Source organism: Autumnicola psychrophila, from assembly GCF_031846645.1.
In the GTDB taxonomy this organism is placed as follows: domain Bacteria; phylum Bacteroidota; class Bacteroidia; order Flavobacteriales; family Flavobacteriaceae; genus Autumnicola; species Autumnicola psychrophila.
This window is the reverse complement of the sequence record NZ_JAVRHN010000002.1, coordinates 230,686-288,356: the sequence shown is the minus strand read 5'-3', so window position 1 is coordinate 288,356 and position 57,671 is coordinate 230,686. Positions and strand designations below refer to the sequence as shown.

Here is a 57,671-nt window from a genome sequence, read left to right as displayed (position 1 = left end):
AGCAGCTTCTACTGTTACTACACTTCCAAGGGGAACAGCTTTATTAAAAGCAACATGATTTACAGAAGCCGTTACAACAATCCTGCGACTATGTCTTCGTGCGGCAATACTTGCGGCACGATCCATACGTGCCAGCAATTCTCCCCCAAATAAATTGTTTAACGGATTGGTTTCGCTGGGAAGTACAAGATCTGTTAAAGTTGTACGTGATTCTGCGGGCGTTTTAGCGTCCATTTAGTATCGGGATTTTCGGCAAAAATAGGGCGCATAAGATGATTTATGCGCTAAAGAAGTATTAAAGTTCTTGAACGAGTAACCAGGCAGATTCGTTGGTCTTTTTAACCTCAAGAAGCATGTTTACAGCATCTCTTCTGGTCTGGTGGCTCGCATACACCACCTGATGAAGACCGTATTTATTAGCGCCTATTAAACGGGCTTTGTGGCCTTCAGCACGAAGTTCATCCACTTTTTTTGCGGCATTTTCCTCGACTCTAAAAGCACCAGCGACAATATGATAGTTTCCAGATTGCTTTTCAACATTAAAAGTTACTGCCGGCAAAGGATTGTCAATTATAAATGTCGCCTGTTGTATTTGCTGCTGAAGCTGTCCTTCGGCTTCCTGCTGTTCTGCAATATTGTGTTTGGAAACCTGATCGCTGTAAATATTTAAACCTGCAAGTCCTGATAGTCCCAGTGCCAGTATTCCTACCGCCGCATATTTCAAATATGAAGATTTTCGTCTTTCTGGAGTAAAAAGGAAAGGAGTCTTCTCTTCGATTTCTTCGACTTGTTTCTTGTATTCTTCCCTATTCACCACTCCTGCCTGGAAAGAATCCAGTCCAAAAGAATCCATGAAATAGTTCACGTTGTTGTAAGGTTCAAAGGCAATATTGCTTTCTGAAGAAAATACGAACTTGCCGATATTTGCCAAATCTGCGTGCCTGTCTTCCTCCAAAGATTTTTCAAGCGAGGCTACAAACTCACTAATTGCGTAAATAGAATTGCTGTAAGAAACCTTTTCAGCCTCAGCTATGTAATTTGCGAGAAGACCATCGTTCTTCTGCAGTTGCCTGTTAAAAGAAACCGTCTTTTTAGGCGGATAGAAAGATTCTGTTTCTTCATCTATATGAGCGGACTGCTTCTGGGAGAGGAAAGCTCCAAAACCGGGAAGTATCACGCATTCGTAACGATACAGTAAATCCTGAATATGCTTAGCTATGTTCATCGGTACAAAAATAAGAGTTCCAGCAGTATGATAAAGTTACCTAAAGAATTTTTATTAACAAATGTTTTTTTCTGTATTTTTAGCCAAATTGCCCTAATGGATCTTTCTGAACTTCTTAATATTCTTGCTTTACAACATATTCCAAATCTTGGGGATAACACAGCGAAAAAGCTGCTTAGACATTTTGGTACTGCGGAAGCAATTTTTAAAGAAAAAAAGCATAATCTATTAAAGATTAACGGAATTGGTGAAGCCCGGCTTCAGGGATTCCATAACTCTGATCATTTTAAAGCTGCAGAAAATGAACTGAAGTTTATCGAAAAAAACAATATTGGATATTCTTATTTTCAGGATCAGGATTACCCTGAAAAACTCAAACACTGCTTTGACGGTCCAATCCTGCTTTTCAAAAAAGGTAATATCGATTTGCATCAAAAGAAGATAATAAGTATTGTTGGCACCAGAAGGATTAGTAGTCACGGCACGGCTTTTTGTGAAGAATTAATTGAAGAGCTTAGTCCGCTTGATCCGGTAATAGTATCAGGATTTGCTTATGGGGTGGATATTACAGCGCAAAAAGCTGCGGTAAAACATAGGTTGCAGACGGTTGGCTGCCTTGCACATGGTCTTAATCAAATTTATCCGAAGGTTCACAAAAGGTATATGCCCCAGGTAGAAGAAAACGGTGGTTTTTTCACTGATTTTTGGAGTACTGACAATTTTGATCGTAATAATTTCCTAAAGCGAAACAGGATTATAGCCGGATTAAGTGAAGCCACGATAGTTATTGAAAGTGCCGAAAAAGGTGGTTCCCTGGTTACAGCCGATATTGCAAATTCCTATAACCGTAAAGTCTTTGCCGTGCCCGGCCGTCCCGGGGATTTGCACAGTAAAGGTTGTAATAATCTTATTAAATCTCAGAATGCGCATGTGCTGACCTCTGCTGCAGATCTTATTTATATCTTAAACTGGGAGATAGAGAAGACAAGCGCAGTTGTCCAAAAGCAGCTCTTTGTAGAGCTGGAACCAGATGAGGAGACCATTGTGGAGTTTTTAAGGGAACAGGGAAAAGCACAATTAGATACCATTGCTCTAAATTGCAATTTCCCGACCTACAAAACTGCTTCGCTTTTACTTAATATTGAATTAAAAGGAGTGCTGAGGCCCCTGCCGGGAAAATTATTCGAAGTGATTTAGAAAAGAATATTAAACAACTTCAAAACCATCTCCATAAGCTTCCTCTTCAGTTAAGAAAACGCCTTCTATTATTTCAACAATTTCGGTAACTTCATTTAAATAAAAACAGAATTCTTTAAGTGCTCCTTTTTCTCCGGGAATTTCGCTGATGTCGCACAGAACTTCCTTTGAAACGGCGTAATCCTTCTGAGACTTAGGAGTGGTTACCCGTAGGATAAAAATATCAATTATCTGCTTCTGAAGCTGAGTTCCATCCTCTAATTCTGCTTTCAACAAAAAAGGCTCATCTTCTAAGATATCAACCTTCTCTACATCTTCTACATTGAAAGATTTTGTCCAGAGATATTGCTGTTTATCCTGTTGAGGTTCATCGGCTTTATCATCAGGAAAATCAACATTTACAGATTTATAAACTATTTTAAGCGTCATGTGTGCTGGAAGATTTTTTATAGAACTTTAAACCTTTAACGTTTCTAATATCCAACTTTTCCTCTAACGCGTTTTAAAACTTCGTTGGCTACTGCTGTAGCTTTTTCAGCACCAAGACTTAATGCTTTATCCAGTTCCGGAAGGTTGTTCATATAATACTCATACTTCTCTCTTGGCTCCTGAAATTTCTCCTTCAGAACTTCAAAAAGTGCTTGTTTAGCATGGCCATAACCATAATTTCCACCTTCATAATTTCCTCTCATCTCCGCAATCTGAGCCTCTGTTGCCACAAGTTGATATAATGCAAAGACATGACAGGTGTCAGGGTTCTTCGGTTCTTCCAGAGGAGTGCTGTCTGTCTGGATTCCCATTACCTGTTTCCGTAGCTTTTTATCTGTCTGGAAAAGGTTGATGGTGTTCCCTTTGGATTTACTCATCTTTTCACCATCGGTTCCCGGCACATACATAGTATTTTTTTCAACCTTAGCTTCAGGAATAACAAAAACCTCTCCCACTTTTGTATGGAGTCTGGACGCGACATCACGTGTAATTTCCAGGTGTTGCAACTGGTCTTTCCCTACCGGGACAACTTCAGCATCATAAAGAAGGATGTCTGCCGCCATCAACATGGGATAATTGAATAATCCGGCATTAACATCTTCCAGCCGGTCTGATTTGTCTTTAAAAGAATGTGCGAGCGTCAAACGTTGGAAAGGAAAAAAGCAACTTAGATACCAGGAAAGCTCTGTAACCTGCGGAATATCACTTTGCCTGTAATAAACGCTTTTCTCAATGTCCAGACCACATGCCAGCCATGTGGCTGCGACAGAATAGGTGTTGTTCCTTAGCGTTTCTGCGTCTTTTATCTGGGTTAAAGAATGCATATCTGCAATAAAAATAAAGGAATCGTTCCCCGGCTGATTTGCCATATGTATTGCCGGCATAATAGCGCCCAGTAGATTTCCCAAATGCGGCGTTCCCGTGCTTTGTACTCCTGTAAGTATTCTAGACATTGTTCTTTTTCAATTTTTTACAAAGTTATCTTTTTTAGCGAAATCAGTCGACTCATTTTAGTACTTTTGGTTCCTATGGGGGTACTCAAAAAGTTCGCATTATCTTTATGGCGTCTCTGGTTCTATATATTACTGGGACTACCTATTATAATAATGTTACCAGTTTTACTGGTTGTAGCTTCTTCAGAAAAATTATATCCTCAATACTTTATCTGTGCAAGGATCTGGGCTAAATGTATTTTGTACGGGATGGGTTTGTTTCCAAAAGTAAAGCATGAACAGCAGATGGAAAAGGACAGGAGCTACATGCTCGTGGCCAATCATACTTCTATGGTGGATATTATGCTGATGCTGGCTGTAAATAAGCACCCCTTTATTTTTGTTGGAAAGATGGAGCTGGCAAGGATTCCACTTTTTGGATATTTCTACAGGCAAACATGCATTTTGGTGGACCGAAAAAGTCAACGTAGCAGGCAGGAGGCTTTCAATGAGGCACAGCGAAGGCTAAAACAGGGAAATAGTATCTGTATTTTTCCCGAAGGAGGTGTTCCCGGGCATCAAAACCTGTTGCTGGATGAATTTAAGGATGGCGCTTTTAGATTGGCAATAGAGCACCAGATTCCTGTTGTACCTTTCACTTTTTACGATACCAAAAAACATTTTTCTTATGACTTCTTTTCCGGTGGACCCGGGAAGCTTCGGGCAAAAGTGCATCATTTTATACCTACTAAAGGAATGGCTGTGGCAGATAAACGAAAACTTAAGGAACAAACGCGAGAAGTAATTCTACAGGAGCTTAAAAATCCTTCTTTCGATTAAAATTTAAAACTGAAACCAGAGTAAATTCCGAAGAAAAACGGCTGCACATCTTCAGTATTTTTAAAGGTATTAAGCTGATACTTAAAAATAGGTTCAAGATTTACTTCAAAATCAGGAATGACTTCATAGCCTAATCCAACACCTATATTTGTACTAAAACTAACATTATTAATATTATTGGCTTCGCCAAGTTCTGTCCTCTGATTGTTGGATGTAAGGCTCACACTATTGTTATCAAGAAAAAAACTACTACCACCTCCAATGAGGCTCAAATCAAATTTTTTATCAATTAAAGCATATTCTATCTCCACAGGAACTTCTATAAATCCATATTGCTGATTTATTTCTCCGGGAATACTAGAAGCAGCAGCCCCAAAGCTATTAGATAACTGGTCGAAATTTGGCAAACCTGATGCCGGAGCCTGAGTGGCAATTTCCACAACATTAAGCTCGGTGCGATAATCTATACTTGCAATGTTCTGAGCAAAGGCTGTGGTGGTATAGGAAATTTGCTCAATATCATAACTTATATTCATCTTGCTCACACCGGTTCGAATTTTCACTTTTTCAGATAAAGTATAGGCAACATTTAGCCCGTAGGCCATTGTTACCTGCGAAGTGGAGTTATTATTGCTGAAACTGGGAGAAATGGCATTACCGCTGCCCATATTATCATAGAAAATAGGTGCCGCAAAGGTGCTAAGTCTGATTTTGCTTTTTTCGGTCTCTGCTAATTTAACATCCGGCTTATTATTTTCTTCAGCAAACGCTGCAAGGGCATTTTTCTCTTCATTTTTGGCTTCTTCAATGTTTTTTTGAGCAATTTCTTCGGAAATCTCTTCGCTGAACTGCTTTTTAGCAGAATTTTCGTCATTTCCTGCCTTAATTTGGTCTTTTTCATCCTCGTAAGCCTCTTTTTGACTAGCGATTGCTTCAGAATTTATATTTTCTTCAGCATAAGCATCGTCTTTATCTGAAGCATTTTGAGCGATACCCGTTTTTTGCCAATTATCGGCCTTATAACTTTCAGTTGGTGTATTTTCTTTTCTGTCTTCTGAAGAATTTACGGCATCTTTTTCAGTGCTTTCAGTATTAACAGCTAACCCGGAATTTGACGAGCTACCGGTAGTGCCGGAGATAATGTTATTAAGTAATTGTGAAGCATTATTAATAGTAGAATTGTTTTCGGGTAGATTGAATTGGGGACGGTAGAAGTCTTCATCTTCTACAACGAACTGCGTTTCGGGAGTTGCTCCCGGTCCCGCATTTAGGAAGTATGCGAGTCCCAGAATGACAGCAATAGTGGCAGCGACTCCTCCCACTTTGTACCATAGCGGAATAATAAGCGGCCTTTTAGGCTGCTTTTCTTCCAGCCTGGCTGCAATATTTTTCCAGACTTCTTCCCTTGGAGAAGCTTCAAAATCTTTGAATTTCTCCTGGTAAAGCCGGTCTATATTTTTTCTTTCTTTCATCTTCATCAATTTATAGGCTAATCAGCCTCAGCTATAATGACTGTGCCCGACTGTCGTCTTGATGGCTTATAATTTTATCCTTCAGAATATTCCTGGCACGGGCCAGGTTGGATTTTGAAGTTCCTACAGAGATTCCCAGTAGTTCAGAAATTTCCTGGTGGGAATGCCCGTCCAGCGCATAAAGGTTAAAAACCTGCCTATACCTGTGCGGCAATTCCTGGACAGTTTTCAGTAAAAAATCTGCATGAATTTCATCTTCTTCTACCTCAACATCGGGTTCTTCCATTCGGTCTTCGTTTATAATTTCATAAAACCTGTGTTTTCTGTGCTTTTGAAGAGCGGTATTTATAATAATACGCTTCATCCAACCTTCAAACGAACCCTGGTCTTTGTATTGAGAGATTTTTTCAAATATGGTAAGGAAGCCGTCCTGAAGATTATCTTCAGCTTCGTGATAACCGGAAGAATATTTAAGGCACAGGCCAAAGAGCTTATCGGCATATAACCGGTAAAGCTCTTCCTGTGCCTTGATATCCTGTTTCTTACAGTTTTTTATGAGCTTTTTTAGACTCACCAAATATTGATATTAATTGCTGTTTTCGTCCCCTGTATCTTCTTCTTCAGAATCGTCGGGTGCGCCAACCGGAACATCAACAGTAATATATTCTCTTTCGTTTGTGGAAGATACTCCGGTTAATAATTTAAACTGAATCGTGGTGTACTGTGAGTCCGAAGAAACATTGAAATTTTCACGGGCTGTTTTAGTTTCAGTAAGCTCACCTTCTTCGTCGCATTCAGCTAAATTGGGATCATAAGAAGTAATTGCATGAATGTAGTAAACAAAAATATCCTCATCATCTTCATCTTCTGCACCTCCCTGATCAAAACCTGCAAAAGTGTGGCATGCATCAGGCAATTCATAAGTAATATCAATATCATAATCCTCACCGGGTTCAATAAATTCCGGTAAATTATGATCGGTAATCTCAGCAAGTTCATAATTAACATTGGGGCCGTCATCATCAGTATCACAGCTCACAAAAGTCAACACCGAAATTAATAATAAAGCAAACTTTTTCATTTTAATTTAAATTAGGGTTTATAATTATTTTTCTACCCTATAGATGCAAAAATGCTGAAAAGGTTGCGTCAAGCTCAAAAAAAAATCCCTTCGAAAAGGGATTTTGAAAATTTGCTATTCGTTAGCGACCTTTATGGCCTGTTTTATTTTAGTTTCCAGCTCATCCATTAAATCTGGATTGTCTTTAAGGATTGTTTTTACAGCATCCCTTCCCTGGCCGAGCTTAGTATCCTCATAGCTAAACCACGATCCGCTCTTTTTAATGATTTCATAATCTACACCAATATCAATAATCTCCCCGATTTTAGAGACACCTTCACCGTACATGATATCAAATTCTGCAGTTTTAAAAGGAGGTGCAACTTTGTTTTTCACCACTTTCACACGGGTTTTATTACCCATTACATTGCTGTTGCTGTCTTTAATTTGTGTGGACCTTCTAATATCCAGCCTTACCGAAGCATAAAATTTAAGAGCGTTACCACCTGTAGTAGTTTCGGGATTTCCGAACATGACTCCAATTTTCTCCCTCAACTGGTTAATGAACATTACAGTACAGTTAGTCTTACTAATAGAAGCCGTAAGTTTTCTGAGTGCCTGGGACATTAAACGGGCATGAAGTCCCATTTTGGAGTCTCCCATTTCCCCTTCAATCTCACTTTTTGGTGTTAAAGCGGCAACAGAGTCAATTACAATAATGTCTATCGCTCCCGAGCGGATAAGGTTATCTGTAATTTCAAGAGCCTGCTCCCCGTTATCTGGTTGTGAAATAATCAGGTTTTCTATGTCTACGCCAAGTTTTTCAGCGTAGAAACGGTCAAAAGCATGTTCTGCATCAATAAAAGCAGCGATACCTCCGGCTTTTTGAGCTTCAGCAATAGCATGAAGCGTTAGGGTGGTTTTACCCGAAGATTCCGGTCCGTAAATTTCTATCACTCTACCACGTGGATATCCTCCCACACCCAATGCCAAATCAAGGCCTAATGAGCCGGTTGGTATGGCCTCCACGTCTGAGATAGCCTGATCGCTCATTTTCATAACCGTACCCTTTCCATAGGTTTTATCCATTTTATCCAGGGTAAGCTTAAGGGCCTTTAATTTTGCTTCTTTTTCTTTATCGTTGCTCATAATTTTTTTACTGTTTTAAGAATTGCTAAATTAAAATAAGTTTTGCTGCATCACAATTTTAAAATAGGCATTCTCGATCTCATTATTTTAAATGTAACTCTTTAAAGATAAACTTATTTGAAGCTTCTAAAACAAATTTCAGCTTTTTCATTTTAAGCCTTATCTTTGCGGAAATATTTCTTTAACTCTTATAATTAGTATAGCATGCAACTGTACAATAAATTAAGCGCTAAAGAAAGAGCAGCTTTAATTGAAGAAGCCGGGGAAGACCGGTTGACGCTCTCTTTCTATGCCTACGCGAAAATAGGTAACCCAGAATTATTCCGAAACCATTTATTTATAGCCTGGGACCAGATGGGTGTGCTTGGGAGGATTTATGTTGCTCACGAGGGTATCAATGCCCAACTTTCTGTTCCCGCACAAAAATTTGGTACGTTTAAAAAATTTCTTGATGAGATTTATTTCCTTGAGAATGTACGCTTAAATATTGCTATTGAGCACGATGCAAAAGCTTTTTTAAAGTTAAAGGTAAAGGTGCGTAACAAGATTGTTTCGGATGGGCTTAACGATGCCAGCTTTGATGTTACCAACCGTGGAATTCATGTAGATGCTGAAAAATTTAATACGCTATTGGAAGATCCCGATACGGTGTTGGTGGATATGAGGAATCATTATGAGAGCGAAATTGGGCATTTTAGAGGTGCCATTACGCCTGATGTTGACACCTTCAGGGATTCTTTACCCATAATTGAAGAAGACCTGAAAGATTACAAAGAAGATAAAAACCTGGTGATGTATTGCACGGGTGGAATACGTTGTGAGAAAGCCAGTGCTTACTATAAACATAAAGGCTTCAAAAAAGTTTTTCAGCTGGAAGGGGGAATTATTGAATACGCCCGCCAGGTAGAAAAGCAAAAACTGGAAAATAAATTCATCGGAAAGAATTTTGTGTTCGATCATCGTCGTTCCGAGAGAATTTCAGAAGATGTTATTGCCCATTGTCATCAGTGTGGAAAACCTTGTGACACCCATGTTAATTGTGCCAATGAAGCTTGTCACCTGTTGTTTATTCAGTGTGAAGATTGTGGGATGGAAATGAACAATTGCTGTTCTGAAGATTGTATGAAAATCAATTCCTTGCCTTACGAAGAGCAGAAAGAACTACGAAAAGGAAGGGGCAACAGCAATAAGATTTTTAAGAAGGGACGATCAAAGGTTTTGAAATATAAAACCTAAGTTGGCGTTCCATAAATGGTAGTGCCAATAAATATTGGTATCTTTACTCTTAATATTTTTTACTAATCTAAAGGTGGTGCCGAAAGATTTGCATCAGGTTACCGTTAAAGTTTCACTTAACAGGCTAACCGGAGATGCAGAATGTTAAATTTTAGAGCATATCAAATTGCAGATTTAGAAGGCAGCTACCTACAATATATATAAATTTATGGCTTGCACCAGTTGCTCGACCGGTAAAGACGGTCAGCCGAAAGGATGTAAAAATAACGGAACCTGCGGAACAGACGGATGTAATAAACTTACTGTTTTTGACTGGCTTTCCAATATGTCTCTCCCTAATGGCGAAGAACCCTTTAATTTTGTTGAGGTACGCTTCAAAAACGGGAGAAAACATTTCTTCAGAAATTCCGAGAATCTTAGCCTAAGTATGGGTGACGTGGTGGCGACAGAAGCTTCGCCGGGTCATGATGTGGGGATGGTTAGCCTTGCAGGGGAACTCGTAAGGGTTCAAATGAAGAAGAAGAAAGTCGCACCAGATAGTGACGAGGTTTTAAAAGTTTATCGCAAAGCTTCGCAGCGGGATATTGATGTTTGGCAGGAAGCACGGGACAGGGAAGATAAAATGAAGGTTAGAGCGCGGGAAATTGCTATCCGTCTTAATCTTCAGATGAAAATTAGTGATATCGAATTTCAGGGGGATGCTTCAAAAGCAACTTTCTATTACACTGCAGACGATCGTGTAGATTTTCGGCAGCTAATTAAAGAATTCGCAAGAGAGTTTAATACCAGGATTGAAATGAGGCAAATTGGCCTGCGCCAGGAAGCTTCAAGATTAGGCGGTATTGGCTCCTGCGGAAGGGAATTGTGCTGTTCTACCTGGTTAACAGATTTTAGGTCTGTTAGCACTTCTGCAGCAAGATATCAGCAGCTTTCACTTAACCCGCAAAAGCTTGCGGGGCAGTGTGGTAAACTGAAGTGTTGTCTTAATTATGAACTTGATACTTATCTTGAAGCTTTAAAATCTTTTCCAAGAACAGACACTAAACTTTACACGAAAAAAGGCATCGCAGTATGCCAGAAAATTGACATTTTTCAGGGGGTACTTTGGTATGCTTACGAAGGGGAATGGATGAACTGGCATAAATTAACTGCAGAACAGGCTAATAAAATTATCGTTTCCAATAAGAAGAAAGAAGCGGTTGGCAGCCTGGAAGAATATGAAGTGGTATTACAGCTGGAAGACAATAAGAAGCCCGATTTCAATAACGTAGTTGGGCAGGACAGTCTTACACGTTTTGATAATCCAAAAGCTTCTACAGGAAAAAGAAGAAATAAGAAAAGAAAGAAGAGGAAAGGTAAACCTTCAAAAAATGCGTAAAGGTCTTTTTTTACTGTTGACGGCTTTTTCTTTTTTAGGTCTGTATTCCTGTGATTCAGACCGTGTTTTTGATGAATATAAACCGGTCTCTACATGGAATAAAGATTCTGTTGTTGCGTTTAGGGTAAATGAACTGGATTCTCTGGAGACATACGATCTTTTTTTGAACATCAGAAATAACAGTGAATATAAATACAGTAACCTTTTCTTAATTAGCGAAATTGAGTTTCCGTATGGAAAGGTGATTACCGATACGCTGGAATATGTCATGGCTGCGCCAGATGGAACATGGCTTGGTACGGGTTTTGGTGATGTAAAGGAAAGTAAACTTTGGTACAGGGAAAATGTACGTTTTCCTGAGCCGGGTGAGTATGAAGTCCGCATAAAACAAGCCATGCGAAAAAATGGTGAAGTGGAAGGAATAGAAAATTTAGAAGGTATTACCCATGTGGGCTTTCGCATAGAGCATAGCGCACAGCAATAGTTATAAAGTAAATGGCTACGTCAAAAAAAAAGAAAGCAGCTCCTAAAAAAAGCAAAACCTCTTATATCATTGGTTTCTGGAGCATATTTGGAATAGGAATTCTTCTTGTAATTATCCTTTTCTTAATGGCTGGCTGGGGTGCATTTGGTAAAATGCCAACTTTCGAAGAGCTCGAAAATCCTGAAACAAACCTGGCGACAGAAGTTTTTTCTTCCGATGGAAAAACCCTTGGCAAATATTACAATGAAAACCGTACCCCGGTAAAATACGATGATTTACCAGAAAACCTTGTAAAAGCGCTAGTAGCTACAGAAGATGAAAGGTATTATCACCACTCCGGGATTGATGCCCGCGGTACACTTCGTGCTGTGGCTTACTTAGGATCAAGAGGTGGTGCGAGTACCATCACTCAGCAGTTATCAAAATTGCTGTTTTCTGATACTCCCAATAATAAAGTAGAACGTGTTTTCCAGAAGATTAAAGAGTGGGTTATTGCCACGCGATTGGAGAGACAATATACCAAGCAGGAGATTATTACTATGTACTTAAATAAGTACGATTTTCTTTACCAGGCGGTGGGAATTCGTTCGGCTTCAAGGATTTACTTTGGAAAGGAGCCAAAGGAATTAAAAACTGAAGAAGCTGCCGTTCTGGTAGCGATGCTTAAAAATCCAATTTTATATAATCCTGCAAAGGAAGAGTTCAGAGATAATGCGCTTAGAAGGAGAAATCAGGTGCTTAAACAAATGGAAAAGAATGGGTATTTGACTCCTTCAGAAAAGGATTCGCTACAGTCCCTTCCACTTAAATTAAATTTTTCTCCTGAAGGGCACGATGAGGGAATGGCAACTTACTTTCGGGCTTATGTACAGCGCTTTCTTGGTGAATGGATTGATGAAAACCCGAAGCCAGATGGTTCAGAATATAATATTTACCGTGACGGTTTAAAGATTTATACCAGTATAGATTCAAAAATGCAGGAATATGCTGAAGAAGCTGTAGACCGACATATTTCACATCTTCAGAAGGAATTTACACGACAAAACAAAAATAATCCTACGGCACCTTTCCGTGATGTGGATGAAAGCGAAGTTCAGCAGATTGTGAACAGTGCCATTAAGCGATCTGTGAGATGGAAGGAGATGAAGGCAAAAGATATACCTGAAGATGAAATCCTTGCTTCTTTTGATAAAGAGCGGGAAATGCGTGTTTTTGACTGGACCAGTCCTAACCACACAAAAGATACCGTTATGACGCCACGGGATTCGATTTTTTACTATAAATCTTTTCTCCAGGCAGGAATGATGTCTATAACACCGCAAACCGGGGAAGTAAAAGCCTGGGTAGGAGGGACCGACTTTAAACACTTTAAATACGACCATGTTAAACAGGGGAAACGCCAGGTTGGGTCTACCTTTAAACCTTTTGTTTATGCTACAGCGATCGATCAATTAAAATTATCCCCTTGTGATACGCTTCCGAAGAATAGGTTTACTATAGAAGAGGGAAAGTATGGACTGCTTAAAGATTGGTCACCTCAAAACGCCGGAAACGATGCCGACAGTTATGTAGGTATGATTTCCTTAAAAGATGCGCTTGCCAATTCTGTAAATACAGTGACTGCGAGGCTTATTGATAAAACCGGCCCCAGACCTGTAATAGACTTGCTGGACAAGCTGGGAATAGATACTGAAAATATTCCTGAAGTACCTTCTATTGCGCTTGGTACTCCAGATTTAAGTTTATTCGAAATGGTTTCTGCATACAGTACTTTTGCCAACGAGGGTGTGTATGTAAAACCTGTTATTGTTAATAGAATAGAAGATAAAAACGGAACTGTTTTGTATCAGAATGTTCCGCAGACACGCGACGTGCTTAGCAAGGAAGCTGCCTATGTAACCGTTAATCTTTTAGAAGGCGTGACCCAATCTGGGTCTGGAGTTCGATTAAGAGGTAACTATGCGACTAACCTGGATCATTATAAGCGTGCTGTTACGGGTTATCCTTATAATTTCGATACCAGTATTCCAATTGCGGGAAAAACGGGAACTACCCAAAACCAGAGTGATGGCTGGTTTATGGGCATGGTTCCTAACCTGGTTACCGGCGTTTGGGTTGGAGCAGAGGACAGATCTGTCCATTTTCCAACTATAACTTATGGACAGGGAGCGACTATGGCGCTGCCTATTTGGGGAATGTACATGAAGGACGTTTATGCAGATGATGCGCTAAATATTTCCAAAGGAGAATTTCCTAAACCTGAAGATCTTACTATTGAAGTGAATTGTAACAACTATGTAGGTTCTAATGACCCTGATAGTGATGTTCCCGATGAACTGGATTTTTAGAATTAAATTAAAAATTTGCATCTGTTTTTTCTGATATCTTAATTTACTGTGGCTTTCGCATTGTTACAGCTATTTTATTTTCGTATTTTTCTGAATAAAAAATTTTAGAAGATGATTCGAAAAGCTGTAGCTAATGTAGAGGAAGCCTTAGAGGGAGTTAAGGACGGAATGACTTTGATGCTGGGAGGATTTGGCCTTAGTGGGATTCCCGAAAATTCCATTTCTGAGCTTGTACGGCTCAACATTAAGAATCTTACCTGTATCTCCAATAATGCCGGAGTCGATGATTTTGGCCTTGGACTTCTACTTCACAAGAAACAAATTGATAAAATGGTATCTTCTTATGTGGGGGAAAATGCTGAATTTGAAAGACAGATGCTTAGCGGTGAACTGGAAGTAGAACTTATTCCTCAAGGCACTCTGGCAGCAAGATGCCAGGCAGCTCAGCAGGGATTTCCTGCTATTTATACCCCTGCCGGTTATGGAACTGAAGTTGCCGAAGGTAAAGAAACCCGGGAGTTTGACGGAAAAATGCATGTGCTTGAAGAGGCTTTTAAAGCAGATTTCTCTTTAGTAAAAGCATGGAAAGGGGATAAAGCAGGTAATCTTATCTTCAAGGGAACTGCGAGAAATTTTAATCCTTTAATGTGTGGTGCTGCAAAAGTTACAGTTGTAGAAGTAGAAGAACTGGTGGAGCCCGGAGAACTCGATCCAAATCAGATCCATATTCCGGGAATATTTGTACAAAGGATCTTTGAAGGGAAGAATTATGAGAAGCGCATTGAGAAAAGGACGGTACGGGAAAGGTAATGTTAAAATTTGGCAGTTTGAGGATTTCGTTTCCAAACAAAATGTAAAAATTTAGAAATGTATCAATGGAAAGAAAAAATCCGATACTGGAAAAATCAATTGAGTTTTCTTTGGTCATTATTGAATTTTGTGAAATTTTGGAACGCAAGCGTAAATATGTAATTGCAAATCAGTTATTAAAATCTGGAACAAGTATAGGTGCAAATATACATGAGGCGCAGAACGCAGAGAGTAGAATAGATTTTATTCATAAGATAAAAATTGCCTTAAAGGAATTGGAAGAAGTTAAATACTGGTTAGTCCTTTGCGAGAAAGCTGATTCATATCCCTTTAATCCTGAATTAAAAACAAGGATAGATGAGATGGGCCTTATCATGTATAAAATTGTTAGTACAAGTAAAAAAAATTTAACTAGGTAGAATTAGTATATTTTTACATTGGTCAATTAGCAAATTAAATGGAATGTTAGACAAAGAAGGAATCGCGAAGCGAATAGCAAAAGAAGTTAAGGACGGATATTACGTCAATCTTGGAATTGGAATTCCCACACTGGTCGCCAATTTTGTTCGGGACGATATAGAGGTGGAATTTCAGAGTGAAAACGGAATTCTGGGGATGGGGCCTTTTCCCATAGAGGGAAGTGAGGATGCCGATCTTATAAATGCAGGGAAGCAAACCATTACTGCACTTCCCGGTGCTAGCTTCTTTGATTCGGCTATGAGCTTTGGGATGATCCGTGGTAAGCATGTAGATCTAACCATCCTGGGAGCAATGGAAGTTGCGGAAAACGGTGATATAGCCAATTGGAAAATTCCGGGGAAAATGGTGAAAGGAATGGGAGGCGCGATGGATTTAGTTGCTTCCGCAGAGAATATTATAGTGGCTATGATGCATACCAACAGGGCCGGAGAATCTAAATTACTTTCTAAATGTACACTACCGCTCACAGGGGTCGGCTGCGTCACAAAAATTGTGACCAATCTGGCTGTGCTTGAGGTTACAAAAAATGGTTTTAAGCTTCTCGAACGAGCTCCGGGAGTCAGTACAGAAGATATCCAAGCAGCAACGGCCGGAAAGCTAATTGTTGAAGGGGAAATCCCGGAGATGCAATTATAACTTTTTCCCACTGAAGATTCAGCTGGTTTTATTCGGCAATGAATTTAAAAAGAAGAAAAAGTCGAAATAGCATCACAGGGAGGCGATTTAACCTCCTTCATTTATTCCTGTAGCGTTAGCCTCTAAATTGATCATAAATTCCATTGCCTGGTCTAAAGGTATTATTTCACCTCTGCTGTTAACCTGCGAAAAATAATCATACCAACCAGAATCTGAAATAGCTTTTTCCAATTTTTCCACATAGTCCCGTGAAGGCATTTTCCAAACTGCCATGTAACGGTAATCGCTTCTATGAGGTGTATGTTCATCATTCATTGCCCAACCAATATTCTCAACTCCTGCGTTAGTTAATTTCTTTATTCCGTCATTTACCTGGTTTAAGAAAGAACGTCTTTCATCTTTAGACAGATCTATCCACTTTTGGGTGACATTCCATAATTCGACATATAAGTACATACCATAAATTTTTAGTTGTTCTTCCATAATCTAAGAATTCTAAATGATAAATAGCATTAAAATTAAGCTAAAGTATTGTGGGTTAATGTTGTATATAACCTATTTCGGCCCTTCCTCTTTTGATCTGGACAGGTGGGAGAGCTAAGTTTACCATGTTTCCAGCATTTTGTAAGCTTCCTCGATATATCTGAAGAGGTCCGGAGAATGTTCTTGGTCATCCTCTTTTTTTATAAAGTTTTGGCCCAGACGAACGATAATTAAATCATCTTCAGGAATTACGACAACATATTGTCCCAGGATCCCCCGCATATAAAAAAAATCTTTGTCTTTATACTCGCTCAGCCAAAAGCCATAGCCATACTGCGGACTTTCCTCAAAACGCGGTTTAATGGACCGGGCAACATAAGAAGAATCTAAAATCTGCTGTCCATTCCATCGTCCATAGTTCTTATATAACCTTCCGATCTTTGCAAAATCTCTTGGGTTAGAAGCTATACAGCAATAGGCTTTTTCCATTCCGCTCTCACGGCTATCAAGCTGCCATAATGCATCGTGCTTCATCCCGAGCGGCTTCCAGAAGCTTTTACTAAGATATTCTGAAAGTGGAATTCCTGTAGCTTTTTCTAATACCATACCCAGTAAAATGGTATTACCGCTAAGGTATTTAAATTCGTGTCCCGGTTTCTCTGTAACCTCAAGGTCCAGAATAAGTTCCTGAATATCGTCGCCAAAATAAGCTTCAGCGGTCATTCCAAAAGGGTTGTAATAATTTTCATTCCAGTTTAATCCCGAAGCCATAGATGCAAGGTCTCCCACTTTTAAGCTTTGATCAAACCGGGGAAAAAAATCTGCAACAGGTTGTTCCAGACTTTCAATATGTTCTTCCCGAATTGCTTTTCCCAGTAGTGCCGAAACAATACTTTTAGCCATGGAAAAGGAATTGGTTTTAGAGGCAGGGCCGTAATCCTGATAGTACTTTTCAAACCAGATACTGTCATTTTTGATAATCAGAAACGCTGCTGTTCCCAGTTCTGCATTTAATTCCTCTAATTGTTCAGTGGCTTTTACTTCATTATAATTCGCATGGCTGGGCCAGGGCTGAGATTGTTCCGAAGCTGGAATTCTTCTGTTTGCAAATTCAGTATAATCATCAATATAAGCAGTTGTGTGCCCCTGAAGGTAAGTTATCTGAATACCCCGGAGTAAATAGGTATATTCCAAAAGATAAAGTAGCAGTACTGCAATAAGAACAAATGCACCAATAAAACTTACAATTTTCAGTATTTTATTCATTGCTTAGTTTCTAGAACAGGGATTGTTGAAGGGAAGGATTTTCGTGTTCCAGAAGCCATTTTTTGCGCTCCAGGCCTCCTGCATACCCTGTAAGCGAACCATTACTGCCAATAACTCTATGGCAGGGAATTATAATCCATAATGGGTTTTTTCCGTTTGCAGCTGCCACTGCCCGAATTGCTTTTATGTCCCCCATCCTTTTGGATAATTCCAGATAAGAGATCGTGTTGCCATAAGGAATTTCATATAAAAGTTTCCACACTTTCTTTTGAAAAGCTGTGCCGGCGGGATTTAGCTTTAAATTAAACACTTTGAGATCTCCTTCAAAATAAGCTTTTAATTCTTGTACTGCCGGAAGTAGTAAAGAAGGTGTTTCTTCTGAAACCTTTTTAGTACTTTCAGTAAATCTTATTTCTGAAATGCCCTCTTCGTCTCCGCTAATCTTTACTGTTCCCAGCGGAGTCTTCAGGTGGGTTGTCTCCTTCTTCAGTAGTGTCTTCATTATCCTTACGTTGTATAAGCCCCAGCCTTTTTGCTCTTCGTTCCCAATTTTGTCTGGCCAGCAACTGCATATCTTCAATATTGTCGCTCTCATCCATTATTTCCAGTCCCAGGAGTGTTTCTATAATATCCTCCATTGTCACAAGTCCTACAGTATTACCATACTCATCTACAACTATGGACATGTGGGTCCGCTGCTGGACATAGATTTCAAAAAGTTCCGGTATTGGAGTACTGGCATTAGTGACCGAAATGTCACGCTTTAAAACCTTCAGAGGCTCACTACCTCTTTCTTCAATCATTTCTTCCAGCACTTCATCCTTGAGGATAAATCCGGTGATGTTATTCACTTTGTTACTATAAATCGGAATTCGTGAAAATCTTAGATTTTTGTGACTACGGTGGAATTTTTCAATAGTTGTTGTTTCATCTTCAGTAACTGCGACAGAAAATGGTGTCATTACGTCTTTTGCTTCAACCGATTTAAAAACCAGTAAATTTTTAATTACCGTGGTTTCACTTTCCTTTAGCATCCCCTCTTCTTCTGCAGCATCTGTAATGGCTATAAATTCTTCCGGGCTCATCGTGCTTACGTGAGCTGACTTTCCTATTAATTTTGTAAAAAGCATCATCAACCATAAAATTCCGGTATAACGAAGCGGAAAAATCATGATTTTTAAGGTCTTTGCAGTAAAGTTCCCTAAAGATTGCCAATAGGTTGCTCCAATTGTTTTCGGAATAATTTCTGAAATAATTAAAATAGCCATAGTCATAATAGCAGAAACTATTCCTACCGCATTTCCGCCATCACCAAAAGCTTTTTCGGCCTGGACGCCAACTAAAATCGCACCTACGGTATGAGCAATCGTATTAACTGTAAGAATGGCAATTAAAGGTTGGTCAATATTTTGTTTAAAATTTTGCAGTGTTTTGGCGTACTGTTTCCCATCTTTAGACTTAACACGTATGTAGGTAGGTGTAATGCTTAACAGGACTGATTCCAACAGAGAACAGAGAAATGAGAAAAAGATTGAAAGAACAGCATAAAGAATAAGTAATCCCATTGGTTTCCCGGTTGTTTTTGAGGTCCTAAGTTACCATTTCTTAGCACAACATGAAATAAAGAAATCCTAAAACATCTAAAAGCAAAGGCTGTTAATTCGTAGGAGTTAACAGCCTTATCTAATACCAAATAAATGTTTTTATGCTGAAAGACTGGTTTTAATAAGTTTTTCCCATTTAAGTGCAGTTGTAAGTCGGCTACCTACGTCCTCACTATCCCTGCCGTCTTCATCATAGAAAAGGATTTGGGAAGTCTTTTTTTCTACTCCATGAGCTTCCATAAGTTCAATACTTACCTGCATAATCTTCTCACGATCTTTAAAGCTTGATGGGTTTGGAATCACTTTCTTTAAAATCCTGCTGTCGCTTATATGTAACAGATCAATTATAGTCGTCTTATATTCATTGTCAGGTTCTATCGCAACAAGTTTTTTCTCGCGGGTATCAAGCCCTAGAAGGAGTGAGTTGGAAATTTCGGTATGGTCAAATTTTAGATTTTGACGTGCTCCTTCTTCATTTAGAATCTTTAATTGCTTTTTGTCTTTTAAAGATTGCAGGTATATTACATAAAGAATTGGCCCTACAAAGAGGAGTAGCAGAATACTGCCGATAATCACTGATGTTGTATCCATTGTTATGTTTTTTTAGTGAATTTGTAAGGCATCAGAAAATCTGACCGCCTTAAGCTGAATTGATCGGGATTCTCTTGTTTTATGAGATCCGGAAATATCCAGAATTTTTAAATGAATTTTTTGAGCTCTTTTGCTGTTATTAAAACATCAAAGGCGATTTTCGGAATTCATTTGTTCACCAAAAGATGTGGAATGGAAAAATTTGATTTTTAATCAGGCTTTTTTTATCCTGAAGATAAACCCAGGAGGCAAATTCTTCAAAACTTTTATCTGAAAAGAAACCGGGCTCTTTAAATTTTGACAAGAAGCCCAAGTCCACCGGAAAATATCTGGTGATCTCCGGAGATAAGTCTGCAGAAAATTCCTGAAAAAATAGTGAACGGTTGCTATGATTTGATTGAAGATTTTCGCTACTTCTGAATTCCGAAGTATCTTCTTCAGGAGCTAAAGTAAATGCAATAGCAGGAGTACTGAAGGTGCTGTAAAGCACAATCAGCAAAAATGAAAGGGCGCTATTTAACTTCCTGAATTTCACGGTTCAAATGTACACAGAAAGAGAATTCGTTGTACAATTTTGACCTATATTATTTTTGGCCTTTGCTTTCCTGAAGGGGACTGCAGAAAGTATTAAAAGTGATATATTTTCTGTTCATGTTCCCAGTAAACTTCAGCTATGAAAAAACCCTGCAAAAATAATGCAGGGCCTGTTTTTCCAATTTTCGATGTTTTTAATCAGGAAATTAGTTTTACTACGTCTTTAGCAAAATAACTCGCGATCATATTGGCACCGGCGCGTTTTATGGAAGTGATTTGCTCCAGCATCACAGCATCATGGTCGAGCCAACCCTTTTCTGCGGCAGCTTTTATCATGGCATATTCGCCACTAACCTGGTACACTGCAACGGGAACATTTACAGCATTCTTTATATCGCGTACAATATCAAGATAACAAAGACCGGGTTTTACCATAACGATATCGGCTCCTTCCTGGATGTCCATAAGCGTTTCCTTAATCGCTTCGTCCCGGTTTGCAGGATCCATCTGATAGGTTTTTTTATCCTTCGGGATATCTTTGGCGTCTACAGGAGCAGAATCCAGTGCATCCCGAAACGGCCCGTAGAAAGCCGAAGCAAATTTTGCACTGTAACTCATAATTCCGGTGTCATGGAAACCTTCATCTTCCAATAAGCTCCTCATTTCGAAAATACGACCATCCATCATATCACTTGGAGCGACAAAATCAGCTCCTGCTTTAGCGTGGGATAGAGACATTTCAGCCAGAACAGCAGCAGAATCGTCATTCAGGATTTTGCCGTCAGCAACAATCCCGTCGTGTCCAAAAGAAGAATACGGGTCCAGGGCAACATCTGTCATCACCAGCATTTCCGGCACTGCATTTTTTACAGCTTTCACTGCTCTTTGCATAAGTCCGTCAGGATTTAAAGCTTCGGTACCTGCATTGTCTTTTAATTTTTCAGGAACTTTTACAAAAAGCAAGACAGATTTTAATCCCAGGCTCCATAATTCCTTAACTTCCTTTTCCAACAAATCCAGGCTGTACCGGTAATAATTGGGCATAGAAGCAATTTCTTCCTTCACATTTTTACCTTCCACCACAAAAAGCGGAACAAGAAAATCATTCGGTGTTATTGCAATCTCCCTTACCAGGCTTCTAATGGCTTCTCCTGTTCTTAATCTTCTATTTCGTATTAGCATGGTTTAAGTTTTAAGTTTTCAGCTTTAAGCTGAAAGTTTGTTAATATGATTCTTTCTACCGCCTAATGACTATCGTCTAACGTCTTTTCTCTAAACCCACCTCCTCGGTTCCCTCAACACCTCAAGCAATTTCTCTTCTTCGCTTCCAGGTTCCGGATGATGGTCGTAAACCCACTGCACATGCGGCGGAAGGCTCATTAATATACTCTCTATCCTGCCGTTGGTTTTTAAGCCGAAAAGTGTACCTTTGTCGTGTACCAGGTTAAATTCCACATAGCGGCCTCTTCGTATTTCCTGCCAATTGCGTTGTGCTTCAGAATAAGGTAAATCCTTCCTTTTTTCCACTATAGGAACATAAGCTTCAAGGAAACTATCACCAACTTCGGTTACAAAATTATACCAATCTTCTATGCTCATTTCTTCGGAAGCTTTGCAGTAATCGAAAAACAAACCTCCGATTCCGCGGGCTTCATCGCGATGGGAATTCCAGAAATATTCATCGCACCTCTTCTTGTATTCGGAATAAAATTTAGGATTTGATTTGTCGCAGGCGTTTTTACAAACCTGATGAAAATGCACCGCATCTTCTTCAAAAAGATAATACGGAGTCAGATCCTGGCCACCACCGAACCACTGATCAATTGTTTTTCCTTCTTTATCATACATTTCAAAATAGCGCCAGTTTGCATGGACCGTGGGCACCATCGGATTCTTTGGATGTAGCACCAGGCTCAATCCGCAGGCAAAAAAATCGACTTCCCCTACTTTAAAATATTTTTGCATGGCAGGAGCAAGCGGCCCGTGAACGGCCGAAATGTTTACGCCGCCTTTTTCAAAAACAGCTCCATTTTCAATAACTCTCGTTCTTCCGCCACCGCCTTCAGCACGTTTCCAAAGATCCTGCTGAAATTTGGCTTTTCCATCTATCTGCTCCAGTTTTGAGGTGATTTGATCCTGAAGCTTCTCTATATATTTATAAAACTTATCCTTCATTTGGTAGTCTTTTTTTCAATAAAGATTAGTTTATCGCCTGTTTCCTGAAGCTCTTGTATATTTTTTACCATTATCGCATGCTCCATCATCTCTTTTAGAAGGTCGATAATTTGAATTTTTGAAGCTGCGCTTTCCTCAAATAGTTTTCTGCCTATTTGATTGTTGTGCAGATCCATAGCCTTTGCAAGTTCGGAATTAGGAATTAGGTTTTCATGTAAATCGGTAACTTTCCTGCTCCATTCCATCGCGATTTCCGTAGATATTGAAACTTTTTGGTACTCTTCGCAGAGCATATAATTCCACAGGGCATGCCTAAAGGCATTTGTCCGGTTGTTACTGTGATGATCGTTTCCAAAGAGTTGATCACAGATTGTTATGGTCTTTTTTGTGGCTTTAAAGGTTGGAACAATAAACTTCGGTTTCAGCATAAACACTTTTGACAGCGTCAATAGCTGCCGAAAACTGAAGTTTTTAAGGCTGCTCCAGATTGCCACTATGCAGGCCTGTATTCTTTGACCGCATCTACAAATGCCCTTGCATTTTCTACAGGAATATCCGGCAAAATCCCGTGTCCGAGATTAGCGATATAAGCATCTTTTCCGAATTCATTGATCATCTGATTCACCATTTTCCTAATATCTGAAGGTGAAGAATATAACCTTGCCGGATCGAAATTTCCCTGAAGCGTAATTCTTCCGCCACTAAGATAACGTGCATTCCGGGCACTACAGGTCCAATCTACACCCAACGCGGCAGCACCAGATTCTGACATTTCCTTAAGGGCAAACCAGCAGCCTTTTCCATAGGCGATCACAGGTACCTCATCTTTTAAAGCATCAATAATCTGCTGCATATATTGCCAGGAAAAGGTTTGATAATCTACAGGGGATAGCATACCGCCCCAGGAATCAAAAAGCTGAACAACGTCTACACCGGCTTGAACTTTGGCTTTTAGATATGCAATAGTAGTATCGGTAATTTTCTGAAGCAGAATATGAGCGGCTTCAGGATTTGAGAAACAGAATTTTTTAGCGAGGTCAAAATTCTTTGAGCCCTGTCCCTGCACGGTATAACACAGGATCGTCCATGGCGAACCGGCAAATCCAATTAGTGGAACTTCATCATTCAGCTCCTTTTTGGTCATTCTAATAGCATCAAAAACATACTGAAGCTCCTCGTGAACATCGGGAACATTAACCTGATTGACACCTTCCATAGTTCTTACAGGATTTGGCAGCCATGGCCCAACTCCGGGTTTCATTTCCACCTCGATATTCATCGCCTGCGGAATCACAAGGATATCACTGAACAATATTGCTGCATCAGGCCCAACCTGGCGTATAGGCATTACGGTAATTTCTGTAGCAAGTTCAGGCGTGCGGCAGCGCGTAAAGAAATCGTATTTTTCCTTTAGTTTCATGAAGTCCGGCAGATATCGTCCTGCCTGGCGCATCATCCAAACCGGCGGCCGTTCTACAGTTTCGCCTCTTAATGCTTTTAGTAATAAGTCGTTTTTGATCATATTATTAGTTTTCGTAGACCACCTCACAGGTTTTAAAAATGTGAGGTCTTATTTTATCGGCTCTTTAAAATTTTCACCGCCTGTACAATCACATTTTCTATACTCGGTTTTGTGGCGGTAATTATATTCTCTGTATGTTTTTTTGCTTCTGAAGCGGTCGTGTTGCCAATACAAAATACAATGGAATCCTTCAACTGATTTTCTTTTGTAAAACTTTGTACCGCACTCGGACTAAAAAACAGGATTCCGTCGAATTCCTGCCGAAATTGTTGAAAATTTAGGCTTGTCTTATAAACTTCAATTTCTTCAAAAGCGATATGGTTCTCTTTTAAAACTGAAGGAATTTCGTCCCTTCGTCTATTTCCGCAGAAAAAGGTAAAGCTTTGATCGCTGTAATTATTAAGGACGATATTTGCCAAATTTCGACCATCATCTGCGACTTCAGCTACTTTATAATTATGAACTTTTAGATATACTGAAGTCTTTTCGCCAACACAAAAGCATTTTTCAATCAAAATGTCCTTTTTTATAATAGCTTTTGCAGCATTTTTACTCGTAATGATTGCATTTTCAATAGAAACAGCTTCAAAATCTACAAAATCGATCTTAATAGCGTTATATTCTATAAATCCTAACCCTGAATTTAAAATAAGTTGCTTTTGAGAAGGAGAAAGCACTTTTGTGGATAGGATTGTTGGCATTTTTTACTTTTTCATAACCTTTTTGAATTCCAGCATCAGTTCTTTTCCGCCGTTATTCAGAATTTCTTCAGCACAGGCTGCTCCAAAACCTTCAATTTCATCAACAGGAACTTCTTTTTCTACCTCAAATTTTTTGCTTCCGTCTATGCTAAAAAGGGACCCTTTAAAATGCACAATATCGGCCTTTACGGTGGCAAGTGCACCAATGGGCGCAGTACAACCACCTTCTAATTTCTTCAAAAATTCCCTTTCTATATGTACAGCTATTTCCGTTTTTCTGTGATTTAAAACGGAAACCGCTTTTTGGCAAAATTCGTCTTTCTTTTTAACAACGATCAGCATCGCGCCCTGGGCAGGAGCGGGAATCATCCAGTTAAGATCTATAAAATTCTCAGGTTTTATATTGATTCTTTCGAGTCCGGCGGCGGCGAAAATGGCACCGTTCCAGCCGTTATCTTCAAGTTTTTGCATGCGGGTATTTACATTTCCGCGAAGATCCACAACCTTATGTGTGGGATATTTATTGAGCCATTGTGCTTTTCTACGTAGGCTTCCGGTGGCGATAGTTCCTTCAGCATTTAAAAAGTCAAGTCCTTTATGAACAAGAATATCGCTGAAATTTGCCCTTTTCATCACTGCACCTTCTATAATTCCTTTAGGAAGCGCGGTAGGAACGTCTTTCATAGAATGTACGGCAATATCGATCTCATCCTTGATCATGGCAACATCCAGGGTTTTCGTGAAAATCCCCGTGATTCCCATTTCGTAGAGTGGTTGATCCAGGTTGAGGTCTCCGGTCGATTTTACCGGAACCAGCTCACTTTCGTGGCCCAGTTTTTCCAGTGCGGCCTGTACCGTTTTTGCCTGCCAGAGGGCAAGTTCGCTATCGCGCGTGCCTATTCTAATTACTTTGTTCATTTCTGAAGCTCTTCAAGTTGAAAAACCTTCTGAATAAGTTCCAGGCTTTCATCTGTAGTATTGGAATCTCCTTTTAAATGATTAGCGAAATGCTTCATTATTTTCTGAATAATGCGATTGCTAACAATTTCTGCCTGCTCATCGTTGAAGTCGGCTATTTTTTTACGCTGAAAGTCCAGTTCGGCATCTTTCATCGTTCTCAACTTCTTTTTTAAAGCTTTTATCGTAGGAGCAAACTTCCTGGTTTCCAGCCACTTGTTAAAATCGCCTTCCACTTCAGAAATTATAGCTTCAGCTTGCGGAATAAATTGTTTGCGGCGCTCCAGCGTTTCATCAGTAATCCTGGAAAGCTGATCGAGGTGCAATAATTGCACATTTTCGAGATCGGCTACATCTTCCGAAACGTTCTTGGGAATAGATAAATCCAGTACGAGAAGATCTTTTTTACAGTAAATAAGTTCTTTGGAAATAGTTGGGTTCTGAGCGCCCGTAGCGACTATAAGAATGTCTGCTTTTCTTATCTCCGCCTGCAAATCTGCATAATCCTTAACAGTAAGACTAAATTTTCCGGCTATTTTCTCCGCTTTGTCTTTTGTGCGGTTAATAAGAGTAATATGATCGTTTTGCGTATGCTTTACGAGGTTTTCGCAGGTATTTCTTCCAATTTTCCCAGTTCCGAAGAGAAGAATATTTTTCTCTGAAACATTCTCTACGTTGTTCAGGATATATTGCACAGAAGCGAAAGAAACAGAAGTTGCCCCGCTGGAGATTTCTGTCTCGTTCTTAATTTTTTTGCTGGCTTGTATCACTGCATTCACCAATCTTTCAAGAAACGGATTTGCAACGTCAAATTCCTTCGAGCGCGCAAAGGCATGTCTTAACTGACTAATAATCTCAAAATCTCCTAAAATCTGACTGTCAAGACCGGTACCTACACGAAACATATGGGAAATGGCTTTCTTGTTCTTGTGAACGTAGGCCACTTTTTCAAACTCTTCTACAGTACCATGGGTGTGTTCACAAAGAAGTTTAATAAGCTGAAAAGGATGTTCAGCAAAACCGTAAATTTCTGTTCGGTTACAGGTAGAGGTTATCAGGATGCCGTCTATACCTTCCTCTTTGGCTTGCTGCAGCAACCTTTTCTTGGATTCGTCATCCAAACTAAAGTGTCCTCTTATTTCTGCATCGGCCTTTTTATAACTAAGACCAATTGTATAAAAATGTTTTCCTTTAGAAATATGATAATCTTCCATGTACCTGTTTAGGAGAATAAAGGAGCAAAAGTAATATATAGAAAAAGTATAAAGTAACGCTTGAGGTACTAAATGTGTCGATATATGATAATTATCAGTCAAAAGCAGAACAAAATATGAAAATACCGTACTTTTGTAGCTAATAGAAAGGGTTTTACTCTTCTAATTTGATTTGATTCTAAATAAAGAACGGGAAAAGCTATGGATGCTGAAGGAAAAAATACCGCTGGAAGTTTAACAGAGGAAATAAAAGTGGAAGAAGGGTTTTTCGTGCTAAAGTTTCAGAATGACTCAAATGAAACTAAAAAAATGGCACGGGATATCGACAGTAGTTTTATCCAGTTCCATTTTAGCGTGAAAGGTCATGGCAAATTTATGTTTAATAACAGCAGTTATGAGCTTCCATTAGTAGAAGAAAATTCACTTTTGCTTTACAATCCACAACGTAGTTTACCTTTAAACCTTTCACTTGCAGCAAATTCCTGGCTAATTTCGCTGGTGATTTCTATTAAAAAGTTTCACTCACTGTTTTCGCAGGAAGCCGGATATATCACTTTTCTGAGCAAGGAAAACCAGGACAAGAAGTATTATAAAGATGCACCGGTTTCACCGTCTATGGCTATAGTTCTAAATCAATTGATGAATTTTAACCTAACGCCTAGCATTAAAAATCTTTATTTTAAAGGGAAAGCGTATGAACTCCTAAGTCTCTATTTTAACAGGACAGAAGATCCCGATGTGGAGCAATGTCCTTTTTTAAGTGATGAAGAGAATATTCTGAAGATTAGGAGGGCAAAGGATATTGTCATTTCCAGGATGGCAGAGCCACCTTCTTTGCAGGATCTTGCAGAGGAAATTAATCTGAGTTTAAAGAAGCTAAAGGAAGGTTTTAAACAGATTTACGGAGATTCCGTTTATAGTTTTCTGTTTGATTACAAGATGGATTATGCCCGAAAATTGTTGGACAGCGGGGAATATAACGTTAACGAAGTTGGTCTTAAAATAGGTTACAGCACTTCCAGCCATTTTATTGCTGCTTTCAAGAAAAAATTCGGGACTACTCCTAAGAAATATGTGATGTCCCTGCCTACCGCTACGTAGTTGCGCTGAAATTATTTCCGAAGAAGAGAAGGTGGGGTTTCCTTCTTCTATGAAGCAATAAGAAAGTATAATGCACAAGCGGTTTGCTCCTCAAATTATAGTTCTATTTTTGTTCTGAAAATGAAAAATTATGAGCAAAGGTGTGCTTCTTGTAAATCTGGGTTCGCCAGATAGTACAGATCCTAAAGACGTAAAAAAATATCTGGGCGAATTTCTGATGGACGAAAGGGTAATAGATGTTCCTTACTGGGCGCGAACGCTGTTGGTTAAAGGAATTATTCTTAATACCCGGCCTAAAAAATCTGCGGAAGCTTATCAGAAAATCTGGTGGGATGAAGGTTCTCCCTTAATTGTATTGTCGGAAAGATTGCAGTCGAAAATTGACGAAATCACCTCTGTACCTGTTGCCCTGGCGATGCGGTATGGTTCACCAAATATTTTATCGGGATTACAGGAACTGCACGATAAAGGAGTAGATGAGGTGCTTATCTTTCCTCTTTATCCTCAATTTGCCATGGCCACTACAGAAACTATCCTGGTTTTAGCTGAAGAACTACGGAAGGAGCATTTTCCGGATATGAAATTTACCAGTGTGCCGGCATTTTATAATCATCCCGATTACATCCGGACTCTGGCAAACAGTATTTCAGAAAATCTGAAGGATGTCGATTTTGAACATCTTTTATTTTCCTATCACGGAGTACCTGAAAGGCATATCCGCAAAAGCGATATTACCAATTCCCATTGTAAAATAGACGGTTCCTGTTGTAAGACGCCCTCTACGGCACATCAGTTTTGCTACAGGCACCAGTGTTATGAAACTACGCGACTGGTGGCAGAATACCTGGAATTAAAAGAAAATACGTATAGCGTTTCTTTCCAGTCGAGATTAGGTTTTGATCCGTGGTTACAGCCTTATACAGACAGGACTATAGAAAGATTCGGGAATCAGGGAATGAAAAAACTGGCTATAGTTACGCCTGCATTTGTTTCAGATTGTCTTGAAACACTTGAAGAAATAGCTATGGAAGGCGAAGAAATATTTCATGAAGTTGGAGGAAAGGAGTTTACTGTTGTTCCTTGTTTAAACGATCGCCAGGACTGGGTGAATGTTCTTGGCAGGTGGATTGATGAATGGGCTTATCAAAAGCCTGTGGAAGCATAATGGCAAGAATAAATTCAGCAGCACTGGGAAATGAGCCGATTAGTAGATTACTGATTCGGCAGGCTTTACCGGCTTCGGTAGGCATCCTGGTAATGTCACTGAATATTCTTATAGACACTATTTTTGTAGGGAACTGGATTGGCCCCATAGCTATAGCCGCAATAAATGTGGTGTTACCGGTTTCCTTTTTTATAGCCGCTCTGGGTATGGCTATTGGGATAGGCGGTTCTTCTATTATTTCCAGGGCTTTGGGAGCAGATCAGCAGGAAAGGGCCTTAAAAACCTTCGGAAATCAAATTACGCTTACGCTCCTTCTTACCGTCACCATGGTTATCATCGGGTTGGTTTTTATAAATGAATTAATTCCGGCATTTGGTGGAAAAGGGGAAATCTTTAAACCTGCCAAAATCTATTATCGTGTGGTCCTTTATGGTGTGCCTTTCCTGGCGCTCTGTATGATGGGGAATAGTGTGATAAGGGCTGAAGGGAAGCCGAAGTATGCAATGGCAGCCATGATAATTCCTTCGGTAGGCAATCTTATCCTCGATTATATTTTAATATTTAAGCTGGATATGGGAATGCTTGGCGCTGCGTGGGCTACCTCAGCCTCCTATGTTTTTTGTCTTGGTTACGTGGTCTGGTTCTTTCTCTCAAAAAATTCAGAATTAAAAATAAGCTGGCCACATTTCGGATTTGATTGGCCTATCCTTAAGGAAATTTCCTCCCTTGGTTTCGTCACCCTTGCCAGACAGGCGGTGGTAAGTATAACTTATTTGTTGATGAATAACATTCTTTTTGATCTTGGCGGTGAGGACTCTGTTACGGTTTATGCCATTATTGGGCGAATGCTCATGTTTGCACTGTTTCCCGTACTCGGAGTAACCCAGGGATTTCTGCCAATTGCCGGATTTAATTATGGTGCAAAGAAATATTCCCGGGTCCGGAAAAGTATAAACACAGCGATTCTTTATGCTGTTATTTTGGGGTTGCTTGTTTTTACCGGAATAATGATTTTTGCTGAAGAAATCGTAGCGGTTTTTACTGATAATGCTACAATTATAGCAGAAACCCCAGATGCCATGCGTTGGGTTTTTGCAGCAACGCCTATCATTGCACTTCAGTTAATAGGTGCGGCATATTTTCAGGCGGTGGGTAAAGCTGTACCTGCTTTTTTACTTACGCTTTCAAGGCAGGGCTTTATTTTTATTCCGCTGGTTTTAATTTTACCGAGGTTCTACGGAGAAATAGGAGTGTGGATTTCTTTTCCGATAGCAGACTTGCTTTCAACAATAATTACCGGGTATTTTTTAAACCGGGAAATAAGAAAAAGACTCAAAGCAGACACTGTTTAGAAGCTGCTTCAGCGGATCACTTTTATTAGTTATATTTGTAGTAAAGCCGGAGATATGAATAAGGATAAGTTGAAAATAGAGCTTCTTCAAAAGGTTATTGCCTGTAACGATGAAAAGTTACTTAAAGAGGTAGATAATCTCTTAAAATCTTTTCCTTCTCAAGTAAATGAGGATACTCAACCTTATTCCAAAGAAGCAGGTGTTTCCTTTCTTTCAGAAAATCAGAAAGAGACATTAAAAAAACGTTATGAGTCGTACCTCAGCCATGAAAGTGAAACCAAAGAATGGTCTGATGTAAAAGCTGAAATAATGAAAAGACATGGCTTTTAAAGTCTTATTTACAACAGAAGCTAAAGTCGATATTGCAGAAGGTGTTGAATGGTACGAAAATAAATCAACCGGTTTGGGCGAAAAATTCTTACACGACCTGGAAGTACAGATAAATTATATTTCCCGGTTCCCTGAACATTTCCAAATTAGAGATACTGGTTTTTATGAAATTGGATTAGGTAAATTTCCTTACGTAATTGTATATGATTTCAGAAATAATAATGTTGTTGTTTTCGCTGTTTTCCACACTCGGCAAAATCCAAGAAAAAAATCTTAAGCAGTGATTGAATATTATAATTACATAAAATCACTTCATCTTATTTTCGTGATCACCTGGTTCGCCGGGCTTTTTTATATTCCGAGGTTATTTGTTTATCACATCGAAGCTGCACAAAAACCAGAACCGGAAAAGAAAATACTTACAGACCAATTAAAATTGATGTCCAAAAGGTTGTGGTACATCATTACCTGGCCTTCAGCAATACTTACCACCATTTTCGCAGTCTGGCTGCTTTTTCTAATCCCGTCGTGGCTTCAGCAGGACTGGATGCTGGTAAAGCTGTGTTTTGTAGTACTTCTTTTCGCGTACCACTTCAAAAGTCATTTAATTTTTAAAGAATTGCAGGAGGACGTCATCAAATGGACTTCTACGCAAATGAGGATATGGAACGAAGGCTCCACACTTGTACTTTTTGCAGTTATATTCCTGGTAATTGTCCGCGACGCCATCAACTGGATCTATGGAGTATTGGGAATTTTTTTTCTGGCCATAATGCTTATGCTGGGAATAAAACTATATAAAAAAATCCGCTCCCGTAAACCAAATGCTTAGACTGGTGCGATAATTGATTAATCCGCAGTAAGAAACTTTTTATGAGGCTTTTAAAACTCTCCTTACGTACGCGAATCTTTATTTCGATGATATTGCTGGTGCTGGGCGCTTCTATTCTTATTGCCGGTGTGACCGTTTATCAATACAAACAGGAAGCTGAAAATTACCATAGAGAACGGCTGGAAAGAAAAGAACAGGCAATAAAGGAAAACCTAAAGTTTGTACTGGCGAATACCACTTATCTCGTGGATACTGAAAATATTGCCCTTATTTTTAAAGAGCGCAATAAGATCTACGAAATGGCGCAGGTACACGAAATGCCGATTAATATCTATGATCTGGAAGGGAGATTACTGGTAAAATCCAGTGGCTATGCCTTTAGAGATACCACAGATAATCGTATAGAACCGCAGATAATTGACAAGCTTAATTCCTCCAGCAGGAGAAGGTATTTAAGAAAAACAGAGGTAAATGGCCGCAAATACAGATCGTCCTACAGCTATATTACCGACCATAAATTTAAACCTCTGGCTATCCTGTATTTGCCATATCTTCAGGATGATAGTGTTCTTAATCGAGACCTGAATAATTTTCTGATGCGAATGGGGGAGATTTATCTCTTTATGCTGGTTTTGGCAATTACCATGTCATATTTTCTTTCAAGGTATATCACGAAATCTTTAAAAATAGTTTCTGAAAAAATCAATCAGACCAGGCTGGATAAAAAGAATCAGAAAATCGAACTTAATAACGCCACAGAAGAGATTTTTGCGCTTGTTTCAGCATATAATAGTATGATTGATCAACTGGAAGAAAGTGCTGTAAAATTGGCTACGGGAGAAAGGGAGCAGGCCTGGCGCGAAATGGCTAAACAGGTAGCACACGAGATAAAAAACCCATTAACTCCAATGCGCCTGAGTGTGCAAAGTTTTGAGCGCCGATTTGATAGAAATGATCCTGAAATTGAACAAAAAGTAAAAGAGTACAGCGATACATTGATTAACCAAATTGATACAATGACTTCCATAGCTTCGGCATTTTCAAATTTTGCCAAAATGCCCGCGCAGCAAAATGAGACCCTCAACGTACCTAAAATTGTAAAACTTGCTCTGGATATCTTCAATGAGAATTACATTGTATTTACTTCAGAAAAAGAAGAGATTCTGGCAAAGTTTGACAGGACACAACTTATTAGGGTTATTACCAACCTCGTGAAAAATGCGGTGCAGGCCCTGCGGAATCAGGATAATCCTAAAATTGTGGTAAGCGTAGAGGAGGAGGAGGAGAATATTTGTATTTCTATATGTGATAATGGTTCCGGAATCCCTGAAGAAAATAGAGAAAAGATCTTTGAACCTAAATTTACTACTAAATCCAGCGGAATGGGACTTGGATTGGCTATGGTTAAAAATATTGTTGAAACCTATAACGGGGCGATTAGTTTTATTTCTAATCCCGATAAAGGCACTATCTTTAAGGTAAGATTTCCGAAATGGAAAGAAAATATTCGCTGAAATTAGCAGGAACAACCAAAAAAATGAGCTAAGATGGATTATAAGAACCTTATTGTAGAAATAGATGAAAACATTTTATATGTGACCATCAACAGACCTTCGAAATTAAATGCTCTAAATAAAGAGACCATCAAAGAACTTCACGAAGCCTTTGCCGATGCGAAGGAAGATGAAGAAACAAAAGTTATCATTTTAACCGGAAGTGGGGAAAAGGCTTTTGTTGCAGGTGCAGACATCAGTGAGTTTTCAGATTTTTCTCCGGAAGAAGGAAAGCACCTGGCGGCAGAAGGTCAGGCAAAGCTTTTTGATTATGTGGCTAATTTTCCAAAGCCGGTGATCGCGGCTATAAATGGATTTGCGTTAGGCGGAGGGCTTGAACTTGCCATGGCTGCACATTTTAGGATCGCCAGTGACAATGCAAAAATGGGGCTTCCTGAAGTTTCCCTGGGATTAGTTCCCGGTTACGGCGGGACTCAACGTTTGCCACAGCTGGTAGGTAAAGGCCGTGCCATGGAAATGATCATGACTGCAGGAATGATCGATGCTAATCAGGCGCTTCGGTATAACCTCGTAAACCATGTGACCACACAAGAAGATCTAATGGAATTTACTGAAGGCATGGCAGACAAGATTCTGAAGAATTCATTAGTGGCCATTAGCGCTGCAATACGGGCAATAAATGCCAATTATGAGGCTGGGGTAAATGGTTTTGAAGCAGAAATTGAAGAATTTGGAAAATGTTTTGGCACCGAAGATTTTGAAGAAGGAACTTCTGCTTTCTTAAGCAAGAGAAAAGCTGACTTTCCTGGAAGATAGATTTCTTTGAAACCGAATATTATATAAGGAATAAATCCATTAATTTGGATTTATTCCTTATTTTTGTTTTTATGGCAGAAGGAGAAATTATAAAAGGAAGAGGAGCACAGTTAAACATCCACAACAGGTTTGATACGCACAGCCATGAAACCCGGGACGACTTTCTCAATTATTGTGCTATGGAAGGGGACGAGGCTCATGATTCCAAAACTACTTTAATCGATACTTTTCCGAAGACCATAGTTAATAAAGTAAATAGTCCTGATGTAGGGATGGGCTATTCCTTAAATCCCTACCAGGGTTGTGAACACGGCTGTATTTATTGCTATGCCCGTAATTCTCACGAATACTGGGGATACAGCGCCGGACTGGATTTTGAACAGAAAATCCTGGTAAAGCGGAATGCCGTAGAACTGCTGGAAAAGAAATTGAGTAGCAAAAGCTGGAAGACAGAAACTATTGTACTTTCAGGAAATACCGACTGTTATCAGCCCATAGAAAAGAAACTGAAAATCACCCGACAGTTACTCCAGACATTTCTAAAATACCGGCATCCTGTGGGCATAATTACAAAAAATGCTTTGGTACAACGGGATATCGATATTTTAAGAGAGTTGGCTTCAGATAACCTGGTGAGGGTAAACATTTCCATTACTTCTTTACATGAGGAAACCCGAAGGATCCTGGAACCGCGTACGGCGAGTATTAAAAAACGGCTGGAAACTTTAGAGAAATTATCTGTGGCAAATATTCCGGTAAGCGTGATGATGGCGCCAATAATCCCTGCGATTAACAGTCATGAAATTATGCCGCTGGTAAAAGAAATTTCCGAAAGGGGAGCTGAAAGTGTGGGATATACTATTGTGAGACTTAACGGGGCAATAGGTCAGATTTTTACCGATTGGATTAAAAAAGCCATGCCGGACAGGGCAGATAAAGTGCTGCATCAAATCGAAAATATCCATGGCGGAAGTTTAAACGATAGCCGTTTTGGAACCCGCATGAAAGGCGAAGGAAAATTTGCTGAACAGGTAGAACAGCAGTTTAAGATCGCCAGGAAAAAATATCTGAAGGATCGTCTACGTACTCCCTTAAACCTGGATCTGCACGAGCAGTTTAAAGATGGGCAGTTAAAGCTTTTTTAGTTTTCTGTATGTTTTTTACAAGACTGAAAATTTTAATAACTTAAGCTGAAATTGAAAGAATTATGCCCGAATTACCTGAAGTCGCTTATCAAAAGAAGTATGTAGATGCGACTGCGCTCCATAAGAAAGTTGTCAAAATGGATTTTGGTGCAAAGAAGTTATTCCAGTCTTCGCAAAAGGATTTTGAAAATGCTGTTTTGAACAAAAAGATCTCCGGAACCCAGCAATTGGGAAAATATTTGTTTTTAAATATAACTTCAGGAAAAGAGCTGGTGCTTCATTTTGGCATGTCCGGAAAAATGGAATTTTATCAGCATGATGAGGTTCCAAAACACGCCCAGCTTACGCTCTTTTTTGAAGATAATTCCCGGTTGTCCTTCGTTTGTCCACGTAAATTCGGAAAAATCTATTTAGCTGAAGGAATAGAAGATTTCCAGAAGAAAAATTCATTGGGAAATCATGCGCTGGATGTAAAAGAAGAGGAATTTATCAAACTGCTTCAGGATAAAAAAGGAAGCATAAAAAGTGCATTAACAGATCAGCACATTATTGCGGGAATTGGCAATTTATATGCCGATGAAATCCTTTTTCAGTGTAAAATTCATCCCAAAACAAGTACAGCGAAGCTTTCTGATAAGGAGATTAAGTGTTTGTTCGAAAAAATGGAAAAAATTCTGAAAAAAGTGACTAAAAGCAAGACTGAAGATTCTAAACTACCTGAAAATTATCTCACAAGCCACCGGAAAGAAGGAGCAGACTGTCCAGATTGTAAGGGTAAGGTAGAAATGATGAAAGTCTCCGGGAGGAGCACCTATTTTTGCCCAGATTGCCAGGTTAAAAAATAATTCACATTACCAGAATATCAAATGCAAAGAGAGTTTAGTCACAAAAATTAGTGAAGGTCGATAATTGGCAATTTTCATGCCTCACCATTCCACTCTTTATAGAATTGATCGAGGAAAAGCTCCATAAACTTATGCCTTTCTGCAGCGATTTTGCGGCCGGTTTCCGTGTTCATCCTGTCTTTAAGTAAAAGCAGTTTTTCATAGAAATGATTAATGGTAGGCGCATTGGAAGCTTTGTATTCTTCTTTGGTCATGTTGAGGTTCGGTTCAATTTCGGGATCATACAAACCTCTGCCTTTAAATCCGCCATAATTAAAAGTCCGTGCAATCCCAATAGCTCCAATTGCATCCAGCCTGTCTGCGTCCTGAACGATATCCAGCTCTATAGAACTAAAGTCCCTCGCTACATTTCCGCCTTTAAATGAAATATTTTCGATTATTTTTATCACGTGTTGAATTACTTCAGAAGAAACCTTTTGTGATTTTAGAAAATCTTCTGCTACTTTAGGGCCAACACTTTCATCACCATTATGAAATTTGGAGTCGGCAATATCATGTAGGAGCGCCCCCAGGGCGATAACAAGATGATTAGCATCTTCTCCTTCAGCAATAAGTTTTGCATTATTAAAAACCCTTTGAATGTGAAACCAGTCGTGGCCACCTTCGGCACCTTTTAAAGTTTCTTTTACAAATACTGTGGTATTTTCTATAATTCCGGTTTCTTGTGAGGTCATTAATTTGTGTTACAAACCCACAGGTTTTTAAATCTGTGAAGTTTAGCGGATTAGTAAAATAATCTTATTTAATATCTGTAATAATTGTTCGCTCCACCAGCGCAATCAGGCTGTCCGGATCGTCGGAAGATACCGGAATCGGTTCATGTACTTTCAATTTAAAATGAACTCCGAGGCCTAACGGAAAATTTCCGTACTGAAATAATTTCCAGGAATTATTAATAGTAAGCGGCACTACCAGTGCATCTGGCATCTTCTTCAGCAGTATCTGCAGCCCTCTTACAGCAAATCTTTTTGGTTGGCCGGTACGACTACGGGTACCTTCAGGGAATATAACAGCAGAACGGTTAGTTTCTTTAAGATAGTCAGCAAATTTGCTCATTTTCAGCAAAGATTCCCGCGGATTCTTACGATCTATAAGTACAGAGCCGCCGTGCCTTAAATTGAAGGAAATCCCCGGAATTCCATTTCCTAATTCCTTTTTACTTACAAATTTAGGGTGATGATCCCTTAAGTACCATATAATAAGCGGAATGTCATACATTCCCTGGTGGTTTGCCACAAAAATACAGGGTTTTTCCACGGGGATATTGTGAGTATTTTCAAAACTGAAACGTGCACCCAAAATATCCAGACAACGCATTAGAAAGAAATTAAAAATGTCTACACTTTTCTTGTGAGCGTAATACCCTCCCAGTTTTAAAGAAATCCATTGTATGAGATGAAAGACTGCGATAGTTATAAAAAAGAAAATATAGCTTATTACCGAAAGCGGGTAAGAAAGTATTTTTTTCATCGGAAAATTTAAAAACACAAAAATATGGTTTTAAATATACACCGGGCAAGTCGAGTGTAATCTTCTGTATAATATTTTTCCTTTATTAACGCAAATCTACACGTAAGCCAATTTTCCAGTATCATGCATTGTAATTGGCTGGTACACTTCCGGTGGCTCCGGTTACGTAAATATCTTCACCATCAACAAAAATCCCGTAGGCCAGGGCATTATCTTCCAGCTAATGCAGTTCCCCATTTATCCAATAACAGGCAGTAGGGCCTGCACTATGGGAGTTATTTTTGTTGTAAAATCCAACAGCATAAACATTTTCCTTTTAGATTTGAACCTGCCAGACTTCATCATATTGTTCTGAAAGAATTAGTAAAGGCTTTTTTGAGCATTGGAATTTATCCGGAAAGGTTGCGTCAGGAACTGGAAAAATAAAAAAAAGCTGTTCAGAATTTATCCAAACAGCTTTTACACTTCAAATGAAATTATTTTTTAGCAGAACTCGTTATAAGCTCCTGTAAGATTTTCTGCAATCATTTCTGCAGGACGTCCTTCTATGTGGTGGCGCTCCAACATGTGAACCAATTCCCCGTCTTTGTAAAGTGCCATAGATGGCGAAGAGGGAGGGAAAGGAACCATATAACCACGAGCTCTGTCTGTAGCTTCTTTGTCTACACCGGCAAATACAGTATATAAATTATCTGGTTTTTTCGCATTTTGTAAAGACATCCTTGCGCCCGGACGAGCGTTAGCTGCAGCACAACCGCATACCGAATTAACTATTACTAAAGTAGTCCCTTCTTTCTTCATTGCTGCATCAACTTCTTCTACAGTATGTAATTCTTCAAAACCTATATTGGTAAGGTCTTCTCGCATTGGTTTTACTAAATCTGCTGGATACATATATTACTATTTTATATTAAACTAATTATGAACAACAAAGATACCAAATATTGTTTACGTGAGCACATCTCAAATTCCTATTGGTGAATAGGTTGAATTTATTTACGAATAAGCTTTTATAGATGCTGGTCCGGTTCTAAACTTCTATAAAATAGTATCTTTGCATTTTTAAAAAGAAATTCTTCATGATTAAATGGTTTGCGGCCCTACTTGGCTTCATGTATTTCAGGTTTGCAGGTGCAATTCTCGGTTTTATAATAGGGTCTCTTCTCGATAATTATATTCGTTCCAGCGGGGGGTTAATGGAAGGGATGTTCGGGGAACAGAAGAAAAACACAGTTTCTCCTGGAGATTTCGAGCTTAACCTGCTTTCGCTGTGCGCACTGGTTATAAAAGCCGATGGGCAGGTTTCACAAAGGGAACTTGATTATGTGCGCTCCTATTTCGTAAGTTCTTACGGTAAGGAACGGGCAAATGCTACATTTAGGACCTTCAACGATGTTATTAAAAACAGGGAGCTTTCGTCTGCCAGGATTGGGCAGTACCTGGCGCAGCGCACAAAATATCCCACCCGACTTCAAATCACTCATTTTCTCTTCGGAATAGCACAGGCAGATGGTACGGTGAGTGAAGCAGAAACAAGGATCATTCAGGAAATAGCCGGATATCTTCGTATAAGTAGAATGGATTTTGAAAGTATCAAAGCAATGTTCTTTAAGAAGACCGCTGAAAGTGCTTATAAAATTCTCGAAATAGATAAAACTGCTACAGATGCTGAAGTAAAAAAAGCCTTTAGAACCATGGCTAAAAAATATCATCCCGATAAGCTGGGCCACATGGACGAAGCTTATCGTAAAGGAGCGCAGGAAAAATTTCAGAAAGTACAGGAAGCTTACGAACAAATCCAGAAGGAGCGGGGAATGTGACCTAAAAATTATATTTTAGGTTCAACATTATATTACGTCCGGGACTGCTCACGTTAAAAGCCCTCAAGATAGACATATGATCAACATAATTTTTATTTAAAGCATTGTAAACAGTAATACCTGTTTCCAGTTGATCATTCTTCAAATAGAATTTTTTACTTAGACCCAGGTTCAGTAGCATATAGCCGGCGGTGGTCTCTTCATTTAAACCCGCTCTGTTTTGATCGCTAATCATTCTAATTTTTGAAAAGGCATAAAGTGTTTTGTCTTTTGAACCGAAGTAGCCAAGCTCCAGGTTGAAATTGTCCGGAGGAATAAAGCTCAGGTTTCGGTTGTTTTTAAGGTCTTCTGCGCGTACGAAAGCCCCGGAAAAATTCGTTACAAGCCTATGGTTTTCCAGCCAGCTGTGCTTCAGGTTAAATTCAGCTCCGTACAAAAGCGCGTTTGTTTGCAGATAAGACCATACTTCAAGGTTTTCTTCCGGAATGGTTTCTGTAGTTGCTGTAAAATAAATATAATTGTTCACCTTACTTCCAAAAGCTGAAAAATTGCCTTCAAATCTTTTTTTCCGGTAGGTATAATTTACATCAGCTTGTAAGCTTTGTTCCCTGCCAAATTGATCATTGCCTTTTTCAAACCGGCTGGTTCCCGGATGCGGGCCGTTGGAAAATAATTCGGCAAGATCTGGTGCGCGGAACCCAGTAGAGAAATTCAGTTTTAACTGATTTTTTTGGTCGAAGCTTTTGGTGGCGCCAATGGAGCCTGTAAATCCATTAAATGTTCTGGTCAGTTTCCGGCTTTCAGGATTACCCGGTAAAATAAAATCATCTGCGATTAATTCAGCAGAGCCGGCATCTGCAGTAACTTTACGATAGTCATAACGCAGTGCTCCCTGGAAGTACCAGGAATTCATATCCATACTTGCCAGGTAATATAACCCACTTTCGAAAACATCGGCATCGGGAATTAAAAATTCCTGTGATTCTTTGATGTTTCTGGTGCTTACAAAACTCCCCTGCGTTCCAAAACTATGTTTTATTTTTCCGCCGGTTAAACTTATCCGTGCATTTAAGAAGGTATGATTTTGTTGTAATCCCAGGTCTATCAGGTTAAAATTTTGTTCAATTTCCTTACGATTATTGGAGTGGTGGGAAAGGTGCAGAGAAGTCTCCAGATTTTGATGCTGTGTGCTTTGGTTATAGGAAAGCAGGAAATCTTTCACTTCTTGAAACGGCAATTGCATATCCCGGTCATTTCGTGTGGTAGCTAAACTTTGGCTATCCTGCATTTCTTCATCTAGAATAATCCCCAGGTTTTGATCATTAAAAGAAAAAGATAATTTATTCTGAAAGTTCTCCTGTTCAATTCCGGTATGGATTCTAAGGGTTTTAGTATTAAACCTGCTATTCCCGATTATTCTGTTATTGCCGTTCTTATAGTCGGCATGGTTCTCATACGCCATATCTGTGGCGAAAAAAATTCCATTCTTAAACATTTTTCCTAAGGAGCCGTAAGATCTTATTCCATTGGAGACACTGTTAAAAGTAGTACCAATATTCCCCGAGACTTTATTTGTCCCTTTGTAAAACTCGTCATCATGCGTTAGTAACACCCCTCCAAGCGCTCCCGAGCCATATAAAACTGAGGCCGGCCCTTTGATTACATCTACCCGTTTTATGCCTAAGTCGTTAATGCCAAGGCCATGGTCTGCTCCCCATTGGTGATTTTCTAATTTATTACCCTGGTAAACGGTGACCACCCGGGAAAATCCAAGCCCTCTGATAAAAGGCTTTACGATTCCCTGGCCAAACTCGGCTCCGTAAACACCGGGCACTTCCCGCAAATTTCCCATCATCCCGTTGGGATTCCCTTTATTTTCTATTCCCTGCATATCAATACTGGAGAGATTATAGGGGGTGCGACGTGTAAGTCCCGTTTGGGTATCTACAATTATAATTTCATTCAATTGGGACTGACTCACCTTAAGTTCAAAATTTTGTGTGGCTGTTCTGTTAGTGTTAATGGTGACTTGCTGTTTTAAACTTTCGTACCCCATAGAAGTAACTATTACCTGATGGTGTCCTGCCGGAATATTCTTAAGCATAAAATCTCCGTTTTCATCTGCCGTAGTTCCCCTGCTCAAACTCTTAATATAAATAGTTGCAAATTCTATGGGTAGTCCATCACTTAATATTTTTCCCGATAAATCACCTTCCTGTGACCATGTGGTAGCAGTAATTAATAAAGCTAAGGCTGTAAGTGTTTTCATTTCTAGAATTTTGACAAATATATTAATTAAATTTAGACTTGTCTAAAAATAGGTTTTTATATTTTAAAAATGTAGTTTTGGATTACGTAAATATTTATTATGTTTAGCCTTTCTGAAGAAAATTACTTAAAAGCTATTTTCCATCTGGAGCGCTCCTACAAATCAGGAGTAAGTACAAATGCTCTGGCAGAAGAGATGGAAACAAAGGCATCTTCTGTGACAGATATGATCAAAAAGCTTTCAGGAAAGAAACTGGTCAATTACCGCAAATATCAGGGTGTCAAATTGAGTGAATTAGGAAGAAAAACCGCTATAGAGGTGATCAGGAAACATCGCTTATGGGAGTATTTCCTGGTGGAAAAACTAGATTTCCAGTGGGATGAGGTACATGATATTGCAGAGCAGCTGGAGCACATAAAATCTGAAAAACTTATCAGTCAGCTGGATAAATTTTTAGGATTTCCCAAACGTGATCCCCACGGTGATCCTATTCCCGATGCCCAGGGCAACTTTGCGGTATCTAATAAAATACTGCTCGCAGAACTGGAAAAAAGTAAAACAGGAATTTGTGTGGGTGTAAAAGACTCTTCAGTAGATTTTTTGCGCTTTCTCGATAAAAATAACATTGCTCTGGGAAAAGAAATAAAAGTTTTGGAAAAGGAGACATTTGATGGGTCTATGCTCATTTCCATCGAAAATAATGAACTGCGAATTTCCCAGGTGGTCTCTAATAACCTTTATATAAAAACATATTAGAATGGAACAAATAATTACCTACTTTGAACAATTGGATCCTGTATTGGCGGCTTTTTTAGCGACATTCTTTACATGGGGACTTACTGCTTTGGGAGCCTCCCTGGTTTTTATGTTTAAGGAAATGAATAGAAAAGTATTTGATGGTATGCTAGGATTTACTGGTGGTGTAATGGTTGCAGCGAGTTTCTGGAGCCTGCTTGCTCCCGGGATAGAAATGAGTCCCGGCGAAGGTTTTGCCAAAGTTGTTCCTGCAGTTGTAGGCTTCGGACTGGGTGCCTTGTTTATTTTTGGATTGGATAAAGTGTTGCCGCACTTGCATGTAAATTTTAAGATGGATGAAAAGGAAGGTGTAAAAACTAAATGGCATAAATCTGTTCTTCTAACCCTGGCTATAACTTTACATAATATTCCGGAAGGTCTGGCAGTAGGAGTACTTTTTGGTGGCGCAGCTGCAGGATTTGAAGGTGCAAGTATTGGAGGAGCTGTGGCGCTGGCAATGGGAATTGGACTTCAGAATTTCCCTGAAGGTTTTGCGGTGGCCATGCCTTTAAGAGGGCAGGGGCTAAGCCGTTGGAAAAGTTTTAATTATGGACAACTTTCGGCTATTGTAGAACCCGTGGCAGCTGTTTTAGGGGCATGGGCGGTCCTTACTTTCGAACCTATTTTACCTTATGCGCTTTGTTTTGCGGCAGGAGCAATGATTTTTGTTGTTGTGGAAGAAGTAGTGCCGGAAGCACAACAGGGAAATTACACAGATATTTCTACTATGGGCTTCATTGGCGGTTTTATGGTAATGATGACGCTGGATGTAGGCTTAGCGTAATGTTTCGTCACAGACTTCAATATGTTAATTGTATTAGACAGAGTGAACAGCGCGTAAATATGCAATTATGTGCATGGGAGATTATATGGGCTAAGGAATGAAAATTTTAAACATTAATCTTAAGATCATTATATAAGTTAAGAAAACGTGGGAAAACCGTATTATTGGTACGGGAAAATAGATAAGATCTCAAGATAAATGAAGTATTTTAGCTCTACTACATTTTCTACCCTACTTTAAGTGTAGATTATTCTAATTATCTAATCTATTAATATGAAAAATTTTTACCTGATTTTATTGTTAACCGTATTTATTGTATCATGCCAAAAAGACGAAGTTGAAATCTTTAGTGAAGAAAAGACTCAGAAAAATGTGCTCCAGGAAATCGCATTTGAAGATTTAAGTTTCTCGATTAAAAAACACTTTGATTCTCATCACCTTATAAGACAAAAAGGAGCCAAAGGACCCGACATTTTTGGAGGTGTAAGCACGGATGTCCCCGCAAAAAAAATAATAAACGAGAATGGAACAAGTACTTATACTTTTTTATTAAAAAATATTGAAAATAAAGCATCCTCAAATATTCATTTTGACAATTTAGTTTTAATTAAAGATAATGAGGAAGAAAATTTAGTTGTAATCCGATACGAACCCGATAACGATTGGCAGCCATTCAAGAATAACTTTGATGAATTTTCCGGAAATGTCACCTTTTATACAACTACGGGGGAGAAAATCAACAGTATCTATATGAAGATGGGCATTCCTGAAAATAAAGATTATTCCTCCCAAAGCAAAGCATCATGTAGGTTTGAATTTACTGAGATGGGAACTGTGTGTACAAACGGAGGTAGCATAGGTGGGAGAGGTAGCTTTGCTGATTGGAGCTGTTCTACTTCGTACACGATGAGAATTAAATGTGGTGGTGCTGGTGGTCCCAGTGGCGGTGGAGAATTTAGTCCTGGGGACAGCAGTCCGGGATCAGGAAGTCCCGGGGGAAGCGGCTATGGAGATGGTAGCGGTGGTGGTGACGGTGGTTTACATGATTTTGAATTTGCAGATGGACATACGGCTCCTAATCTACCAAGGGAAGAGGAGGCTCCATTTGAAGTGAAGATAGATTCCTCATTTTTGAGAGTAGATAAAATAAATTGTACTTATAATAGACTAGTAGAGCAACAGTCTCTTCAAGAAATTTTAGTCGACTTTTTTGGTGAAGACGCATTATTTGATCTTAAATTTAACGTTGTTGATGATCTCAATTGCAACGGTAATGAAAATGCTTCCGGTTGTACGACACCTTTGCGAGGGGGAGCTTATCGAATTGATATTGACAGAGATTATATTAACGATCCCAATACCCCCACCATTTTTCTGGCACAAACCTTGGTGCATGAAGCCATACATGCCAATTTGTATGCCGCGGTTAAAAATCTTAATAATGGGATAACTCCAACCGACACCAGCTTTGAAGCCCTCTATGAAGATTACCGCCAGTTGAAGGGATGGCAGCATGAATATATGGCCGACCATTATACCGGGATCATGCAGGCAGCGATACGGGAAGTTCATCCTCTTTTAAACGACAGTGGATTCTTAAATGGATATGATGATAATACCTTATGGAACTGGGACAAGTTTTATGAATATGTGTCTTATAGGGGATTGGACGGCACTACTGCCGGCGATGAGTACCTTGACAATGCGGATAATCTATATCTTTATGAATCTGGAGCGGAAGGTAACTCCACAGAAACACCTAACTGCAATGAATAAAATTCTCTTAACTTTTTTAGTGATTTTTTTTCCATTTTTATTGTTATCTCAAAAAAATGATACGGTCTATATTGCATTTGACAATCAATATGAAGAAATGGAAAAATCGAACTTCACAGAAGGAGTTCAAGCTGGTTCACCAGAAGAAAAATTGGAAAAATCAATGGCCTATCTTATAAGGCAAATGGAAGAAGATACTTATGGGGCTACCAGATTCAAATTTTTTCATTCCAATCAGAGTCAAAAAACTTATGAAAAATTTGGTGGAAAACCTCCAATAATTTTAAAAAAGCACAAATCATTTTTGCAAGATAAAAAATTATTGGGTATCGAATTTTTCAGGACGACCCCTTATATTAAAGTAGCAAAGACTTTTGAGGAAGAGGATAGTTGGGAGGAAGATGTGATGATTTTTATGATAGATGCAGATGAAATCAAGAATGATAGTATTATCCTGCGTCAGGTCAGTTTTACTCGCCCGGTAAAAGAATAGAAAATCTTTGCCGACACCAGCTTTGAAGCCCTCTATGAAGATTACCGCCAGTTGCAGGGATGGCAGCATGAATATATGGCTGACCATTATACCGGAATTATGCAGGAAGCGATACGCGAGGTCCATCCCAAATTAAATGATAGTACTTTTTTAAATAATTATGTAGAACTTGATCCATCCTAATTGGAATTGGAATGACTTCTATGAATATATTTCTCATCGAGGACTTCAATTAACAGAAAAAGATAAAGAATATTATGAAAATAACATTGAGGATATAAGTAAGTATGAAGAAGGGGCTAAGGCCGATTCTACAAAAGAACCAAATTGTAATTGAAATGAAAATATTAGTAATATTCCTTATTTTTTTTTCTAATTCCTATTCCCAGATAAAGGATACGGTTTATATTAAATTTAATGACACTTTTGAAGAAATGGAAAGGGTTCAATTTTCTTTATCAAAAGAAGCCACGACCTCTTATTCTTATTTGATTGAGCAAAAAGAAGATACTTATCCTTATGATAACAAATTTCGATTTAGCCATTTTCACAGAGATCCAGAACTTCAAAAAAAATTTAACGGTAAGACCCCGATTAAGTTAAAAAAAAGCAGGGAATTTTTAAATGAAAAAAAGGTCTTGGACATTAGTTTTTTCAGGACAACCCCCTACATCAAAGTTGCTAAAACCTTTGAAGAACAAGACAGTTGGAAACAAGATGTCCTTATTTTTATGATTGATGTTGATGAAATCAAGAACGATAGCATTGTTTTACGGGAAGTAACTTTTACAAGGCCGATTAAGGAATAAAGCAATTAAGGGTATAACATATACCTTGATTTACACAATTCAGAGAAGCAGAGAAACTTAGCTACAGCCGCATCCTGAAACCCCGCAGGCTTTCTGCTTTTCAGTCTTTCTGCGGGTTATAAAAGCCGGTTTCCAGATGAATTTGCTAATCATATATCCCACTGAGATAGCGAAGGTGATAAAAACTAAAATATGTTGTAGTAATTCCATAGTAACTGAGTCGTAATTTTACTGTTTACTTACAAATTATTTTAAAAGCTGAAAAGCAGCCAAAGCAACCACATAGGCAAAGGCGCTCATAAGCACCAGTTGCAATATTGGCCATTTCCAGGTGTTAGTTTCTCTTTTTACAATTGCGAGTGTGCTCATACACTGCATGGCAAAAGCATAGAAAAGCAACAGACTTATCCCGCTGGCGAAGGTAAATAGTGGTCCTCCAAGCACAGGATTTGTTTCTGCCGCCATTCGGTTTTTAATGGTTTCTTCCTCGTCACTACCTACACTGTAAATGGTGGCCAGAGTTCCCACAAAAACTTCGCGGGCAGCAAAGGAACTAATAATCGCTATTCCAATTTTCCAATCATAACCCAGGGGCGCGACCGCCGGTTCTATTGCCCGGCCCATAATGCCAATATAGGAATGCTTCAGTTTATACGACGATACATCTTCCTGAAATTCTTCTGTAGAAATATTTTCTTCAGAATTATATTTTGTAGCTATTATCTCTTCAGCATTATGGAAATCTTCACCTGGCCCGAAACTGGCTAAAACCCACAGAATTATCGAAATTGCCAGTATAATTTTACCGGCGCCCCACACAAAAGATTTTGTTTTTTCAACTACATTAATTGCAATGTTCTTTATCATCGGTACCTTATAATTAGGCATTTCGATAACAAAATAGCTCTTGTTCTTAATATCTAATATGCTGTTTAAAATCCATGCCGAAAGAATAGCGGTTCCAAAACCTATCAGGTACAATAACATTAGAGTTAACCCCTGATAATTAAAACCTAATATTGTTTTGTCCGGAATTACAAGTGCAATAATGATAAGATAAACCGGCAGCCTTGCAGAACATGTGGTAAAGGGAACCACAAGAATGGTGATAAGCCGTTCTTTCCAATTTTCGATGTTCCTAGTCGCCATAACTGCGGGAATAGCGCAGGCAGTACCAGATACCAGCGGCACAACACTTTTACCACTTAATCCAAACCTTCGCATAATCCTGTCCATTAGGAAAACCACGCGGCTCATATAGCCTGTCTCTTCTAAAATGCTGATAAAAAGAAAGAGGAAAGCAATCTGCGGAATAAAAATGATGATTCCCCCAAGTCCGGGAATTATACCTTCTGCCATAAGATCTGTAAAGACTCCTGGTGGAAATGTATTGTTTACCAATTCACTTAGAGAAGCAAAGGCTTCGTCTATGAGATCCATGGGGTAACTGGACCAATTGTAAATGGCTTGAAAAATCAGCATTAAGATAGACAGAAAAACCACATAGCCCCAAACTTTATGGGTTAGCACCCTGTCCAGTTTAGCTCTTAAATCTGTGGCGGCATTTAAATCTACAGTCAAAGCCTGCTTTAGAGTGCCGTTTATAAACTGATACCTAAGAACGGTTTCTTTTTGCTGGAGACGTTTTAAGTCGCTTTCAGACTTTGTGTTAAAATCTGTAGATTTATGTAGTTCCTTTCTATTTATATTACCGAAGTTAACATCTTGTGTAATTACCAACCAAAGCTTGTAAATAGATTGATTAGGAAAGGCTTTTCGAAGTCTATCGAAATAATCGGGATCAATTATAGAAGCATTTAAGCAAGGCTCTGTAGGAATCTGCTTGTGATTTATAATCATCTCCTTGAGCTCATCAATCCCCTGATTTTTTCTGGCACTTACCAGAGCAACTTTAGTTTTTAACCGCTCTTCAAGCATTTCAATATTCAGTGAAATACCTTTGCGAATCATTCGATCTGCCATGTTAACCACAAGAATCGTGGGAATGCCCAGATCTTTAATCTGAGTAAAGAGGAGCAGGTTTCGTTTAAGATTTTCAACATCGCTTACTACAACAGCAACATCTGGATAATCCTTGTCATTTTTATTAAGCAACAGCTCAATTACCAAATTTTCATCCAGGGAAGAGGCGTTAAGGCTGTAAGTTCCGGGAAGATCAAGAATGTGAGCTTTTAACCCACGGGGCAATTTGCATATCCCTTCTTTCTTTTCTACCGTAATACCGGGGTAATTTCCCACCTTTTGGTTTAATCCTGTAAGCTGGTTAAAGACAGAGGTTTTCCCGGTATTGGGATTTCCTATTAATGCGACATTAATTTGTTTGCCCATGCTAATCGATTAGTTCAATTTCAATGTGCAATGCAGTTTCCTTCCTAATGGCAAGATGGCTACCGTTAACATTTAAGTAAAGGGGGTCTCTAAAAGGAGCTATTTGTACCAGCTCTACCTCGTTCCCTGGCAGGCAACCCATTTCCAAAAGTTTAAGCGGAACATTATCAGCAGAGAATTCTTTTATAATTCCCTTTTGTCCTCGCCTGAGATGTGCTACGGTAACTTTCAATGTTATTTAGATTGATTTTAAACAAGGCAAAAGTAAGGGAAATAAAAATGGTAGAAAAGCCTGAAGCTTATTTATTTGTTCTTTAAAAATTCAATATCTGCCATAAGTTTTTCGATAGCTTCAGGATCTGTGCCGTCGTAAAAGCCACGTATTTGTCTATCCTTATCCACAAGAACAAAATTTTCTGTATGGATCATGTCATATTTTCCACCATCTCCTGTACTTTTTGTAGCGAGATAAGATTTTCTGGCGAGATCATAAATCTTCTTTTTATCACCCGTAACAAGATTCCATTTCCCATCTATTACACCTTTTTCTTCTGCATATTTTTTTAACACGGGTACGCTGTCTGTCTTTGGAAACACAGTGTGTGAGAGCAGGAAAACTTCAGGGTCATCTTTTATCTTCTCCTGTATTTTAACCATATGATCTGTCATAATGGGGCAAATGGTAAGGCAGGTCGTAAAGAAGAAATCGGCTACATAAATTTTATCTTTATAAAACGCTTCGGTTATAGTATCTCCATTTTGGTTCACAAGTTCAAAATCTGCAATTTTGTGATACTTTCTTATATATTGAACAGTAGTATCCACCAATTCTGCATTCACCATGTCTGGTTGATAAATTGGTAAAGTTTTTTCAGGTTTAAGCAGCGAATAAATACTAACCAGTATAATTGCCGACAGAATGGAAAAAACTATGGCAAAGGTTTTGTAACGCTTAAAAAACTTTAGCATGAATAAAATTTTGATGCAAAATTAACTGCTGGGAATCAAATAGTCGCAATTGGAAGCAAAAAATTTCAGAAATGCGAACAGTGGTAGATTAATACTTTTCTAGTAGTTTTTAAAAAGTTACTTTTGTGCGATTAAATTTTGAAGTTTAAAGAATGGATCCATTTGCAGTTAAAGCAATACAACTTTTACTAAGTTTATCATTGCTTATTGTATTACACGAATTTGGGCATTACATCCCCGCCAAGATATTTAAAACACGAGTAGAGAAATTTTTCCTGTTTTTCGATGTAAAATTTGCGCTTTTCAAAAAGAAAATAGGCGATACTGTCTACGGAATTGGGTGGCTGCCGCTTGGTGGTTACGTAAAGATTTCCGGGATGATAGATGAGAGTATGGACAAAGAGCAGATGGCGCAGCCGCCACAGCCCTGGGAATTCCGTAGTAAACCGGCATGGCAGCGTTTGATCATTATGCTGGGAGGGGTCACCGTAAACCTGGTATTGGGTTTCGTTATTTTTATGATGATCCTTTTCGTTTATGGAACCCGTTATGTTGGTCCTGAGCAGATGCCCGATGGTTTTGCAGTAGTAGACGAATTTAAGGAATATGGTTTTGAAGATGGAGACAGGATCATGGAGGTGAACGGAACCAGCTTTGAAAATAGCCTCGATATTAACCGCCATCTTTTTATGCGGGATGTGACTTCTATCACCGTTTTACACCAGGATGGAAGTGAAGAAACTATCTCTATTCCAGAGACCGTTGGTGCCCAAATGTGGGAAGAAGGAATTATGCAGCCTTTTGTACCTATACAGTCGCCGGTACTGGATACCGTGGTGGCAGACAGGGCAGCAGCGTTGGCCGGTCTTCAGCAGGGAGACAGCATAATTTCTTTGAATAGTCAGGAAATCGGTTACTGGCACGAAGTAAGTCCTATTACAAAAGGAAATCCCAATAAGGAAATAGAAGTGGTTTTTGAACGTGGCGGTGAGATTAAGGGTGCTATGATTACTCCAGATGAGGAGGGATTAATAGGCGTGGCAGCGGTTCGAGGTTTCGAGTTCGAGAAACGTGAATATGGCTTTGCCGAAAGTATTTCTGAAGGTTTTGATTACGGTTACTGGACATTGCACGATTATGTTGCCCAATTTGAATATGTTTTTACCAAAAAAGGTGCTTCTCAACTTGGAGGTTTCGGCGCGATAGGCGGCTTGTTTCCTGATACCTGGAACTGGGCCGGTTTTTGGCATACAACTGCCTTTATTTCGATAATATTGGCTTTTATGAACATTCTGCCGATTCCGGCTTTAGACGGTGGCCACGTCGTGTTTTTGCTTTATGAAATGATCACCGGAAGAACACCAAATGATAAGTTTATGGAAGTAGCACAGTTAATTGGCTTCGTTATCATTTTTGCGCTTGTGCTTTACGCCAACGGAAATGATATTTATAAATGGCTGTTTGAATAAACTTTGAATTGAAGGAGAGGTCTCCAAAATGACAATTTTCGTGTTTCTGAATATTCAGTTTTAGAAGTCGATTTAAAATATCCCATTCGATAATTGGCATTTTCAGGCAGTCTCTTTATTTTTTCAGAAGATGTCTTTTTTAGGTTTTAATACCTTCAGAAGGACTTAAAATCACCTACTATCATGAAGAATTTTATCCTCATTATATTTCTTCTCTTTTCCCTGCAGGGATTCTCTCAGATTTATGACCCTGTAGAATGGTCGGCGAGTGTTGAAAAAGTTTCAGAATCCGAAAATGAATATCTACTTATTTTTTCTGCGGAAATTGAAGCGGGATGGCACCTTTACGCCCAGGATGTTCCTGAAAACGGACCAATTCCCACTACTTTCTCATATGAAAAAAATGACAATTATGAACTTTTAGGAGAAACGGAAGAAGAGGAGGGCATAACAGTAGATGATCCTGTCTTTGAAATGCGCATAAAGTATTTTGAAGATAAAGCCTCCTTTCAGCAACGTATAGTTTTACTGAAAGAAGCGGCTATAATAAATGCTTCTGTAGAATTCATGGTTTGCGACGATGAGCGTTGCTTACCACCAAGCCTGGAAGAATTTACTTTAACAGTACCGGCTGGCGGCATAAATCCTTCCGCAGATCCTTCAATTTTTAATGATAATGTAGATTTAGAAGAACCTGTAGATATTTCTAATGAAGTAGAAACCGGAATAACTTCTGCAAAGGAGAACAAAAATGGATTGTGGAGTATCTTCTTTATTGCCTTCCTTTCAGGTTTTGCGGCACTACTTACGCCCTGCGTTTTTCCTATGATTCCCATGACGGTGAGTTATTTTACCAAGCAAAGTAAAACCCGGGCAAAGGGAATTCGGAATGCAATAATTTATGGGATTTCCATTGTTGTTATTTATGTTTTGCTTGGAACAGCCGTAACTGCCATTTTTGGCGCAGATTCTCTAAATGCACTGGCGACTAACGTCTGGTTTAACCTCATTTTCTTCGCCATATTGGTCATTTTTGCGATCTCATTTTTTGGGGCTTTCGATATCATGCTTCCCAATTCCTGGGCCAACAAAGTAGATTCCCAGGCAGATCGAGGAGGGATAATTGGCATTTTCTTTATGGCGTTGGCGTTGGCAATTGTGTCCTTTTCCTGTACCGGTCCTATTGTGGGAACATTGTTAGTGCAGGCCGCTTCAAAAGGAGGAATTGCACCAATTGTGGGAATGCTGGGTTTTTCTTTGGCTATTGCTTTGCCGTTTGCGCTTTTTGCTGCCTTCCCGGGGTGGATGAACACACTGCCAAAGAGCGGTGGTTGGTTAAATACCGTAAAAGTTTTTCTCGGATTCCTGGAACTGGCGCTGGCTTTCAAGTTCCTTTCTCAGGCAGACCTGGTGCTACAACTGCACCTTTTGGAACGCGAAGTGTTTATCGCCATCTGGATTGCGATTTTTGGAACGCTTGCCTTATATTTATTCGGAAAAATAAAACTGCCACATGATTCTCCGCTGGAATCCATTTCAGTAGGTAGACTGATAATGGGATTGTTGGTGCTCACATTTACAATATATCTTATCCCGGGGCTTTGGGGAGCTCCGCTGAACTTTATCAGCGCTTTTCCGCCGCCTCTGGAGTACAGTGAATCCCCGTATGGAGTAGGGTACACAAAAAATGTAGCTTCAGGAACGGCAGCTAATGCAAAATTACCCGAAGGCGCGCACCTGATGCCTCCGCACGACATCCTGGTCTTCAACGATTTTGAAAGAGGATTGGAATATGCTGAAGAGGTCGGTAAGCCGGTAATGCTGGATTTTACGGGATGGGCGTGCGTTAACTGCAGGAAAATGGAGCAAAATGTATGGCCAAAACAGCGCATTTTGGATATTTTGAAGAACGATATTGTCCTTATATCACTTTATGTGGATGATAAACGAGATTTACCTGAAGAAGACACTTATACTTCAGAAATCACAGGAAAGGAAATCACTACGGTAGGCCAGAAATGGAGCGACTTTCAGATTAGCAGGTTTGAAGCAAATGCCCAACCGTTTTATGTGCTACTGGATGCCAGCGGAGAAAAACTTAACGAGCCCGCAGCCTATACTCCAGATCCCGACGAATATTATCAATGGTTACAGGAAGGAATTTCTGCTTATAAAGATTAGTATTCTCCTGAACATTTTTAGAACCATTCAGATCTAAAGCTTTAGATCGATAATTGTCATTTTTAGGCTCTCTCTTAAAAACTCTAATTTCCTCTAATAGAAGTCAATAACTGGCATTTCAGGGCATCCATCATTTTTGATGATTGTATTTCCTGCAAGTTCTTTTTTGATCTTGTAGGGTATAAGAAAATAATCAAACCTACAAGGTTTCTAAAACCTTGCAGGAGGTCGATAATCGTCATTTTCAGGCTCTCATCTTAAAACCAAAGAATTTTCCACTTTACACTCTCCTCTGATTAAAGACAGATAATTTCCATTTCAGGACATACATTATTTTTGCTGAAGAACTCTGGAAAGGGACGGCACGTTAATTTAAGTAATCGATCGGTCCAGGTGGGTATAACCTCCGTCTACCACCAAATGCTGACCCGTAGTATGCGCAGATTTTTCTGAAAGAAGGAAAAGAGCGGTATGGGCAATTTCCTCGCTGGTCGTCATTCTTTTACCTAAAGGGATATTCTGGATTATGTTTTTCAGTTTTTCTTCGGGATTATCAAAAGTAGCAATCCAGTTGTCATATTGCGGAGTCTGAACTTCAGCAGGAACTATCGCGTTTACCCTTACTCCGTAAGATAGGAGCTCTACAGCCCATTCCCGGGTCAAAGCAAGTTGTGCACCTTTGGCGGCAGCATATCCCGAAGTGCCTCCCTGGCCGGTAATTGCCGTTTTAGAACTGATGTTTACAATACTGCCTTTGGAAGCTTTTATGTGTTTAACGCAATAATGCGCCATTTCATAATAATGGTTAAGGTTGGAAATAACCGAATTTTTAAATTTTTCAGGAGTACCATTTTCCAGGCCAATGCCGTCATTCGTGCCGGCATTATTAACCAGTCCGTAAATCTTACCGAATTTTTCAACAGTTTCAGCAACAATATTTTTACAGGCTTCAGGATCATTAAGATCGGCCTGAATAAAATGTCCATTCTCACCTTTTTGCTGAAGCTCCTTCAGAAGTTTCTTTCCGTCTGCACTGGTGCGGCCAATAAATACAGGAATTCCCCCTTCCGAGGCGATTCCTTTTGAAATGGCTTTCCCAATTCCCTTGGTACCTCCTGTAACTATAATTACTTTCTCCTGAAGTTCTAAATCCATATTATCATTCTATTAATTCTGAATTTATGTCTAAAATAGTCGCTTTTCCTGCCTTCATTTCTACCTGAATTTTGTTTTCTCCATATTTCACCTGAACGGTTTTATCTTCTTCTGAAGTTAACTTCAGTTGTTCCAATTTTCCATCTTCCCATGCAATATCCACTTCAATATTTCCCCGTGCTTTAAGACCTTTTATTTTTCCATTTGGCCATTCCTCAGGAAGGGCAGGTAAAATCCTTAGAAAACCTTCGTGCGATTGCAGCAACATTTCGGCAATTCCGGCTGTAAATCCGAAGTTTCCATCTATCTGAAAAGGAGGATGGATATCCAGTAAATTAGGATAAATAGAACGCTCCATAAAAAGTTGGATATTTTCGTATGCCGCTTCAGGATTTAATAGCCTGGCGTAAAAATTTATGATCCAGGCACGGCTCCATCCCGGCCCTGCGCCGCCATGCTCCAGGCGATGCTCAATGGTTTTTCGGGCGGCTTCAAATAATTCCGGATCTTCGCTGGTAATATCATCGCCCGGATGTAAAGCGTATAAATGAGAAATATGGCGATGGCCTTTTTCAGGTTCTTCATATTCACGGTCCCATTCCAGAATTCTTCCGTATTTTCCAATTTGTATTCCGGTGCGTAATTGCCCGCGCTGATCTTTTATCTTCTGAATAAAATCATCAGATTTTCCCAATATTTGAGCAGACGCAATGGTGTTATCAAAAACTTCAGCAATAATCTGATGGCCCATAGCAGTGCCGCGGGATAGGGCAGCAGGCTGTCCATCTTGAGCCAGATAACGATTTTCAGGTGAGGTTTCGGGAGTGGAAATTAAGGTGCCGTCACGCGGATCTTCAGTAAGCCAATCTGAATAAAATTCAGCATAAGCTTTTAGAGCGGGATAGGCACGTTCTTTTAAAAAGGTGGTATCCTGCGTGAACTGGTAATGCTCCCAGTAATGTTGCGCCAGCCAGCCACCACCATGAATCCAGGAACCCCAGTAAGCTGTTTCGGCCTGCATCCAGGGAGATGCCCAAAGATCTGAAGTTTGATGTGCTACGGTGCCGCTCATTCCATATTGTTCTTTGGCAAGAATTTTTCCTCTTTCTATAAGTCTATCAGTAAAATCAAAAAGTGGTTCCTGAAGTTCGCTAAGGTTTGTGGGCCCTGCAGGCCAGTAATTCATTTGCAGGTTGATGTTGAGGTGATAATCAGCATTCCACGGCGCCTGGATATCTTTATTCCAGAGCCCTTGCAAATTCGCAGGATTTGTACCCGGGCGGGAGCTCGAAATCAACAAATATCGGCCATATTGGAAGAGTTTTTCTACCAAATCACGGTCAGACTGACCGTCTTTTACCCGTTGAAGTCGCTCTGTGGTAGAAAGTGTATCCGGTTCTTTTTCACCTAAATCTATAGATACGCGGTTAAAATACTGCTGGTAATCTTCAATATGTCTGGACAACAAAGAATCGTAATCTTTACTCTGAAGACTTTCAAGGGTTCTTTCATTATTCGAAATATAATTGTCATGATAGAAGGAAGTACTGCTTACAATGTATAATATAGCCTCCTGCACATTTTTAAACGTTAGCGTACCGTTTTCAGAAGTTACCGAGCCTTGTTTTATATCAGCTTCAAGAATGGTTTCAAACTTTACTCCGTAATCTATCTCTATTGGCTCAGAATTTTTTGCGCCGGCATATTGGGTAACCATGCCGCGCATGTTGAGCACGTTATTTTCAGGGGAAGTAACTTCTACGGTGGGATGCCCGTTATCATCAGGACGGTTCATGCGGAGTTTGAAATTAATTCCATCAGGATTTTCCGTTTTAATCCGAACGATAAGTACATCGTCTGGTGCTGAGGCAAATACCTCCTGAGAAACTTTATGGCCACCAGATTTCCAGGAAGAGCTGGCCACAGCTTTTGCAAAATCCAGGCTGCGCTTATAATCATTTACATCCTTATTCTGATATTCTATAAACAAATCGCCCATGGTTTGATGGGAACGGGCTACGCCTTTAAATGAAAAATGTTCTACGATAAGACTATCGGCAAGATGCACTTTACCTTCGTTTACCAGTTTTCTAATTTCAGCGAGATCTTCCGGTGTACCTTTACTATTACCCCAATCCGGTCCACCAGGCCACATAGAATCTTCATTTAGCTGAATCCTTTCGCTCTTTGGATCGCCAAAAACCATTGCTCCCAAACGGCCATTTCCAACCGGAAGAGCATGATCCCAGTTTTCTGCCGGACTTTCATACCATAACAGGTTTTTAGAAGTTGAATCCTGGGAATGGCTACTGAATGGAATCAACATAAGGGCAAGCATCAAAAAAAGTGGAATGAACCGATTTTGCATGGCTTAGATATTGTAGAATTTCTGCGCGTTTTTGAAGAAAATAGCTTCTTTTTCGGAAGTGCTAAAAATGGAGGTGTAGTCTTTAAGAAGGTTGGTAACGCTTTCGTAGTCCCCGGCCAATGTGCATACCGGCCAGTCGGAGCCAAAAAATATCCTTTCTGTTCCGAAAAAACTGAAAACGGTGTCCAGGTAAGGTTTAAAATTTTCAGGTTTCCAGTTTTCCCAGTCGGCTTCTGTGACCATTCCTGAAATTTTGCAGTGAACATTTGGAAATTGTGCCAAACGTTCTATATTTTGCTTCCAATCCTGATATTTGATGTTTTTGATATCCGGCTTTCCCAGGTGGTCCAATACAAACGCCTGCTCCGGGAAATCTTCTGCCAGATGAATAATAGAATTGAGCTGACGATAATCTACCAAAATATCATAGGTAAGGTTGAATTGCTGAAGTTTTGAAATTCCGTTCAGGAAAGTCTGGTTCAGGCAAAAATCATTCTCCTTATCCTGAAGAACATATCTGATGCCCTTTAGATACTTGTTTTGGCTGAATTTTTCCAGTTTCTTAACTACATTGCCAGCGGTAAGGTCCACCCATCCCACAACTCCTTTGATAATCCCATTTTCTTCAGCAAGTTTCAGAAGAAATTCGGTCTCTTCTTCAGACTGATCTGCCTGTACGGCAATACAGCCCTTCACGTCCTGATCCTGAATAGCGTTTTTGTAATCTTCAGGCGAAAAATCCCGTTTTATGGCACCCATAGATTCATTAATCCACAAATCGCGCTGCGGATTGTATTTCCAGAAATGCACATGGGAGTCAAAGATCATTATTTGTAATTTTTTACGTGTTGTTTGGAGGTTCCAAGGCCATCTATGCCCAGTTCCACCACATCTCCTTCTTTTAAAAAACGTTGCGGCTTTAAACCCATTCCTACTCCTGCAGGTGTGCCTGTAGAAATCACATCACCGGGAAGCAGTGTCATAAACTGGCTAACGTAGCTTATCACTTCAGAAACGTTAA

Annotated in this window: 59 protein-coding genes (2 of these 59 only partly in view); 27 read left to right on the top strand and 32 right to left on the bottom strand. The window is 39.4% G+C overall.

The genetic code is table 11. The features are described from left to right. Positions 1–234, bottom strand: the 5' portion of a protein-coding gene (locus RM541_RS03815; RefSeq protein WP_311498896.1) for an acyl-CoA thioesterase. The gene continues 276 nt to the left of window position 1, outside the view; the window shows 234 of its 510 coding nt (coding positions 1–234); the start codon lies at positions 232–234; its stop codon lies off the left edge, out of view. Between the two features lie 61 nt (positions 235–295). After that, positions 296–1,225, bottom strand: a complete 930-nt coding sequence (locus RM541_RS03810) for an HU domain-containing protein (RefSeq protein WP_311498895.1) — start codon at positions 1,223–1,225, stop codon at positions 296–298. 96 nt (positions 1,226–1,321) lie between these two features. Here RM541_RS03810 and dprA point away from each other — a divergent pair, with 96 nt between their 5' ends. Further along, positions 1,322–2,422, top strand: coding sequence for a DNA-processing protein DprA (dprA, locus tag RM541_RS03805; protein WP_311498894.1), 1,101 nt, complete (start codon positions 1,322–1,324; stop codon positions 2,420–2,422). 9 nt (positions 2,423–2,431) lie between these two features. Here the strand turns inward: dprA and RM541_RS03800 are convergent, their stop codons facing one another. Together RM541_RS03800 and trpS are read right to left on the bottom strand one after the other, a co-directional pair. Then, the gene (locus RM541_RS03800; RefSeq protein WP_311498893.1) at positions 2,432–2,851 is read right to left on the bottom strand and encodes a hypothetical protein; all 420 of its coding nucleotides are present in this window, start codon (positions 2,849–2,851) and stop codon (positions 2,432–2,434) included. Positions 2,852–2,895: 44 nt separating this feature from the next. After that, complete coding sequence (gene trpS / locus RM541_RS03795; RefSeq protein ID WP_311498892.1) at positions 2,896–3,864, bottom strand: tryptophan--tRNA ligase; 969 nt, start codon at positions 3,862–3,864, stop codon at positions 2,896–2,898. A 75-nt stretch (positions 3,865–3,939) separates the two neighbouring features. Here trpS and RM541_RS03790 point away from each other — a divergent pair, with 75 nt between their 5' ends. Next, positions 3,940–4,683: a lysophospholipid acyltransferase family protein gene (locus tag RM541_RS03790; protein ID WP_311498891.1), complete on the top strand. Its 744-nt coding sequence runs from the start codon at positions 3,940–3,942 to the stop codon at positions 4,681–4,683. Here RM541_RS03790 and RM541_RS03785 read toward each other — a convergent pair. The 4 genes from RM541_RS03785 to recA all read right to left on the bottom strand — a co-directional run bounded on the left by RM541_RS03785 (position 4,680) and on the right by recA (position 8,364). Continuing rightward, positions 4,680–6,155: a hypothetical protein gene (locus tag RM541_RS03785; protein WP_311498890.1), complete on the bottom strand. Its 1,476-nt coding sequence runs from the start codon at positions 6,153–6,155 to the stop codon at positions 4,680–4,682. The genes RM541_RS03790 and RM541_RS03785 overlap by 4 nt on opposite strands. Before the next feature lie 31 nt (positions 6,156–6,186). After that, positions 6,187–6,729: an RNA polymerase sigma factor gene (locus RM541_RS03780; protein WP_311498889.1), complete on the bottom strand. Its 543-nt coding sequence runs from the start codon at positions 6,727–6,729 to the stop codon at positions 6,187–6,189. Between the two features lie 12 nt (positions 6,730–6,741). Further along, positions 6,742–7,236, bottom strand: a complete 495-nt coding sequence (locus RM541_RS03775; RefSeq protein WP_311498888.1) for a hypothetical protein — start codon at positions 7,234–7,236, stop codon at positions 6,742–6,744. A 114-nt stretch (positions 7,237–7,350) separates the two neighbouring features. Next, positions 7,351–8,364, bottom strand: coding sequence for a recombinase RecA (recA, locus tag RM541_RS03770; RefSeq protein WP_311498887.1), 1,014 nt, complete (start codon positions 8,362–8,364; stop codon positions 7,351–7,353). A gap of 204 nt (positions 8,365–8,568) precedes the next feature. On the opposite strand from recA, the gene trhO reads away from it, so the two are divergent. The 7 genes from trhO (at position 8,569) to RM541_RS03735 (ending at position 15,736) form a co-directional block, all read left to right on the top strand. Continuing rightward, complete coding sequence (gene trhO, locus RM541_RS03765; RefSeq protein ID WP_311498886.1) at positions 8,569–9,600, top strand: oxygen-dependent tRNA uridine(34) hydroxylase TrhO; 1,032 nt, start codon at positions 8,569–8,571, stop codon at positions 9,598–9,600. 208 nt (positions 9,601–9,808) lie between these two features. After that, positions 9,809–10,978, top strand: coding sequence for a PSP1 domain-containing protein (locus RM541_RS03760; protein ID WP_311498885.1), 1,170 nt, complete (start codon positions 9,809–9,811; stop codon positions 10,976–10,978). After that, positions 10,971–11,462 (top strand): gliding motility lipoprotein GldH, encoded by a 492-nt coding sequence (locus tag RM541_RS03755; protein WP_311498884.1) that lies wholly within the window; start codon positions 10,971–10,973, stop codon positions 11,460–11,462. The genes RM541_RS03760 and RM541_RS03755 overlap by 8 nt, the downstream gene beginning before the upstream one ends. Positions 11,463–11,473: 11 nt before the next feature. Further along, on the top strand, positions 11,474–13,810 hold the full coding sequence (locus tag RM541_RS03750) for a penicillin-binding protein 1A (protein WP_311498883.1): 2,337 nt from the start codon (positions 11,474–11,476) through the stop codon (positions 13,808–13,810). 111 nt (positions 13,811–13,921) lie between these two features. Then, positions 13,922–14,620 (top strand): CoA transferase subunit A, encoded by a 699-nt coding sequence (locus RM541_RS03745; protein WP_311498882.1) that lies wholly within the window; start codon positions 13,922–13,924, stop codon positions 14,618–14,620. Positions 14,621–14,685: 65 nt separating this feature from the next. Further along, positions 14,686–15,039, top strand: a complete 354-nt coding sequence (locus tag RM541_RS03740; RefSeq protein WP_311498881.1) for a four helix bundle protein — start codon at positions 14,686–14,688, stop codon at positions 15,037–15,039. A 43-nt stretch (positions 15,040–15,082) separates the two neighbouring features. Beyond that, positions 15,083–15,736, top strand: coding sequence for a CoA transferase subunit B (locus tag RM541_RS03735; protein WP_311498880.1), 654 nt, complete (start codon positions 15,083–15,085; stop codon positions 15,734–15,736). Between the two features lie 87 nt (positions 15,737–15,823). Here RM541_RS03735 and RM541_RS03730 read toward each other — a convergent pair whose 3' ends face one another. From RM541_RS03730 to hemA, 13 genes are all read right to left on the bottom strand, one after another. Continuing rightward, entirely contained in the window at positions 15,824–16,219 is a 396-nt protein-coding gene (locus RM541_RS03730) for a DUF6616 family protein (protein ID WP_311498879.1), read from the bottom strand. Positions 16,220–16,339: 120 nt separating this feature from the next. Next, positions 16,340–17,485, bottom strand: a complete 1,146-nt coding sequence (locus RM541_RS03725; protein WP_311498878.1) for a serine hydrolase domain-containing protein — start codon at positions 17,483–17,485, stop codon at positions 16,340–16,342. Positions 17,486–17,495: 10 nt separating this feature from the next. Continuing rightward, positions 17,496–17,987 carry a methylated-DNA--[protein]-cysteine S-methyltransferase gene (locus RM541_RS03720; protein WP_311498877.1) on the bottom strand — a complete coding sequence of 164 codons (492 nt, stop codon included), beginning with the start codon at positions 17,985–17,987 and terminating at the stop codon, positions 17,496–17,498. Continuing rightward, the gene (locus RM541_RS03715) at positions 17,923–19,050 is read right to left on the bottom strand and encodes a CNNM domain-containing protein (protein WP_311498876.1); all 1,128 of its coding nucleotides are present in this window, start codon (positions 19,048–19,050) and stop codon (positions 17,923–17,925) included. Before RM541_RS03715 ends, RM541_RS03720 begins: the two co-directional genes overlap by 65 nt. A 138-nt stretch (positions 19,051–19,188) precedes the next feature. Then, positions 19,189–19,680 carry a hypothetical protein gene (locus RM541_RS03710; RefSeq protein WP_311498875.1) on the bottom strand — a complete coding sequence of 164 codons (492 nt, stop codon included), beginning with the start codon at positions 19,678–19,680 and terminating at the stop codon, positions 19,189–19,191. Between the two features lie 175 nt (positions 19,681–19,855). Continuing rightward, positions 19,856–20,179 (bottom strand): hypothetical protein, encoded by a 324-nt coding sequence (locus RM541_RS03705; protein WP_311498874.1) that lies wholly within the window; start codon positions 20,177–20,179, stop codon positions 19,856–19,858. Between the two features lie 233 nt (positions 20,180–20,412). After that, positions 20,413–21,396: a porphobilinogen synthase gene (hemB, locus tag RM541_RS03700; protein WP_311498873.1), complete on the bottom strand. Its 984-nt coding sequence runs from the start codon at positions 21,394–21,396 to the stop codon at positions 20,413–20,415. Positions 21,397–21,486: 90 nt separating this feature from the next. Then, positions 21,487–22,389: an oxygen-dependent coproporphyrinogen oxidase gene (gene hemF, locus RM541_RS03695; RefSeq protein ID WP_311498872.1), complete on the bottom strand. Its 903-nt coding sequence runs from the start codon at positions 22,387–22,389 to the stop codon at positions 21,487–21,489. Further along, a complete protein-coding gene (locus RM541_RS03690) occupies positions 22,386–22,817 on the bottom strand; it encodes a DUF6973 domain-containing protein (RefSeq protein ID WP_311498871.1) in 432 nt (143 codons plus the stop codon). Before RM541_RS03690 ends, hemF begins: the two co-directional genes overlap by 4 nt. Positions 22,818–22,882: 65 nt before the next feature. Then, on the bottom strand, positions 22,883–23,911 hold the full coding sequence (gene hemE / locus RM541_RS03685; RefSeq protein ID WP_311498870.1) for a uroporphyrinogen decarboxylase: 1,029 nt from the start codon (positions 23,909–23,911) through the stop codon (positions 22,883–22,885). A 53-nt stretch (positions 23,912–23,964) separates the two neighbouring features. Further along, positions 23,965–24,612, bottom strand: coding sequence for a uroporphyrinogen-III synthase (locus RM541_RS03680; RefSeq protein ID WP_311498869.1), 648 nt, complete (start codon positions 24,610–24,612; stop codon positions 23,965–23,967). A gap of 3 nt (positions 24,613–24,615) precedes the next feature. Further along, on the bottom strand, positions 24,616–25,530 hold the full coding sequence (hemC, locus tag RM541_RS03675; RefSeq protein ID WP_311498868.1) for a hydroxymethylbilane synthase: 915 nt from the start codon (positions 25,528–25,530) through the stop codon (positions 24,616–24,618). Then, positions 25,527–26,783, bottom strand: a complete 1,257-nt coding sequence (gene hemA, locus RM541_RS03670; protein WP_311498867.1) for a glutamyl-tRNA reductase — start codon at positions 26,781–26,783, stop codon at positions 25,527–25,529. The genes hemC and hemA overlap by 4 nt, the downstream gene beginning before the upstream one ends. Before the next feature lie 201 nt (positions 26,784–26,984). On the opposite strand from hemA, the gene RM541_RS03665 reads away from it, so the two are divergent. The 10 genes from RM541_RS03665 to RM541_RS03620 all read left to right on the top strand — a co-directional run bounded on the left by RM541_RS03665 (position 26,985) and on the right by RM541_RS03620 (position 35,883). Continuing rightward, positions 26,985–27,884 (top strand): AraC family transcriptional regulator, encoded by a 900-nt coding sequence (locus RM541_RS03665; RefSeq protein ID WP_311498866.1) that lies wholly within the window; start codon positions 26,985–26,987, stop codon positions 27,882–27,884. Between the two features lie 130 nt (positions 27,885–28,014). Further along, positions 28,015–29,049, top strand: coding sequence for a ferrochelatase (gene hemH, locus RM541_RS03660; RefSeq protein WP_311498865.1), 1,035 nt, complete (start codon positions 28,015–28,017; stop codon positions 29,047–29,049). Then, positions 29,049–30,401 carry an MATE family efflux transporter gene (locus tag RM541_RS03655; RefSeq protein ID WP_311498864.1) on the top strand — a complete coding sequence of 451 codons (1,353 nt, stop codon included), beginning with the start codon at positions 29,049–29,051 and terminating at the stop codon, positions 30,399–30,401. The genes hemH and RM541_RS03655 overlap by 1 nt, the downstream gene beginning before the upstream one ends. Positions 30,402–30,455: 54 nt before the next feature. Then, complete coding sequence (locus tag RM541_RS03650; RefSeq protein WP_311498863.1) at positions 30,456–30,731, top strand: hypothetical protein; 276 nt, start codon at positions 30,456–30,458, stop codon at positions 30,729–30,731. Continuing rightward, positions 30,721–31,008, top strand: coding sequence for a type II toxin-antitoxin system RelE/ParE family toxin (locus RM541_RS03645; protein ID WP_311498862.1), 288 nt, complete (start codon positions 30,721–30,723; stop codon positions 31,006–31,008). The genes RM541_RS03650 and RM541_RS03645 overlap by 11 nt, the downstream gene beginning before the upstream one ends. Before the next feature lie 6 nt (positions 31,009–31,014). Continuing rightward, the gene (locus RM541_RS03640; protein ID WP_311498969.1) at positions 31,015–31,563 is read left to right on the top strand and encodes a CopD family protein; all 549 of its coding nucleotides are present in this window, start codon (positions 31,015–31,017) and stop codon (positions 31,561–31,563) included. Between the two features lie 41 nt (positions 31,564–31,604). Then, a complete protein-coding gene (locus RM541_RS03635) occupies positions 31,605–33,077 on the top strand; it encodes an ATP-binding protein (RefSeq protein ID WP_311498861.1) in 1,473 nt (490 codons plus the stop codon). Between the two features lie 33 nt (positions 33,078–33,110). Next, positions 33,111–33,893, top strand: coding sequence for an enoyl-CoA hydratase/isomerase family protein (locus tag RM541_RS03630; RefSeq protein WP_311498860.1), 783 nt, complete (start codon positions 33,111–33,113; stop codon positions 33,891–33,893). Positions 33,894–33,964: 71 nt separating this feature from the next. Then, positions 33,965–35,038, top strand: a complete 1,074-nt coding sequence (locus tag RM541_RS03625) for a PA0069 family radical SAM protein (RefSeq protein ID WP_311498968.1) — start codon at positions 33,965–33,967, stop codon at positions 35,036–35,038. 62 nt (positions 35,039–35,100) lie between these two features. Next, positions 35,101–35,883 (top strand): Fpg/Nei family DNA glycosylase, encoded by a 783-nt coding sequence (locus tag RM541_RS03620; protein ID WP_311498859.1) that lies wholly within the window; start codon positions 35,101–35,103, stop codon positions 35,881–35,883. Between the two features lie 74 nt (positions 35,884–35,957). On the opposite strand, the gene RM541_RS03615 is transcribed toward RM541_RS03620, so the two are convergent. The 3 genes from RM541_RS03615 to RM541_RS03605 form a co-directional block, all read right to left on the bottom strand. Then, complete coding sequence (locus RM541_RS03615) at positions 35,958–36,617, bottom strand: HD domain-containing protein (RefSeq protein WP_311498858.1); 660 nt, start codon at positions 36,615–36,617, stop codon at positions 35,958–35,960. Positions 36,618–36,681: 64 nt separating this feature from the next. After that, complete coding sequence (locus RM541_RS03610; RefSeq protein ID WP_311498857.1) at positions 36,682–37,413, bottom strand: lysophospholipid acyltransferase family protein; 732 nt, start codon at positions 37,411–37,413, stop codon at positions 36,682–36,684. A 483-nt stretch (positions 37,414–37,896) separates the two neighbouring features. After that, entirely contained in the window at positions 37,897–38,307 is a 411-nt protein-coding gene (locus RM541_RS03605) for a BrxA/BrxB family bacilliredoxin (RefSeq protein WP_311493754.1), read from the bottom strand. A gap of 185 nt (positions 38,308–38,492) precedes the next feature. Here RM541_RS03605 and RM541_RS03600 point away from each other — a divergent pair, with 185 nt between their 5' ends. Then, complete coding sequence (locus RM541_RS03600; RefSeq protein ID WP_311498856.1) at positions 38,493–39,233, top strand: TerB family tellurite resistance protein; 741 nt, start codon at positions 38,493–38,495, stop codon at positions 39,231–39,233. A 1-nt stretch (position 39,234) separates the two neighbouring features. Here the strand turns inward: RM541_RS03600 and RM541_RS03595 are convergent, their stop codons facing one another. Then, the gene (locus RM541_RS03595; RefSeq protein ID WP_311498855.1) at positions 39,235–41,502 is read right to left on the bottom strand and encodes a TonB-dependent receptor; all 2,268 of its coding nucleotides are present in this window, start codon (positions 41,500–41,502) and stop codon (positions 39,235–39,237) included. A gap of 99 nt (positions 41,503–41,601) precedes the next feature. Between RM541_RS03595 and RM541_RS03590 the strand changes: the two genes are divergently transcribed. The 5 genes from RM541_RS03590 (at position 41,602) to RM541_RS03570 (ending at position 46,159) form a co-directional block, all read left to right on the top strand. Then, positions 41,602–42,258, top strand: a complete 657-nt coding sequence (locus tag RM541_RS03590; RefSeq protein WP_311498854.1) for a metal-dependent transcriptional regulator — start codon at positions 41,602–41,604, stop codon at positions 42,256–42,258. 1 nt (position 42,259) lies between these two features. Then, on the top strand, positions 42,260–43,081 hold the full coding sequence (locus RM541_RS03585; protein WP_311498853.1) for a ZIP family metal transporter: 822 nt from the start codon (positions 42,260–42,262) through the stop codon (positions 43,079–43,081). Between the two features lie 273 nt (positions 43,082–43,354). Next, positions 43,355–44,857, top strand: a complete 1,503-nt coding sequence (locus tag RM541_RS03580; protein ID WP_311498852.1) for a hypothetical protein — start codon at positions 43,355–43,357, stop codon at positions 44,855–44,857. Then, entirely contained in the window at positions 44,850–45,350 is a 501-nt protein-coding gene (locus RM541_RS03575; RefSeq protein ID WP_311498851.1) for a hypothetical protein, read from the top strand. The genes RM541_RS03580 and RM541_RS03575 overlap by 8 nt, the downstream gene beginning before the upstream one ends. A gap of 434 nt (positions 45,351–45,784) precedes the next feature. Next, on the top strand, positions 45,785–46,159 hold the full coding sequence (locus RM541_RS03570; protein ID WP_311498850.1) for a hypothetical protein: 375 nt from the start codon (positions 45,785–45,787) through the stop codon (positions 46,157–46,159). 246 nt (positions 46,160–46,405) lie between these two features. Here RM541_RS03570 and feoB read toward each other — a convergent pair whose 3' ends face one another. From feoB to RM541_RS03555, 3 genes are all read right to left on the bottom strand, one after another. Beyond that, complete coding sequence (gene feoB, locus RM541_RS03565; protein WP_311498849.1) at positions 46,406–48,508, bottom strand: ferrous iron transport protein B; 2,103 nt, start codon at positions 48,506–48,508, stop codon at positions 46,406–46,408. A gap of 1 nt (position 48,509) precedes the next feature. Next, a complete protein-coding gene (locus RM541_RS03560; protein ID WP_311498848.1) occupies positions 48,510–48,740 on the bottom strand; it encodes a FeoA family protein in 231 nt (76 codons plus the stop codon). A gap of 71 nt (positions 48,741–48,811) precedes the next feature. Beyond that, positions 48,812–49,477: an SCO family protein gene (locus RM541_RS03555; protein ID WP_311498847.1), complete on the bottom strand. Its 666-nt coding sequence runs from the start codon at positions 49,475–49,477 to the stop codon at positions 48,812–48,814. 152 nt (positions 49,478–49,629) lie between these two features. On the opposite strand from RM541_RS03555, the gene rseP reads away from it, so the two are divergent. Further along, positions 49,630–50,946: an RIP metalloprotease RseP gene (gene rseP, locus RM541_RS03550; RefSeq protein ID WP_311498846.1), complete on the top strand. Its 1,317-nt coding sequence runs from the start codon at positions 49,630–49,632 to the stop codon at positions 50,944–50,946. A 183-nt stretch (positions 50,947–51,129) separates the two neighbouring features. After that, entirely contained in the window at positions 51,130–53,127 is a 1,998-nt protein-coding gene (locus RM541_RS03545; protein WP_311498845.1) for a protein-disulfide reductase DsbD family protein, read from the top strand. A gap of 372 nt (positions 53,128–53,499) precedes the next feature. On the opposite strand, the gene RM541_RS03540 is transcribed toward RM541_RS03545, so the two are convergent. The 4 genes in view from RM541_RS03540 to RM541_RS03525 are tightly spaced (at most 4 nt apart) and all read right to left on the bottom strand, a layout consistent with a single transcriptional unit that may run on beyond the window. After that, positions 53,500–54,282: an L-fucose dehydrogenase gene (locus tag RM541_RS03540; RefSeq protein WP_311498844.1), complete on the bottom strand. Its 783-nt coding sequence runs from the start codon at positions 54,280–54,282 to the stop codon at positions 53,500–53,502. A 4-nt stretch (positions 54,283–54,286) separates the two neighbouring features. Then, complete coding sequence (locus RM541_RS03535; RefSeq protein WP_311498843.1) at positions 54,287–56,650, bottom strand: glycoside hydrolase family 95 protein; 2,364 nt, start codon at positions 56,648–56,650, stop codon at positions 54,287–54,289. Positions 56,651–56,653: 3 nt separating this feature from the next. Then, entirely contained in the window at positions 56,654–57,478 is an 825-nt protein-coding gene (locus RM541_RS03530; RefSeq protein WP_311498842.1) for an amidohydrolase family protein, read from the bottom strand. Then, positions 57,478–57,671 carry the end of a fumarylacetoacetate hydrolase family protein gene (locus tag RM541_RS03525; protein ID WP_311498841.1) on the bottom strand. Its footprint extends 661 nt past the window's final position, so the window shows 194 of its 855 coding nt (coding positions 662–855); its start codon lies off the right edge, out of view — the gene reads right to left on this strand; the stop codon is at positions 57,478–57,480. Before RM541_RS03525 ends, RM541_RS03530 begins: the two co-directional genes overlap by 1 nt.

What these genes read in the sequence shown, in the direction of transcription:
- dprA (WP_311498894.1), top strand. Translation starts at nt 1,322, where the DNA reads ATGGATCTTTCTGAACTTCTTAATATTCTTGCTTTACAACATATTCCA.
- RM541_RS03740 (WP_311498881.1), top strand. Translation starts at nt 14,686, where the DNA reads ATGGAAAGAAAAAATCCGATACTGGAAAAATCAATTGAGTTTTCTTTG.
- RM541_RS03655 (WP_311498864.1), top strand. Translation starts at nt 29,049, where the DNA reads ATGGCAAGAATAAATTCAGCAGCACTGGGAAATGAGCCGATTAGTAGA.
- RM541_RS03615 (WP_311498858.1), bottom strand. Translation starts at nt 36,617, where the DNA reads ATGACCTCACAAGAAACCGGAATTATAGAAAATACCACAGTATTTGTA.
- RM541_RS03760 (WP_311498885.1), top strand. Translation starts at nt 9,809, where the DNA reads ATGGCTTGCACCAGTTGCTCGACCGGTAAAGACGGTCAGCCGAAAGGA.
- RM541_RS03620 (WP_311498859.1), top strand. Translation starts at nt 35,101, where the DNA reads ATGCCCGAATTACCTGAAGTCGCTTATCAAAAGAAGTATGTAGATGCG.
- RM541_RS03630 (WP_311498860.1), top strand. Translation starts at nt 33,111, where the DNA reads ATGGATTATAAGAACCTTATTGTAGAAATAGATGAAAACATTTTATAT.
- RM541_RS03600 (WP_311498856.1), top strand. Translation starts at nt 38,493, where the DNA reads ATGATTAAATGGTTTGCGGCCCTACTTGGCTTCATGTATTTCAGGTTT.
- RM541_RS03625 (WP_311498968.1), top strand. Translation starts at nt 33,965, where the DNA reads ATGGCAGAAGGAGAAATTATAAAAGGAAGAGGAGCACAGTTAAACATC.
- RM541_RS03645 (WP_311498862.1), top strand. Translation starts at nt 30,721, where the DNA reads ATGGCTTTTAAAGTCTTATTTACAACAGAAGCTAAAGTCGATATTGCA.
- RM541_RS03710 (WP_311498875.1), bottom strand. Translation starts at nt 19,680, where the DNA reads ATGGATACAACATCAGTGATTATCGGCAGTATTCTGCTACTCCTCTTT.
- RM541_RS03610 (WP_311498857.1), bottom strand. Translation starts at nt 37,413, where the DNA reads ATGAAAAAAATACTTTCTTACCCGCTTTCGGTAATAAGCTATATTTTC.
- RM541_RS03535 (WP_311498843.1), bottom strand. Translation starts at nt 56,650, where the DNA reads ATGCAAAATCGGTTCATTCCACTTTTTTTGATGCTTGCCCTTATGTTG.
- trpS (WP_311498892.1), bottom strand. Translation starts at nt 3,864, where the DNA reads ATGTCTAGAATACTTACAGGAGTACAAAGCACGGGAACGCCGCATTTG.
- RM541_RS03810 (WP_311498895.1), bottom strand. Translation starts at nt 1,225, where the DNA reads ATGAACATAGCTAAGCATATTCAGGATTTACTGTATCGTTACGAATGC.
- RM541_RS03545 (WP_311498845.1), top strand. Translation starts at nt 51,130, where the DNA reads ATGAAGAATTTTATCCTCATTATATTTCTTCTCTTTTCCCTGCAGGGA.
- RM541_RS03570 (WP_311498850.1), top strand. Translation starts at nt 45,785, where the DNA reads ATGGAAAGGGTTCAATTTTCTTTATCAAAAGAAGCCACGACCTCTTAT.
- RM541_RS03745 (WP_311498882.1), top strand. Translation starts at nt 13,922, where the DNA reads ATGATTCGAAAAGCTGTAGCTAATGTAGAGGAAGCCTTAGAGGGAGTT.
- RM541_RS03680 (WP_311498869.1), bottom strand. Translation starts at nt 24,612, where the DNA reads ATGCCAACAATCCTATCCACAAAAGTGCTTTCTCCTTCTCAAAAGCAA.
- RM541_RS03690 (WP_311498871.1), bottom strand. Translation starts at nt 22,817, where the DNA reads ATGCTGAAACCGAAGTTTATTGTTCCAACCTTTAAAGCCACAAAAAAG.
- RM541_RS03715 (WP_311498876.1), bottom strand. Translation starts at nt 19,050, where the DNA reads ATGGGATTACTTATTCTTTATGCTGTTCTTTCAATCTTTTTCTCATTT.
- RM541_RS03750 (WP_311498883.1), top strand. Translation starts at nt 11,474, where the DNA reads ATGGCTACGTCAAAAAAAAAGAAAGCAGCTCCTAAAAAAAGCAAAACC.
- rseP (WP_311498846.1), top strand. Translation starts at nt 49,630, where the DNA reads ATGGATCCATTTGCAGTTAAAGCAATACAACTTTTACTAAGTTTATCA.
- RM541_RS03540 (WP_311498844.1), bottom strand. Translation starts at nt 54,282, where the DNA reads ATGGATTTAGAACTTCAGGAGAAAGTAATTATAGTTACAGGAGGTACC.
- RM541_RS03735 (WP_311498880.1), top strand. Translation starts at nt 15,083, where the DNA reads ATGTTAGACAAAGAAGGAATCGCGAAGCGAATAGCAAAAGAAGTTAAG.
- RM541_RS03650 (WP_311498863.1), top strand. Translation starts at nt 30,456, where the DNA reads ATGAATAAGGATAAGTTGAAAATAGAGCTTCTTCAAAAGGTTATTGCC.
- RM541_RS03665 (WP_311498866.1), top strand. Translation starts at nt 26,985, where the DNA reads ATGGATGCTGAAGGAAAAAATACCGCTGGAAGTTTAACAGAGGAAATA.
- RM541_RS03635 (WP_311498861.1), top strand. Translation starts at nt 31,605, where the DNA reads ATGAGGCTTTTAAAACTCTCCTTACGTACGCGAATCTTTATTTCGATG.
- RM541_RS03720 (WP_311498877.1), bottom strand. Translation starts at nt 17,987, where the DNA reads ATGAAGACACTACTGAAGAAGGAGACAACCCACCTGAAGACTCCGCTG.
- RM541_RS03575 (WP_311498851.1), top strand. Translation starts at nt 44,850, where the DNA reads ATGAATAAAATTCTCTTAACTTTTTTAGTGATTTTTTTTCCATTTTTA.
- RM541_RS03530 (WP_311498842.1), bottom strand. Translation starts at nt 57,478, where the DNA reads ATGATCTTTGACTCCCATGTGCATTTCTGGAAATACAATCCGCAGCGC.
- RM541_RS03730 (WP_311498879.1), bottom strand. Translation starts at nt 16,219, where the DNA reads ATGGAAGAACAACTAAAAATTTATGGTATGTACTTATATGTCGAATTA.
- hemH (WP_311498865.1), top strand. Translation starts at nt 28,015, where the DNA reads ATGAGCAAAGGTGTGCTTCTTGTAAATCTGGGTTCGCCAGATAGTACA.
- RM541_RS03785 (WP_311498890.1), bottom strand. Translation starts at nt 6,155, where the DNA reads ATGAAAGAAAGAAAAAATATAGACCGGCTTTACCAGGAGAAATTCAAA.
- hemF (WP_311498872.1), bottom strand. Translation starts at nt 22,389, where the DNA reads ATGAAGGATAAGTTTTATAAATATATAGAGAAGCTTCAGGATCAAATC.
- RM541_RS03555 (WP_311498847.1), bottom strand. Translation starts at nt 49,477, where the DNA reads ATGCTAAAGTTTTTTAAGCGTTACAAAACCTTTGCCATAGTTTTTTCC.
- recA (WP_311498887.1), bottom strand. Translation starts at nt 8,364, where the DNA reads ATGAGCAACGATAAAGAAAAAGAAGCAAAATTAAAGGCCCTTAAGCTT.
- hemE (WP_311498870.1), bottom strand. Translation starts at nt 23,911, where the DNA reads ATGATCAAAAACGACTTATTACTAAAAGCATTAAGAGGCGAAACTGTA.
- RM541_RS03605 (WP_311493754.1), bottom strand. Translation starts at nt 38,307, where the DNA reads ATGTATCCAGCAGATTTAGTAAAACCAATGCGAGAAGACCTTACCAAT.
- hemA (WP_311498867.1), bottom strand. Translation starts at nt 26,783, where the DNA reads ATGGAAGATTATCATATTTCTAAAGGAAAACATTTTTATACAATTGGT.
- RM541_RS03775 (WP_311498888.1), bottom strand. Translation starts at nt 7,236, where the DNA reads ATGAAAAAGTTTGCTTTATTATTAATTTCGGTGTTGACTTTTGTGAGC.
- RM541_RS03585 (WP_311498853.1), top strand. Translation starts at nt 42,260, where the DNA reads ATGGAACAAATAATTACCTACTTTGAACAATTGGATCCTGTATTGGCG.
- trhO (WP_311498886.1), top strand. Translation starts at nt 8,569, where the DNA reads ATGCAACTGTACAATAAATTAAGCGCTAAAGAAAGAGCAGCTTTAATT.
- RM541_RS03790 (WP_311498891.1), top strand. Translation starts at nt 3,940, where the DNA reads ATGGGGGTACTCAAAAAGTTCGCATTATCTTTATGGCGTCTCTGGTTC.
- RM541_RS03580 (WP_311498852.1), top strand. Translation starts at nt 43,355, where the DNA reads ATGAAAAATTTTTACCTGATTTTATTGTTAACCGTATTTATTGTATCA.
- RM541_RS03725 (WP_311498878.1), bottom strand. Translation starts at nt 17,485, where the DNA reads ATGAATAAAATACTGAAAATTGTAAGTTTTATTGGTGCATTTGTTCTT.
- RM541_RS03800 (WP_311498893.1), bottom strand. Translation starts at nt 2,851, where the DNA reads ATGACGCTTAAAATAGTTTATAAATCTGTAAATGTTGATTTTCCTGAT.
- RM541_RS03595 (WP_311498855.1), bottom strand. Translation starts at nt 41,502, where the DNA reads ATGAAAACACTTACAGCCTTAGCTTTATTAATTACTGCTACCACATGG.
- hemB (WP_311498873.1), bottom strand. Translation starts at nt 21,396, where the DNA reads ATGCTAATACGAAATAGAAGATTAAGAACAGGAGAAGCCATTAGAAGC.
- RM541_RS03590 (WP_311498854.1), top strand. Translation starts at nt 41,602, where the DNA reads ATGTTTAGCCTTTCTGAAGAAAATTACTTAAAAGCTATTTTCCATCTG.
- feoB (WP_311498849.1), bottom strand. Translation starts at nt 48,508, where the DNA reads ATGGGCAAACAAATTAATGTCGCATTAATAGGAAATCCCAATACCGGG.
- RM541_RS03755 (WP_311498884.1), top strand. Translation starts at nt 10,971, where the DNA reads ATGCGTAAAGGTCTTTTTTTACTGTTGACGGCTTTTTCTTTTTTAGGT.
- hemC (WP_311498868.1), bottom strand. Translation starts at nt 25,530, where the DNA reads ATGAACAAAGTAATTAGAATAGGCACGCGCGATAGCGAACTTGCCCTC.